Here is a 57,523-nt window from a genome sequence, read left to right as displayed (position 1 = left end):
GTAGGCGGCATCCGACAGCCCCAGGTCGTTTTGCATCTGCAGCTTGGCGAAGCCGACATTGATGCGGTCCAGGTAAGCGAAGACGTAGCCGATGAACAACAACGGCAACAGCCGCCAATTGAGCTTGTGGTAGAGGGCAGCAAGGGCCTTGTCGGTTGCGGGTGTCGGAGCGGTTGGCATACGGGTCTCCCGTTATTCTTGTGGGTGTTGCGGGCTTGCCAATCCATGGTGCGCCGGCCCATCATCACCAGCAAGAGCAACTAAGTTCGCGCAGTGTTGCCCTATAGGCAACGCAACTTTGACGGCGGTGACCCTTATGCGAGAGATCAATCAACAACGCCTGCGCTACTTTCATGAAGTGCTGACGCACGGTTCCATCCGCGGCGCGGCGGACAGCATCAACACCTCGCCCTCGGTGATTACCCGCCAGATCAAACTGCTGGAAGAAGAACTCGGCGCAAAACTATTCGAACGCCAGGCCCGTGGCGTGCAACCGACCGAAGCGGCGGCGCATTTGCTGGAATTCTGGCGCGGCTATCGTTCGCACCAGGAAAAACTCGAAGACCAGTTGCAGGCGATCAAGGGCTTGCAGCAAGGCCATGTGCGTGTGGTGATCAGTGAAGGCTATGTCGATGTGCTGGTGGATAACGTGCTCGCCCCCTTCTGCAAGCAGTACCCCAAGCTGGACGTCACGCTGGATATCCTGCCGGTGGTGGATGTGCTCCACGAAGTCGCCGAAAACCGTGCGCACATCGGCTTGGCCTACAACCCGCCGGCCCATCCGCACATCGACTTTCGCGCCGCATCGTTGCAGCCGGTGATGTTGCTGGTGCGCCCTGACCACCCGTTGGCTGCGCGCGGCGGCATGGCGAGCGTGCAGGACGTGCTCGAATGCCCATTGGTATTGACGCCGACCACCTTTGGCATAGGGCATGCCATCACCCTGCTCGAGTTCGCCGAGAAGATCCAGGTGCGCCCCACCCTGGTCAGCAACTCACTGGCAGCCCTCAAGCGTCTGGTTGCCAGTGGCGACTTTGCCTCGCTGGCCGGGGAGTTCGCGGCCTTGCGGGAAATTGAAAATGGCGAGTTGGCGTCGGTGCTGATTGATCACCCCCTGTTGCTGGGGGTGGAAGCCAAATTGCTGGTGAAGGCCGCCCGCCCCTTGGCGGCCCCCGCCCAGGAGCTGTTGGACTGGATGCTGGCGCGGTTGCCGATGTTCAGGCCGCAGGCGTAAGCAGGCTTACCGCGTGCTGGAAACCAGGGCCGGATTGAACATCCCCTCAAAACGCGCCTTGTTCGCCGCGTAATACGCCGCCACCGCCTTGTCCGCCGTGCTCTCGCGCGCCTGCATCATCAACGCTTCGAGGTCGGCCTGGGGGATGGAGAAATGCGCAAAGAAGTACGCCACTTCGGGATGCTCCTGGCTGAAGCCTTTGCGGGCCATGGCGTGGATCTGTTCGGCGCCGCCGAAAATCTGCTTGGGATCATCCAGGTAGCGCAGCGACCATTTGGAAAACATCCAATGCGGGCTCCAGGCGTTGACCAATGACCACTTGTCGCGCTTGAGGTTGCGGTCCAGCTCGTTGAGCATGCCGCTCTCCGATGACCCCACCAGTTTGTAGCCCGCCAGCCTGTAGTCCTCGATCGCCTTGACGGTGAGCTTGTACTGGCCGTTGCCGACTTCGGAGGTAAAGATCTTGCCGTCGAACTTTTCGCGGATCCCGGGTTTGTTCAGGTCTTCCACGCTGGCGACGTCTGCCACCGGCACCGAGGTGGGCACGGCCATGCCGATTCGTCCTTCATACAGCACGCCAAGGTCTTCGAGGCGGTCCTTGTACTTGTCGTAGAACGCCTTGTGGGTGCTGGGCAGCCAGACCATCGGGATCAGGTCGATGTTGCCGTTGGCCAGCGCCTGGAATTGGATGCCGATGTCGGCCATCACCAACTTGACCGGTTGCTTGAGATGCTCCTGCAAGGCCGTACTGGCGAGCTTGACGGTGATTTCCGTATCGGACCAGTTCACCCAACCAATGCGTACCGGGGGTTTTTCCTCGGCGTGGGTCACCGCCGCAGTGGCACACAGCGCAAGGCCGAGCAGGTAGGCACAGGCTTTTTTCCGATAGTGCACATGAGCATTCATCAGACGTCCTCCTAAGGGGTGAGGCCGATCTTAGCGGCGACTTCCGGGCACTGCAATAAAAAATGTACAGACATGTCGACCATTATTGACACCTATGTACATTTATCCTAATTTCAGATCGCCGAGCCTGATGATGCCCACTACGGAGCACAGAATAATGTCCAGCGATCCCCTGCTGCAGCCTTACAAAATCAAGCACCTGACCCTGCGCAACCGGATCATGACCACGGCCCATGAACCGGCCTACCCGGTGGACGGTATGCCGCAGGCGTTGTACCGCGCCTACCACGTCGAACGCGCCAAGGCCGGCGTGGCCTTGACCATGACCGCAGGCTCCGCCGCCGTGTCGCGGGACAGCCCGCCAGTGTTCAACAACGTGCTGGCGTACAAAGATGAAGTGGTCGGCTGGTTGAAGGACCTCACTGATGAGTGCCACGAACACGGCGCGGCAGTGATGATCCAGCTGACGCACCTGGGCCGGCGCACACGCTGGGACAAGGCTGATTGGCTGCCGGTGGTCTCGCCGTCGCACCGTCGCGAGGCGTCACACCGCTCCTTCCCGAAGAAGATGGAAGACTGGGATATCGAGCGGATCATCAAGGACTACGTCGACGCCGCCGAGCGCATGCAGGCCGCCGGCTTGGATGGCCTGGAGCTGCAAGCCTACGGCCATTTGATGGACCAGTTCTGGTCACCGCTGACCAACGAACTGGATGGCCCTTACGGCGGTTCCCTGGAAAACCGCATGCGCTTTACCTTCGACGTCCTGCGCGGCATTCGCCAGCGCGTCGGTGAGGACTTTCTGCTGGGCGTGCGCTACACCGGCGACGAAGCGCTGCCGGGCGGATTCAACGCCAGTGAGGGCCTGCAGGTTTCGCATATGCTCAAGGACAGCGGGCTAGTGGATTTCCTCAACGTGGTACGTGGGCATATCGATACCGACGCGGGGCTGACTGACGTGATTCCGATCCAGGGCATGCGCAACTCGCCGCACCTGGATTTTGCCGGCGAGATCCGCGCGTCCACCGGCTTCCCCACCTTCCACGCGGCGAAAATCCCGGACGTGGCCACCGCGCGCTACGCCATTGCGTCGGGCAAGGTGGACATGGTCGGCATGACCCGCGCCCATATGACCGACCCGCACATCGTGCGCAAGATCATCGAGCGGCGTGAAGAAGACATTCGCCCCTGCGTCGGCGCCAACTACTGCCTGGACCGCATCTACCAGGGCGGCGCCGCCTACTGCATCCACAACGCGGCGACCGGCCGTGAAACCAGCATGCCCCATGAGATTCCCAAGGCTGCGGTGAAGCGCAAAGTACTGATCATCGGCACGGGCCCGGCCGGGTTGGAAGCGGCACGCGTTGCCGGCGAGCGCGGGCATGATGTGACCGTACTGGAAGCGGCGGACCAGCCCGGCGGGCAAATCCGCCTGACCGCCCTGAGCGAGCGGCGCCGCGAGATGATCGGCATCATCGACTGGCGCATGGCCCAGTGCGAACGCCTTGGCGTGAAATTCCACTTCAACACCTGGGCCGAAACCGAGACGGTGCTGGCCCATGAGCCGGACGTGGTGATCGTCGCCACCGGCGGCATGCCGCACACCGACGTGCTGGCCGCGGGCAATGAGCTGGTGGTGTCGACCTGGGACATCATTTCCGGCGACGTCAAGCCGGGGCGTCATGTGTTGATCTTCGACGACGCCGGCGACCACGCCGCGCTGCAAGCCGCCGAGGTGATTGCGCAAAGTGGCGCCAGCGTCGAAATCGTCACCCCGGACCGCGCGTTCGCCCCGGAAGTCATGGCCATGAACCTGGTGCCCTACATGCGCAGCCTGCAGGACCTGGACGTGACCTTTACCGTGACCTATCGGGTCGAGACGGTGGAGAAACGCGACGGTCGACTGCTCGCCCGTTTTGGCAGTGACTACGGCGCGGTGCACAAGCAGCGGGTGGTCGACCAGGTGGTGGTCAACCATGGCACGATTCCCCTGGATGACCTGTACTTCGAGTTGCGTGCGCACTCCAGCAATGGCGGCGCGGTCGAGCAGCAGGACTTGATCGCAGGGAACGCGCAGAACATCGTGACCAACCCTGAAGGTCGCTTCCAACTGTTCAGGATCGGTGATGCAGTGGCCGCACGTAACACCCATGCGGCGATCTACGATGCGTTGCGGTTGGTCAAGGACCTTTAAAAACGCTCAAACACCCCCGGAGTGGTTTCGGCATAGCCAAACGCCCCATAGAAGCGGTCCAGTTCACGCCGCTTCAGGGCCTTGCCGGTGAACACGCTGACATACTGGGGAATACGCCGGAACCGCACCACGACCTCTTCGGTAGTGTTCATCGAGATATAGCCGATCTGCGTCAGGTAGATGGTCCGGGCACGCACATCAGCCGCCTCTTCATCGTAGCCAAAACGTCGGAACATCCCGGTCAGGGCATTGATGCGGGTGTCGTCAGCCTGCGCGATTTCTGCCGCGACTTCCGCCGATTGCATCGCCCAACTGCGTACGGCAAATTCGAATTGTGAGTCGAACAGCTCCGGGTTCAGCCAGCATTCGAAGACGTTGAGAATAGCCTCGGAAATACTCTCGGCATAGCGGTCGCACTGGTACACCAGGTTGCCGGTGTTCTTGTCGCGCCATCGGGTCAACAACGCAGCAAGCAGTTGCTCCCGATCTTCGAAAAACCAATAGAAACTGGTGCGTGACAAGCCAAGCTGCTTGGCCAGGGGCATCACGCGCACGGCGTCGATACCGGATTCTTTGAGGGCCGCGTAGGCGGCGTCCAGCCACACATCGACCGAGCCGCGCCAGCCTGTGTCCTGGTTCTTGCCTCGCGGTTTTGCGGGTTGCGACATCCTTGGGTCACCTTTGCCGGGGAATTGCCGGTCACTCTACACGCACCCATCCACGCGTGCAGTTCGTCGGCAAAATCGCATGAAGAAAAAATCCGGACTACTGTATTTATGTACAGTTAAATAACTTAAGGATGAGCATCATGAACGACAATTTGAAGCAGTCAGGTTCTACCACCACCTCCCAACCCACCACCACATTCGAGCAGGCCAAAACCGGCAGAGCCCTGGATTTCACCTGGTCGCCTGACGCCAACACGACCACCACCATCGTCTCGGCGGATTGTGTCGACTATCGCGTCAATACCGCCCAAGGCAGCCCGACCGGTGACAGCCACTCCATAGCACGACTGACCTATGCCCAAGGCAACGGCGGTGGCCAGGTCGGCACGCTGTTTCTCGAAGAGGTGCGTGCCGGCGTACGCGCCAACACCCAGATCGGACTAATGGTAGGCCGCAAATGGGCGCTGGATGCCGACGCAGCGGACACCGGCAGCATTGGCACCTACGTGGTGGAACAGTTCGATGACATGCGCGCCAGCGTCAACTATGTGGGGGCGTTCGCCCGCGTCTTTGCCGATCCCCGGATGGTCAGTTATCACGCCGGGGGCCATGTGCACACCAATATCTCGATCACCGGCAGCAGAGCCCTGAGCATGGCGGACTCCGGCAAGTCGATCCTGGTCATCAGCAATACGGACGTCACGCTGACAGTGGGAGACGATGTGACTGAAGGCTTCAGGGCCACGTTGATCCAGGCGGCAGCCGGCAAGATCAACATCGCCGCATCGAACACCCACACGCTTTACAGCAATGCGGGAAACCGCACACGCACGCTCAACCCACTGGATGAACTGGAGGTCAGCACCTTTCCAGGGGGCCCGGTGTTCCTGGCTTTTCGGGTCAGGCCTGCGGCTTGATGCAAACGCTCGGATCTGGTGTCACCGCTACCGGATGGGTGCCGGTGACTGCTACACCACTTAGCCAGGCTGCGCGGTGCCTTTAGGGGCGGCGCCCTCCCCCTGCGCCGACAACACAATCGCCAGCACGATCAACGCCGCGCCTGCCAACATCCGGTAGGACGGCGCTTCATGGAACAGCCACCAGGCGCAGGCAATCGCGTACACCGGCTCCAGGGAAATGATCATGCCTGCGCTGCGGGCGTTCAAACCCTTGAGGCTTTTGAAGAACAGCGCCTGGGACACCGCCGTGCAGAGCACGCCGAGAATGGCGAGGTTGAGCCAGTCGACAGGCTCCAGCGCCACCAGGTCGAACACTGCAACCGGCGCCATGAACAGCGCCACGGTAGCGTTCTGCCAGAACACCACTTGCACGCCATTTCGGCCATCGGTGGCGCGGCGGTTGGTCATGGCCAGCAAGGCGAACGACAGCCCCGAGGCAATCCCCCACAGCAGCCCGACCGTGCCTTGGTTGGCGATCTCGAACGAGGGTGTCACCAGTATCAGGCCGAGCGTGACCAACAGCAGCAACAGCGCTTCAGCCAGGCGCGGCCGGTCGCGGAACACCGCCATGTCGAGCAAGGTGATAAACGCCGGAAAGCTGGCAAAGCCCAAGGTGGCGACAGCGACGCCACCGACCTTGATCGCAATAAAAAACGTGATCCAGTGCGCGGCCAGCATCAGCCCTGAGACGGCATAGATGCCGAGTTTCCTGAGGTTCAGGCCGCGCAGCAGCGCGCGGTCCTGCAGGTGTGCGAACACCCCCAGGGCCAGCAAGGCAAAGGCTGCACGGCCAAAGGTGATCACACTGGCGCTGGCGTGGATCAGTGCGCCAAAAATACCGGTCAAGCCAAACAGAATTGCAGTGATATGGGCAGAAGTAAGGGCAGTACGATAGGCAGTCATGAAAAGGCTTCGAAAAAACGAGCTGGGCCGTGGACTTCTTATTGTTGACCCGGTGGAAAGGAAGGCGCCCCAATCGCCGCTTGCGTGGAGCTTTGTAGAGGGACGCCTGGTTTTTTAACCTTCGGACACGTCGATCCAGATGGTCTTGATCTCGGTGTACTGGTCGTGTGCCCAGATGGACTTGTCGCGCCCCCCGAAACCCGACTGCTTGTAGCCACCGAACGGGGTCGAGGCATCCCCTTCGCCGAAGCAGTTGACGGTGACGATACCGGCACGGATCTCGCGGGAGAGCTTGATCGCATTGCGCAGGTTATCGGTGTACACCGACGCCGCCAGGCCGTAGATGGTGTCGTTGGCCAGGGCAATGGCTTCTTCCAGGGTGTTGAACGTCGTGACGGTCAGCACAGGGCCGAAGATTTCTTCCTTGAACAGCACACTGTCGGCCCCCACGCCATCGACCACGGTCGGCTCCACGTAGATATCGCCTTGGGTATTGCCACCGTAGACCACGCGCAGGTTTTCGTTGCCGGCCTGCACCAGGTACGAGCTGACCTTATCGAAATGCGCACGGCTGACCATCGAGCCCAGGCGATTGTCCGGGTCGAGCGGGCTGCCCATCTTCCACGCTTGCAACTGCACGCCGATGCGCTTGAGCAGCTCGTCCTTGATATCGGCATGGACGATAAGGCGCGAAGACGCCGAGCAGTTCTCGCCCATGTTCCAGAACGAACCATTGACGATATGCCCCGCCACCACATCCAGGTCGGCCACGTCGTTCATCACCACGGCCGGGTTTTTGCCGCCCAGTTCCAACACGATGCGCTTGAGGTTCGACTCTGCCGCGTACTGCAGGAACAGGCGCCCGGTGTCGGTGGAACCGGTGAAGCTGACCATGGTGACGTCCATGTGGCGACCCAACGGTTCGCCCACTTCACGACCGCCGCCGGACACGACATTGAACACGCCCGCCGGAATCCCGGCCTGGGCGCCCAGCTCGGCCACGCGCAACGCGGTCAACGTGGTTTCCTTGGCCGGCTTGACCACGATCGAGCAACCCGCCGCGAGGGACGGCGCGATTTTCCAGGCCAGCATCAGCAGCGGGAAGTTCCACGGCAGCACCAGGCCGACCACGCCGATGGCTTCGCGTACCACCAGGGTCAAGGCGTCGGCGCCGACTGGGGCGGTGTTGTCGTAGATCTTGTCGATCAGCTCGGCATGCCAGCGGATCATGTGGATGGTTTCCGGCACGTCGGTCAGCTGGCACTCACGCACCGGCTTGCCGCTGTCCAGGCTTTCCAGCACGGACAGTTCGTGGGAGTGCTGTTCCAGCAGGTCGGCAAAACGCAGCAGGACTTTCTTGCGCGTGCCGGGGCTGAGCTTGTGCCAACGGCCGTCGTCAAACGCTTGCTTGGCCGAAGCCACGGCGTAGTCCACATCGTCGCTGTTGCACGCGGTGATTTCAACCAGCACTTCGCCGGTCGCCGGGTTGGTGGTGGTGAACGTCTTGCCCGAACCCGAGGTGTGGGCCGCGCCGTTGATGAAGGACGTGGTGGGAAACTGGATGTCCTGGGCGATGGCCGCGTATTCGGCGGCGCTGAGCAGGTGAGTCATCATGCACCTCCGACGATTTGCGCAACGTCGCGCTTGAGGTTGGTGATCACCGTTTGCAGCGCCTGGTTTTCGCTCTCGGTCAACGGCTGCAGCGGTGCGCGCACGCTGCCGGTACGCAGGCCATTGAAGGCGCAACCGGCCTTGATCGCCTGGACGAATTTACCGCCTTCGAGGAAGTCCATCAGCGGCATGAAGGCGCTCATGATCTTGCGACCCTTGTCGAAGTCTTTTTCGACCACGCAGGCTTCATACAGGGCGACGTGTTCACGCGGCACGAAGTTGGAACCGGCACACACCCAGCTGCGGGCGCCCCAGGCGAAGAACTCCAGGGCCTGGTCATCCCAGCCGCAGGACAACGCGATGTTCGGGTATTGAGTGGCCAGGCGGTGCACCTGGCCCATGTCGCCCGAGCTTTCCTTGATCGCCACGACGTTTTTCGAAGCGGACACGGCCTTGAAGTACTCATCGCCCATGCTCACGCTCATGCGGCCTGGGTAGTTGTAGAGCATGATCGGCAGGCCCGCAGCCTGGTCCACGGCCAGGGCGTGGATGGCGTTTTCCTGTTCGGTGGGCAGTGCGTAAGGCGGCGAACCGACCAGGATCGCGTCAGCCTTGATCGCACGGGCGGCCTTGGCGTATTCCACCGAATCTTCGGTGCGGATGGCGCCGGTGCCGACGATCAACGCGACGCGGTTGCCAATGACTTCCTTGGCGTGGGCAGCCAGGTCGATGCGCTCCTGAGAGGTGTGCGCGTAGTACTCGCCGGTGGAGCCGCCAATGATGACGCCGTGTACCTTAGATTCGATCAGGAATTCCAGCACGTCGGCGAACGCGGCGCTGTCGATCTGGCCGGTGGCGGTCAACGGGGTGATTGCCGGGGTGTAGATGCCTTCAAACTTCATGGGTGTTTCTCCAACAGTGAAAGTGATGTGGTTTGCGCTCAACTGCTCAACGCAGCGGCGTCCCGCAAGTTCAGCGAACGTGTTTCCGGGGCCATGGCCCAGGCGGCGGCCAGGCCGATGAACGTCACGCCAGCCGCGACGTACATGGTGTTGCCGATACCAATCGAGTGAAGCGACAGCGGTACGAGGTAGGTGCCGATGGCAGCGCCGACTCGCGACAGTGAGGTGCCGATGCCCACGGCGAACGCGCGGATTTCGGTGGGAAACAGTTCGTTCGGGTAAACCAGTTGCAGCACCTGGGCGCCGCCGATGAACACGGCGTAGGCGCCGAACAGCAGCAGCACGAGAATTTCGTGGCTATTGGAAAACGCCGCCAGCAACAGCAAGGCAAGGCCTGACCACAGGAAGCTGTTGATCAGCATGCTGCGTCGACCGATGGTGTTGATCAGCCGCGTGGCCAGCACGCAACCCACCACGAACAGCAAGGTGATGAACATCGAGCCGTAGGAGGCCCACTCGCCTTTCAGGTTGAGGGCTTGCAAGACCTTGGGGGCGAATGCGTAAACGGCGAACACGGGGATGATCGAACAGGACCAGAACACCGAGACAAAGAACAAGCGCTTGCCGTACCCCGAGCGCAGCAGGTCACGAAAGGTCATCTTGCGTTCGTCGGGTTGCTCCGGCAGGTCACGCAACGAGTAGTGCGGCCCATAGACGCGCTTGATGACCTGCTCGGCTTCGGCCTCGCGGCCCTTGCTCAGCAACCAACGCGCCGATTCCGGCGTACCCAGGCGCAGCACAAACAGCACCAGCCCGATCACCGAGGCACTGGCCAGAGCGTAGCGCCAGGCGTCGTCGGCACCGGTATTGAGGATCGCGTTGCCGACCACATAGGCGAATGCCGCCCCGGCGAACCAGAGGATGGTCAGGGCGGCCAGCCGAGGGCCGCGTTGCTTCTTCGGTAGGAACTCCACCAGCAAGGAGGTGGCAACGGGGTATTCAATGCCCACGGCCAGGCCGATGATGAAGCGCAGGGCAAACAATGCCCAGGCCGACTCCACCCAGAACTGCGCCAGGGAACACACAATAAATAACGACGGGCCAATGAAATAAACTTTCTTGCGCCCTAACTTATCGGTCAGCCAGCCGCCGATAAAACCGCCAAAGAACACGCCGATCAAGGCAGAGGCGGCAATAAGGCCTTGCCAGAACTCGGTCAGTTCCAGTGCACCGGTCACTTGCAGCATCGCAATGCCGATAATGCTTAATACATAGCCATCCACAAATGAACCACCGCCCGAACGGGCCGTGAGCAATCGGTGAAAATTGTTAAGCGGTACATCCTCAACTGAGGCATTCGGACTTGTCATTATTATCTCCTACTTCGCTTCGTTCATTCGCCGGGGTACAACGCACACTTGAAATCCAGGCGAATGAAAGCCGTCTCAATCAGAAACCGCAGTCGCGTAAACGCCTGCTGTTTTCCAATCAATAGATTAAGTTCGGTATTGCGTAACGAGCGTGTTGCGAATCAGCTTTCCTGGCCGGCGCGGCTTTGCCCCCATAGCAAGTTCATGTTTACACCCGCTGATAACAGCGGCTCCGGTGGGTTTCTGCTCGGGCCCGGGGACGTCAACAGGAAGTCCACCAGGTGATTGCGCTTGCCCGCCAGCCATTCGGCCAGCAAGGTGCCAGTAACCGTGCCGCGGGTGACGCCCAGGCCGTTGCAGCACAGCGCGCCATAGACGTTTTTGGCCAACTCGCCGAAGTGCGCCATATGGTTGCGCGACAGGCTGAGGGAGCCTCCCCAGGTGTAGTCGAACGTCACCTCGCGGTGCAGTGGGAAGCGGCGGTCGAAGGACTCTTTGTGGCGCTTGACGAACCGCTGCAGGTACTTGGGGTTGCTGCGCCCGTCGGCGTTGAAGCTGAAGCTGTTGCGCACCAGCAGGCGGTTGTCGACGGTGCGGCGCAACGTAGTGCCAAACGGGTCGGCGGGGATTACGCCCCAGAATGGATGACCACCCAGGCGTGCCTGCTCGTCTTCGTCCAGCGGTCGGGTCAGGCTGGCGTAGGTGAAGATCGGCAGCATGCGGCTCTTGAGGAAACCAAAGCTCATGGCGAACGCGTTGTTGGTCAGCACCAGCTTGTCGGCGATGATGCGCCCGCCCTTGTGGATCAACACGGTCTTGTCGCCGTACTCCACTTCGGTAATCGGGGTGTTTTCGTACAGCGTCACGTTGGCCGGCAAGGTGTCCGCCAGCCCTTTCACCAGCGCCGCTGGCTGCACCAGTGCGGTGCCCGGTGTGAACAGGGCCTTGCGGTAGAAACCGGTGCCGATGTGGTTGGGCATATCGTCGGCTTCGATCACTTGATAGGCCTGGCCGAGTTTGTCGAGGCCACGGCGGTAGGCATTCAGCACGGCAATGCCACGGTCTTCGACGGCGGCCTGGTACTTGCCGCAATCGCGCCACTGGCAGTTGATGTTGTGCTGCTCTACCAGCGCACGCAGCATGGACTGCCCGGCGAGATTGAGCTCCATGCTGATCCGGGCGGTGGCGATGTCGCCGATGTAGTCTTCGGCACCGATGTCATGGGGCAAGTCGATGGCAAAACCGGCGTTGCGCCCGGAAGCGCCGTAGCCGACCTCCTGGGCTTCGATCAACACGATCTCGTCATCCGGAAAATTCAGCGCCAGTTGACGCGCCGCCGCAAGGCCGGTGAACCCCGCCCCGACCACGGCCCAGCGCGCCGAGCGGATACCGCTGTGGCGCGGGCGTGCCACGCGCGGTGGGCTGAGGTGAAACCAGCCACAGGTTGAATCGTCTGCCGGGGTGTTTCTGATGAGTGCCATTTTCGCGACCTGGGTTCTTTTATAGTTGTTAGAGCTAACAGCTACCCGTCTGCATCGCGTCACACTGGCCCGGCATCAACCGATCAGAAGGTGAGCGCTACATCCAGGCCTTCGGGCGCCGCGTACTCGGACATCCGCCGACGGGACAGTTCGAGGTGGGCCCGCACGATTTCCCCGGCCGAGACCGGATCGTGGTGTTCGATTGCATGGATCATCTCGTCGTGCTGCTGCGCGGCCACTTCCAGGTCTTCCTGCATGTCGACGGTGGTCGGATGGCGATAGAAGATTTTGCCCAGGCGTGCGTGGTCGATCAGCAAGCGTTGCAAGCTCGGCATCAGGTAGGCGTTGTGGGCCATCTTGCCGATTTGCAGGTGGAACTCGTCGTTGTACAGCACACGGTTCTCGACATCTTTTTCCTCGATAGCGATACGGAACAGCGCCTGGATACGCTTCAACTCCACCACCTCGGCAGGCGTTGCGTGTGAGCAGGCCAATTGCGTAGTGGCGATGTAAATCAGCGGTGCCGCCAGGAAAAAACTGCGCAGCGATTGGTAACTCATGGCCGACACCCGCGCGGCGCGGTTGGCTTCGAGGTCGATGTACCCTTCCGCCGCCATCTGCCGCATCAGTTCACGCACCGGTGGGCGCGACAAACCGAATTCATCACACAACGCCAGCTCGTCCACCACCGCACCGGGTGCCAGTTCCATGCTGAGGATGCGACGCCGCAGCGCTTCACCCAGTACTGCCTTGCGATCGATGCTTGGCTCAGCCGAAGCCGGTGTAGTGAGTTCTTTGGTAGCCATGTGAAACCTTCCTAGTAGTAAGTGCACACGGTCTACTACCTGTATTCGCACTATAAAACAACAAAATACTTTGTGTCTACAATTAAAATACACAGTGTTAAATTCAGTTGAAACCCTTTGCCAGCGGGGCTTTCCAGCTATTTTACCAGGCGGATTTCCTTGGACGGACGATGGCCGAAATAGGCGCTGTAGCACTTGCTGAAATGGCTGGGCGAGACAAAACCACAGGCTACCGACACCTCGACAATGGTCAGCGAGGTGTGCTGTAACAAGCGCCTTGCCTCGGTGATGCGCAGGTCCATGTAATAGCGTTGCGGCGAGGTGCCCAGTTGCTCCTTGAACAGCCGCTCGATCTGTCGCCGCGAGCGCCCGGCGTAAAGGCACAGGTCGACCATTTGCAACGGCTCTTCGAGGTTGACGTCCATCAGGTTGATCACTTCGCGCAGCGGCCCACTGACCGAAACGTTCAACATCGGCTTGATCCGGCGAAAGCGCGACGCCTCAAACGCCAGGATGTCTTCAATACCGTCGGTGAGGCTCTTGCCGTGCAAGCTGCGGATCCACTCCAGCGCCATGTAGAACGTGCCGGTGGGGCTCGATGCCGTCAGACGGTTACGGTCCACCACGTAGGCTTCACTGGTGACATGACTGAGCCGCGCGATCTCGGCCAATGCAGGGCGATGCTCGGGGTGAATCGCGCATCGGTATCCCTCCAACAGCCCCGCCCGCCCCAGAAACCACGCACCGTTCCACACGCCCGCCAGCGTTACGCCCTGCTCCGCCGCCGCACTCAGCAGTACGGTCAATTCATCGTTGTAACGCAGCGGCGTGCGATAACCGCCGCAGATCACCAGCAAATCCAGATCGAGCACAGCCTCCAGGGTCAGGCGCGCGTCGGGACGGATCACCAGGCCCAGGTCACTCACCACCTCATCGCAGACCAGGCCGAAGGTGCGCGTGGCGAACAGATCCGCGCGCAACAGGTTGGCGGTGACGATAGTGTCCAGCGCCTGGGTAAACGCCGGCAGCGAAAAGTGCTCCAGCAATACAAACCCCGCCCGCGCCTTGCGCACCTCCTGGCCGTGATGATCATTGAGGTAACGCAAGTTCTTGCCATGCATAGCACCACTGAATTGACGTCGCACTACCACGTCATACCCGCCGTGCCTGGCGTTGCAATGCGCCGCGTGACAAACGGTCGAGCAACAGCGCCACCGCCACAATCGCCAGGCCGGCACGCAGGCCCAGGCCCATCTCCATTCGCGTCAAGCCACGGGTCACTTCGGCGCCAAGGCCCCCGGCCCCGACCAATCCGGCCAACACCACCATCGCCAGCGACAACAGGATGCATTGGTTCAGCCCCACCAGCAGCGTGGGCGCCGCCGTGGGCAATTCGATCTTGAGCAGGATGTGCCGTGGCGATGCACCCATGGCCTGGCCCAGTTCCAGCAGGTCCTTGGGCAACTGCTTGAACGCCAAGGTGGTCAGTCGCAGCATCGGTGGGATGCCATACACGATGGTGGCAATGATGGCCGGCACGCGCCCCAGGCTGAACAGCATTACCGCCGGGATCAGGTACACCCACGGCGGGACGGTTTGCATGATGTTCAGGATCGGCAGCAAGGCCGCGTCCACACGCTTGACCCGTGCGGCAAGAATGCCCAGGGGGAACGCAACGCTGACGGAAATCAGCACCGCCACCGAGACCAGCGCGATGGTCTGCATCGACGCCACCCACAGCCCGGCAAACAGGCAGAACGCCAACATCAAACCGGCAAACAGCGCCACGCGCCAGTTGGCGAAGATCCATGCCAGCACCACCACGATGGCAATCAACACGTAGGCATGGGGCGCAAGCAGCAGGCCCTCGATCACACCCAACGAGGCCTCGATCACCTTGCCGATCAGCACGAACAGACCGTGCAGGTGGGTATTCAGCCAGTCGATGGCAGGGGCCAGAAACTCACCCGGCGAGATACGCAAATCAGCAAGGCTCATTGACTGGCTCCTCGGCGCGATTCAGCCGCGCTTTGTGCAAGACGGTCGAGAATCATCGTGAGGATGACGATGGCCAGCGCCGCATTGATCGACTTGGCGATGTCCAGGGTGCGCACCGCACCGTAGATGGACTCGCCCAACCCACCGGAGCCGACGATACCGGCAATCACCACCATGCCGAATGCCATCATCAGGCTCTGGTTGACCCCGGCCATGATGCTCGGCATCGCAAAGGGCAAGCGGATCTTGAAGAACATCTGCAAGCCGGTAACGCCGCTGGCATCACCCAGCTCGACGAACTCCTTGGGCGTCATGCGTATGCCCAGGGAGGTCAGGCGCAGCGCCGGCGGCACCGCGACGATAAACGTGGCCAGCAGCGCCGTCGCCGGGCCATAGCCGAGCAAGGCAATCGCCGGCAATAGATAGATATAGGGCGGCAGTGTCTGGACCAGGTCCAGGCACGGGTCGACCACACGATCGAACGCCGGCGTGAGCCCGGCCAACACGCCCAACGGCACCGCCACCAGCAATGCCAACAGCGTGGCGGTGAGTACCAGCGCCAGGGTGCTGACGGTCTCGGGCCACAGCCCGATAACTTCACACAGCAGCAAGGCCAGCGCCGATAACACCGCGAAGCGCAGCCCCACCATGCGCCAGCCCAGCAGGCCGATGACGAGGGCAATCACATAGAACGGCGGCGCAGCGATGCACCACTGCACGCCTTTAAATACGGCGGTCAGGGCCGTATTGGCGGCGTCGAAGAAAAACTCGCCATTGTCCTGCAACCACATCAGGCCGGCGTCTACAGCGGCATCGAACGGTACCGAGAAGTCCGGCGTACTCATATCGACGCCTCCAACACCGGGGCCAAGGCCTGGGCCTCGTTGGGAATGCCCTGCACGCCGCGCAGCAGATCCCCAGGTGTGATGATGCCCACCACGACGCCCCGCTCGACCACCGCCAACGGCTCAAGATCGGCGCCCATGGTCAAGCCAATCAGTGCGTTGATATCGGTTTCTGGCGTGGTTTGAGTGAGCCGGGTGAAATCGCACAGGGGGAACGCCTGTGCATAACGCGCCACCGGCGTCATCACCGAATGGGCCTTGACCAGGTGCAAGCGCGAGATGCCCGCAACGAACTCGGCGACATAGTCATCGGCTGGGTTCAACACAATCTCTTCGGCCGTGCCGACTTGGATAATCACGCCGTCCTTCATGATGGCGATGCGGTCACCGATGCGGATGGCCTCTTCCAGGTCGTGGGTGATGAACACCGCGGACTTGCCCAGCTCCTTGGTGAGCTGGCGGAACTCGTCCTGCAACTGGCGACGGATCAGGGGGTCGAGCGCACTGAACGGCTCATCCATCAGGATAATTTCCGGGTCGGCAGTCAGCGCGCGCGCCAGCCCGACACGCTGCTGCATGCCGCCAGACAGCTCGCTCGGGTAGCGCGAAGCCCAGTCACTCAGGCCGACCTTGGCCAGCGCACGCTCCGCCACCTGATAACGCTGGGCCTTGCCAACGCCCTGCACTTCCAGGCCGAAAGCGGTGTTTTCCAGCACGGTACGGTTGGGCAACAACGCCACACTCTGAAACACCATGCCAATGTGTTTGGCCCGCACTTCGCGCAACTGTGCGGGAGATAAAGCGGACAAATCCTTGCCCTTGACCAGCACCTTCCCGGCGCTGGGGGTGATCAGTTTGTTGAGCAAGCGGATCAGGGTCGATTTGCCACTGCCGGACAAACCCATGATGCAAAAAATTTCACCGCGGCGAACCTGCAGGCTCACATCCGACACCCCCACCACGCAGCTGAAATCCTGCAGCACCTGGGTTTTGCCGAGCCCTTTGTGAACCACCGCTTGCATCGCCGCCTTGGCATTCTGACCGAAGATCTTCCAGACCGACTGGCAATCCACAAGCACTTCGTTAGTGTCTATTTTGAGCGTTGTCATGTTTGAGCCTATTGAACCAGTTCGACTGGTTTTTCTAATTGATCAGAACGCGTTATCTGTACCCGGCAGTGGCAAAAAAGAGTGAGGTTTATTGTTTGATATTGGCCCAGCGTTTCATCAAGTCGGCATGGTTGTCGGCCCAGCCCGCAACGGCCTGATCCATGCTCTTGCCGTCCTTGACGGCGCCGTTGATAGCGGTGATGTCGGCAAGCGGCACGTAGACGCTGGCGATGACTTCGCGGGCGTGGGGGTATTCAGCGGTGAAGCCCTTATGACCGATCCAGTAATAGGCCTGCGGGGGAGCGAAAGAACCCTTGGGATCCTTGAGGAACTTAAGGTCGAACTTCTGGGCCATCCACGACGGCTCCCAGATGGTGACCGCGACCCACTCCTTGCGGTCTACGGCGGACTTCAAGGCGGCCGTCATCGCGGCAGTACTGCCTTCGAGCAACTGCAGTTTGAATCCGTAATCCTTAACCGCCTTATTGGCGTCGCTCATCAACCCTGAACCCGGCTCGATGCCGATGATCTTGCCGCCAAACTTGTCGGCGTAATCGTTGAGCTGTTCCAGCGAATCGATATCGACGTACTTGGGTACGGCGATCGCCTGGTAGAGGCCATAGGAAACCGGCGAGAGTTTTTCCAGGCGGTTCTTGTTTTTGTTCCAGTAGTCCTGGGTGGCGTAATCGGTCTGTGAAGCCAGGACTTGTACATCACCCTTGGTCAGGGCCGCATAGGCAATACCGATTTCCGAGAACTCAACTACTTTCACGGTATAGCCGGCGTTCTCCAATACCTTCTTGGTAATGCCGGTAATCGGCGTCAGGTCTTCCCAGGACATGGTGCCGACCGTGATGGTTTTTTCTTCGGCCTGCACCGGAAGCGCAACCACACCCACTAACGCAACCGCACAAACGGTTTTCCAAAAGTTCTTCATGGCGCGCCTCGATCTACGTTGTATTTATAGTTTCTGGCCCTGTTCAAAGGCCGGTGTGTTGGAACAACAAGGAAGGGTTCGGCAGCGCTGAGGGCGGCCTGTTGAAGCGAGACTCGCATGGGAAAAACGGAGGGTCAAGAGAATGTATTTTCTGTGTATACAAATATAATTCACACAAAACACAAACCAAATAATATTTTTTATATGTAATTCATAGAGTTAGACGAGAACGACAAAATACCGACAAGTCGGTTATAGGAAAGTATCAGGTCGCTTTTGGAATGCTACGAAGAGAGGAAAACGGACGGGGTCGTAGAGGTCTGGAGTGGGGGGCACTCCAGACAGATTCAAAAAAGCCGTGCGCCCTACCCTAACTCACGCTTGAGTTGCTCGCGATCCAACGCCCCATCCCAGCGGGCAATGAACAACGTGGCCACACCGTTGCCGATCACGTTGATCAGCGCACCGCCTTCCGAGATAAATCGGTACACGCCGAGCACCAGCACCAGCCCCGCCGCCGGGATCACATCGATGGAGCCGAGGGTGGCGGCCAGGGTAATGAATGCACCGCCGGTCACGCTCGCCGCGCCTTTGGAGGTCAGCAGCAGGATCAACAGCAAGGTCACCTGGTGATACAGCGACACATCGATGTCCAGCGCCTGGGCAATGAAGATCGCCAGCACCGTCATGTTGATGCAGCTGCCGTCGAGGTTGAAGCAGTAGCCTGAGGGCACCACCAGGCCGACAGTGGACTTCTCACAGCCGAGCTTTTCCAGCTTGCCCATCAGGCGCGGCAAGGCGGATTCCGAGGACGAGGTGCCCAACACCAACACCAGTTCTTCACGGATGTACTTGAGGAACTTCCACAGGCTGAAACCGGCCAATCGCGCGACCAGGTTCAACACCACGAACACAAACACCAACCCGGTAATGTAGTAGCACACTAACAGGTTCACGTAGGCCCCCAGCGATTGCACGCCGTATTTGCCGACGGTGAACGCCATGCCGCCAAAAGCCCCGAGCGGCACCAGGTACATGACAATCTTGAGCATACGGAAAAACGCCTTGGCCACCAGATCGATGGTGTTCAGCAAGGGTTTGCCGGTATCGCCCAGCAACTGCAGGCCAAACGCAAACAACACCGAGATGAACAGCACCTGGAGGATGTCGCCGTCGGTAAACGCGCCGAACACCGTACTGGGCACGATATGCGTGAGGAAGCCGACCACGCTCTGATCGTGGGCCGCCTTGGTGTAGCCGGCGATGGCCGACGCATCCAGGCTGGCCGGGTCGATATGCATGCCCGCGCCCGGTTTTAGCAGGTTGACACCGATCAAGCCGATCACCAGGGCGATGGTGGTCAGCACTTCAAAGTAGATCAGGGATTTGAAGCCGATGCGGCCGATGCGCTTGAGGTCCTGCATGCCGGCAATGCCGCTGACCACCGTGCAGAAGATGATCGGCGCGATCAGCATCTTGATCAGCTTGATGAAGGTGTCGCCCAAGGGCTTCATCTGTTCGCCCAAACTTGGGCTGAAATGACCGAGGATCACCCCCAGCACAATGGCTGCGAGCACTTGCACATACAGGTGCTGGTAGAACGGTGTGCGCTGTGGCAGCGCTTGGATCGACGAGCTGATTATTTTTGTCATGGCTCTGCCTATAGGGTTTGTGAGGGACGTCGCTGGGGTTTCAGGTCACCACGTTGATCGGTTTGTTGGCGGCGAATGCCTCGATGTTGTCCAGCAGCACCGCCTTGAGGCGCGCGACACTGCTTTGGCTGGCCCAGGCAACGTGGGGCGTGATCAGCAGATTGGGGTGTTCACAGTGCAGCAACGGGTGGTCCGCCTGCGGCGGCTCCACGTGCAGCACATCCAGTGCGGCGCCGCCCAATTGACCACTGGCGAGAGCGGCCAGGACGGCGTTTTCGTCCACCAATGCACCGCGAGCGGTATTGATCAGCAAGGCGCCGGGTTTCATCCGCGCGATTTCGGCGGTGCCGATCAGATAACGGGTCTGGGGCGTCAGCGGGCAATGCAGAGTCAGCGCATCCGCCTTGGCCAACACCTCCTCGAAGGCCACATAGCCCGCCCTCACCTGCGGCGCGCCACGGTGTTCGGCAAACAGCACGGTAATGTCCAAGGCCTTGGCCAGACGCGCGACACGGCTGCCGATGTCGCCGCGACCGACGATGCCCAGGGTCGAGCCTTGCAGGTCCTGGATCGGCGCACCGTGCACGCAAAAATGCGAAGACTGTGGCCACAAGCGCGCCGAGGCGACACGGTACGCCATCAAGTGACGGCGCAGCGCAAACAGCGAGCCGATCACCGACTCCGCCACGCTGACCGCGCTGTAGGCCGGCACGTTGCACACCGTCACGCCTTGATCACGGCAGGCGGCGAGATCCACGCAGTCGTAGCCGGTCGCCGCCACGCAGATCAGCTTCAGGCGCGGCAATTGCTCAAGAGTGGCGCGGTCCAGGCGCACCTTGTTGGTGATCGCCACGTCGGCGTCGGCCAGGGCTTCGATTACGTGATCGGGGCGGGTGTGCTCACGCGCGGTCCAGTGGCTGGCGTGGGCAGGACGCGCCAATGGAGACGGCAGGCTCGCGCCGTCGAGAAACACGATATTCATGCGGGCACCTGCTCGGAAATTTCGATGAGGTTAAGGTCGGGGTCGCGCACATACACCGAACGAATCGGGCCGGTTGCGCCGGTGCGCAGCACCGGGCCTTCGATGATCGGCCAGGTTTCAGCCTTCAAATGGGCAATCACTGCTTCCAGGGGAATACTGGCGATAAAGCACAGGTCCAGCGCGCCAGGCACCGGCAGATGGGCCTTGGGTTCGAACTCATGCCCACGCTCATGCACATTGATTTTATGGTTGCCAAAACGGAAGGCGACGCGGCCGTTGCCAAAGGTCTCCAGGCGCATGCCCATGACGCGGGTGTAGAAGTCTTTGCAGGCGCTCAGGTCAATAGTCGTGAGGACCAGGTGGTCGAGATGATCAATCATGATGGGCTACCTGTTGGGTCAGGGTGTGGACGTGTTCGGGAATGGGGTGCAGGTACAGGCGCTTGCCGGCCTTGAGGATCTGGCTGGGGGTGGCGTGGCCGATCAGGCCGGGTAACCGGGCAGAGGCGGCCAGTACGCGGTCCAGTTGCAGGCCGGTGTCATAGCCCATCAGGTCGAGCATGTGCACCAGGTCTTCCATGCACACGTTGCCGCTGGCGCCGGGTGCATAGGGGCACCCGCCAAGGCCGCCCAGCGAAGCGTCGAAACGGTCGATCCCGGCCTGCAACGCCGCCAGGGTATTGGCCAGGGCCATACCACGGGTGTTGTGGAAATGCAGGGTCAGTTGCAGCTCGGGAAAGCGCTCGCGCACTTGCCGCGACAAGGCTTCCACCTGTGTGGGATAGGCCATGCCGGTGGTGTCGCACAGCGTGACGCCGCGCACGCCCAACTCGGCAAAACGCTCGACCCATCCCAACACATCGTCCGCCGGCACATCGCCCTGCATCGGGCAGCCAAACACCGTGGACAACGACACATTGACGGCCACCGGCCCATGTCCAATCACCCCCACGACATCCCTCAACTGGGCAAATGATTGATCACGGGTCATGCGTAGGTTGGAGCGGTTATGCGGCTCGCTCACCGACATCACCAGGTTGGCCTCGTCGATGCCACAACCCAGCGCCCGTTCGGCTCCGCGCACGTTGGGCACCAGCACCGTGTACTCCACGCCCTTTTGACGATGGATCCCGGCCATCACGGCCTCCGCATCGCGCAACGCGGGGATAGCCTTGGGTGAGGTAAACGAGGTCACTTCGATCTTCGCGTAGCCGCACTGGCTCAGTTCGTCGATCAAGGCGATTTTCTGTTCGGTGTCGATAAAAGTCTTTTCGTTCTGGAAGCCGTCACGGGTCGCGACTTCCTGCAGGTACAGGCGTTTCATAGAGCTACTCCTTGATTCAGATCAGGCCGCGAGCGCGCCAGGCTTGGCGGGTCGGCGCGTCGATACCGATGCCGTCGAGCACCGCATCGGTGTGTTGCCCAAGCGTGGGTGCGCGCGAGTGCACGCGGCCGGGTGTCGCCGTCAACTTGGGCACGATGCCGGGCAAGGTGACGGCGGTGCCGTCGTCCAACTGGCTGGCGAGCAGCATGTCGCGGGCCTGGTAATGGGGGTCGGCGGCGATGTCGGCGGCGTCGTAGATCTTGCCGGAGGGGATGTTGGCGTCCTTCAGCGCGGCCAGCACCGCATCGAGGTTTCTCTCGGCCGTCCAGGCGGAAATCGCTGCATCGATGCGCGCCACATGGCGCACGCGGCCGTCGTTCTGCGCCAGTTCCGGGTCGTCGGCCAGGTCCAGACGTTCGATCTTTTCCATCAGGCGCCGGTAGATGCTGTCGCCATTCCCCGCGATCAAGGCGTACTTTCCATCCTTGCAACGGTAGGCATTGGTCGGCGCGATGCCTGGCAGGCTGCTGCCGGCCGGTTCGCGCACGCTGCCGAACACCGAATACTCGGGAATCAGGCTTTCCATCATGTTGAAAACCGACTCGTACAAGGCCACATCCACCTGCTGGCCAGCACCGCGATTCTGCTCGCGGTGGCGCAAGGCAAGCAGCACACCGATCACGCCGTGCAGCGCGGAAAGCGAGTCGCCGATCGACACCCCTACCCGCACCGGCGTACGGCCCGGCTCGCCGGAGAGATGGCGCAGGCCACCCATGGCTTCACCGATTACACCAAAGCCTGGCAAGTCGCGATAAGGTCCGGTCTGGCCGTAGCCAGAGACCCGCAGCATCACGAGGCCAGGGTTGATCGATGACAGCTCATCCCAGCCAAGCCCCCATTTCTCCAGGGTTCCAGGGCGGAAATTCTCGATCAGGATGTCGGCGTCCTTGACCAGCCGCTTGACCACGTCACGGGCTTCGACCTGGCGCAGGTCGAGGGTGACAGACTGCTTGTTGCGCGACTGGGCGGCCCACCACACCGACGTCCCGTCGTGCAGCAAGCGCCATTTACGCAGGGGGTCGCCGGTGACCGGTGGTTCGATCTTGATCACTTCGGCGCCGAACTCGGCGAGGATCTTGGCGGCGAAAGGCCCGGCAATCAGTTGGCCCATTTCGACCACCTTGATGCCTTCCAGGGGTAGGCTCATGACGTTGTCCGTTCTTGTTGGAGGTGATGGCCGGATAATCCCCTCAAAAACAGGCCGTGAGAATGTCAAAGATTTCCACTACTCTTTCCTGACTGGAAACACGGAGGTGGAAATGATCAACTTGCTGCAACTGGACCTGGCCTCCCTGCGCCTGCTGGTGCTGGCCGCCAAAACAGAAAATCTCACCCAGGCCGCCAACAGCGCACACATGACCGTTTCCGCCGCAAGCAAACGGCTGGCCGAACTCGAACGCGTCACCCACTGCACCCTGTTCACCCGCGTGCCCCGTGGCCTGCAACTGACCCCGGCCGGACGCGGCCTGGCCGAGCATGCGCGCACCCTGCTCGACGTGGCCCAGCAAATGGCCCATGACGCCAACGACTACGCCAAGGGTGTACGCGGCCACGTGCGGTTGTTTGCCAATACATCGGCGGTGATCCAGTTCCTGCCGGCGGACCTGGCGAGTTTCCTGGCCGCCAACCCGCATGTGCGCATCGAGTTGGAAGAAGCCCTCAGCGATCGCACCATTCACGCGGTGGAAAACGGCGAGGCCGAGATCGGCATCTTTGCCGACAACGTGCCCGCTCCCGGCTTGCACATGCGGCCCTATCGACGTGACCGGTTGGTGGTGCTGGTGCCGCAAACCCATGCGTTGGCGCAGCGTTCAAGCGTGACGCTGGCGGACACGCTGGACTTCGATTATGTCGCCTTGAACCAAGGCAGCTCGCTGCTGCGCCGCATCAACGATGCCGCTGCCGGCACCGGCAAGCGTCTCAAGGTGCGTATCCAGGTCAGCAGTTTTGATGGTATCTGCCGGATGATCGAAGCGGGACTGGGGATCGGCATACTGCCGCTGGGGTCGGTGCATCCCGAGTTGCTGGCGTCCAAGCTGCGGGCGATACCGCTTGAGGGAGAATGGGCGTCACGGACCTTGTATGTCGGCGTGGCGGATGCGACGCGCCTGTCGCCGGAGGCGGCGAACCTGTACAACTACTTGAGTGAGCTGGAGGTCGCACTTGCGTAGAAACCTTCACTCGTGGCGACAGCAGATCAATCGCGATGAGGATAGGTTGCCACTCATGTAGGGGAGGGAATTCAAGGCCTAACTTGTTAAATCGCAGGCAAAAAAAGGCCACTCGTTTGAGTGGCTTTTTCTTTGTGTTTGGAGCGGGAAACGGGTCATTTACAGCTCATCTATCCCGTTGAAAGCGTTTCAACCGCTTGAGATCAAACGCTTTCGATGGACAGGATTCTGGACTGCTTGTTTGAGCATAGCAAGCCCATGTAGCGAGCCTCATCCCCTGCCGTTCTAGTATAACCACGGCCGGCCTGACGGAAGGCAATTACCGACCCTAGCCAAAGCCTTCGCCGCCGATTCGCCGTGGATGACCAGCCACTGGGGCGGCCTGCGCACCGACCTGCTCAAGCAGGGCGTCGATATCAAGATGGGTTATCTTGGCAAAACCGCGTCCAGCCTGCGCGTCGGTTACAGCCGTCATGAGTTTAAGTGACGAGGTGTACGCGCAAATCGGTGCATTCAACGTCAGCCCGTCGAACCTGGAAAACGGCAACGGATTCAAGCGCAATGCTCAAACGCCCAATGCCGCCAGCGGGATGGGCTATGACGACGCCGGGTACGTGCCCGAGCAACACTGCATGCCATTAGCAGTCCATCCCGTCGTTCCAACGGCAATGGGCCGTTGGTTTTGAGGCCCCTGACCCCGCTGAATAGGAATGTGCGCGGCTTTTGGTTAGGATGGCTCTTTATAATCATTCTCATTTGCAGGCTTTACATGTTAGTCGCCTCCCTTCCGTCTACCGCCACACGCATTCTCGCGATCGAGGATGACCCGATACTCGCTGCCGACCTCGATAGCCATTTGGTACAACGCGGGTTTTCGGTCACGGTGCGGCAGGACGGCGGGCACATCCTCGATCTGCTGCGCGAAGAGCGCTTCGATTTGATCCTGATGGACATCATGCTGCCCGGCAGTAGCGGCCTGCAGGTATTGGCGCAGTTGCGTCAACGCCAGCGCATCCCGGTGATCCTGATGTCGGCCTTGGGCGCCGAACAGGACCGTATCACTGGCTTCAGCCAGGGCGCAGACGACTACTTGCCCAAACCCTTCAGCATGTTGGAAATGGACGTGCGCATTGACGCGATCCTGCGCCGCGTCGCTTACGAGCAGGAGCGCTTGGCGCCTATCACCCAACACCCGCAGTTGGTGTTCGACGAACATCGGGCGGATGTGTGCCGCGAGGACGCCTGGGCCAATCTGACCACTACGGAGTATCGGGTGCTGGAAACCCTGGTCCAACACTCCGGCGAAACCTTGAGCAAAGCCTTCCTCTATCAGCAGGTTATGCACCGTGCCTATTCCCAACATGACCGCAGCCTGGACATGCACGTCAGCCGGGTTCGGCGCAAATTGCAGGCCATCGGCTACACCGCCGGGCGCATTGAAACCGTGCGCGGCATGGGTTATTTGCTCACGCCGCTACCGTCATGAAGCTGCCTGGCCGGCATTCGCTGCTGTGGAAATTGACCGGGGTGCTTGCACTGTTGTGCCTGCTGGTGATCAGCCTGCAGGCCGACCTGAGCAAGCGCGTGCGCGAGGCGACAGCGTTACTGCCTGACGCTGCAAAGCTCGCCTATCGCACCTACGCACGGCAAGCCGAAACTGCGATGGAAGCCCAGGGTCCCCAAGGTGTGGACGGGTTTTTACGCGCCTTGCGTGAACGCGAAAATGTCTGGGCGGTGGTGGTGGATGAACACCAGCATTCACTGTCTTCCACGCCCCTGAGCGAGCAAGAGCGGCGCAAACTCGACTTCGTCCGCCCCCTGGAATGGACCGTCGGCCGGCCCGGCAGCCGGCCGACCTTTTTTGTGGGCTTAAGCGATGGCCATTCACGGCTGGTGATGGAACTGCCCAAGCGCTTTGACCCGCGTAAACACCTGAAGCTCTGGGACATCATGCTGCAATGGGTGCTGCCCGCCAGCCTGGCACTGCTGCTGGGTTTTATGTTGTACCGCGTGCTGATTGCGCCGGTGGTGCTGCTGCGACGCCAGGCCACCGCACTGAGCGCCGGCGACCTGGGCGCACGCGTAGGGCCAGCCATGGCCAAGCGTCGGGACGAGCTGGGTGACCTGGCTCGCGCGTTCGATCACATGGCCGAACGGCTGGAGAGCACCCTCACCTTGCAACGCCGCTTGATGCGCGACCTCTCCCACGAGTTACGCACGCCCCTGAGTCGCCTGCGAGTGGCCGGCGAACGCGAGCAGGATATGCACGCGATGCGCCAGCGCCTCGAACGCGAAGTACGCGGCATGGACCAACTGATCGGCGACACCCTGGAACTGGTATGGCTCGACACGGACCGCCCGGCCCCGACGCTGGAACCGGTGGAGCTGGACCAGCTGTGGGACGTGGTGTGCGCCGACGCGAGCTTCGAAAGCGGGTTGCCCATGGAGCGCTTCCCCTGTGAACTGCCAGCAGATTGCCGCGTGTTGGGTAATCTCAACGGCTTGGCCCAGGCGTTGGAAAATATCCTGCGCAACGCCATCCGTCACTCCCCGCCAGGCGGCACGGTGACACTGGCTGGTGTGCAGGATGAAACCGGGTGGCACGTGTGGATCGAGGATCAAGGCCCTGGTGTGGCTGAGGATATGCTCGAACATATCTTCCAGCCCTTCAGTCGCCTCAATGCCGCACGCCCCGGCGGTAGCGGCTTTGGCCTGGGCCTGTCGATTGCGCGCAGCGTCGTGCAATTGCAAGGTGCAGAGCTGTGGGCCAGCAACACCGGCAGCGGCTTGCGCATGAACCTAAGGCTGCCAAGTGTATAAAATGTAAATCAGATTTACTCTCAGTTGGGAATAACTACTATTTGCGCCACCCTTGGAGACACAGGGTGAGCGCCCCCTCCTACACGAGACGCTCACGCTCCATCGGTCTGATCACCTAAGGAGTGTTATCGATGTACCCCAGGTTCAAACTCAAGCATCTCGTCGTGGCGCTGATGGCCTGCGCCCCTGGCACCCTGCTCGCCGACACGGCCGTCTCAACGCCTGAGGCGCCGGACACGGCGCTCGTGTTGGGTGATACCCATGTAGTGGCCACCGCCGAAGAAGAGCTGAAGCAGGCATCCGGGGTCTCGATCATCACCGCTGAAGACATCAACAAACGCCCGCCCGTCAACGACCTGTCGGAAATCATCCGCAAAATGCCAGGGGTCAACCTGACCGGCAACAGCGCCAGCGGCACCCGGGGCAATAACCGCCAGATCGACCTGCGCGGCATGGGCCCGGAAAACACGCTGATCCTGATTGACGGCAAACCGGTGACCTCGCGCAACTCGGTGCGCTACACCCGCTCGGGCGAACGCGATACCCGTGGCGACAGCAACTGGGTGCCCGCCAACGAAGTCGAAAGCATCGAAGTGCTGCGCGGCCCGGCCGCTGCGCGCTACGGTTCGGGCTCCATGGGCGGCGTGGTCAACATCATCACCAAGCGCCCGACCCAGGCCCTCACCGGCTCGATTTCTGCGTTCACCAATATGCCCGAAGACGATGCCGAAGGCGTGACCAAACGCACCACCTTCAGCCTCGCCGGGCCGTTGACCGAGGCGCTGACTTTCCGTGTCTACGGCAACCTGAACAAGACCGATGCCGATGATGCCGACATCAACCAGGCCAACACCGACACCGCGTCCGGTGCATCCCTGGCCGCCGGCCGCGAAGGCGTACGCAACAAAGACCTCAATGGTCTGTTGAGCTGGGAGCTGAATGAACAGCAAACCCTCGATTTCGAGGCCGGTTTCAGTCGCCAGGGCAATATCTACACCGGTGATGTGGGTACCGGCGGCACCGACTCGTTGACCCCTGGCAGCACCATCAATAAATGGTTGGGTCGCGAAACCAACACGATGTATCGACAGAATTTCTCGGTCACCCATCGCGGCGACTGGGCATTTGGCACCTCAAAAGTCTTGGCGCAATACGAAAAAACCCGCAACAACCGCTTGCTGGAAGGCCAGACCGGTTCGGTCGACGGCGACATCAGTGCGAATGCCGATAAAAGCACCAGCACCTACAACAGCTACCTGCTTCAAGGCGAGCTGAACATCCCGCTGGAAGTACTGCTGCCGCAGACCCTTACACTCGGCTCGGAATGGAACCGCCAGGAGCTGGACGACCCCAGCACTTTCGACCGCGCCATCGGCACCACCCTGCCCAACTCCGCTGCCGGTGCCCGCTCCACCCGCATGGACGCAACCATCATGGCGGTGTTTCTCGAAGACAATATCGAGCTGACGCCCAAATGGTTCCTAACTCCCGGCCTGCGCCTGGACCATCACGACCAGTTCGGCGCCAACTGGAGCCCAAGCCTCAACAGCTCCTACAAGCTGACCGACGACCTCACGCTCAAAGGCGGTATTGCCCGTGCGTTCAAGGCGCCAAACCTGTACCAGTCCAACCCCAATTACCTGTACCGCAGCAACGGCAACGGCTGCGCGCCGAGCCTGAACGCCAGCGGCTGCTATGTACTGGGCAACGCCAACCTGGACCCGGAAATCAGCATCAACAAAGAGCTGGGCCTGAGCTTTGCGCGTGACGGCTGGACCGCCAGCCTGACGTATTTCCGCAATGACTACGACAGCAAGATCGTCTCCTCCAACAGTGAAGTCGGCCGTACCGCCGCCAATGAGCCGATCCTCCAGTGGGACAACGCCACTGATGCGGTGGTCAAGGGTTGGGAAGGCAGTGTCGGTGTGCCGTTGCTGGGCGAACAGGGTGAAACGCTGAGCTGGAACACCAACTTCACCTATATGCAGGACAACACCGACAGCGACGGCAACCCGTTGTCGGTAGTGCCCAAATACACCGTCAACACCATGCTCGATTGGCAGGTCACCGAGGCCCTGGCCTTGAGCCTGACCGGCACCTACTACGGCAAGCAGGAACCGCGTGACTACAACCCGACACGGGCCGTCGAGGTCACCGCCGCCAACGAGATGAAGACGCTCGACCCGTACCACATCTGGGGGGTGGGCGGCACGTATGAACTGAACAAGCACCTGTCGTTCGGCGCCGGCGTCAGCAATATTTTCGACAAGCGCGTGTACCGCGAAGGTGCGGGCACCAGTGCCGGGGCCAGTACGTACAACGAACCGGGGCGTGCTGTGTATGCGTCTGTCACGACCTCGTTCTAACGCCCATTGAAGCCCCACTCATCGCCCAGCCGGCTCGCCGGCTGGGCGTTTGTGTGTACCCATACCGATAAAACGTCCCCGGCCCACCACGGGGCACCTGATGAGCAAGCCGGATGAAAACACCCTCCCATTACTGGCCGATGTTGTCCCGAATCGCCGCCGCCCTGCTGGGCGGCTATCTGTTCACCTATGCCTTTACCGCCGCCTTGGCGCGCCTGCTGCCGCTGGGCAAGATCGACGCCATGATCATCGCCAGCCTGCTGTCGTTTGCGGTGTACACGCTGGCCATCCTGTGGGCATTCGCCTGCCGCAGCGCCACCCGCGCCTGGGCCGGGTTGAGCCTGGCACTGCCGTTGGCGGCCATAGGCTTCTGGTCGAATGGGCTGGAGTTATTGCGATGAAAACCAAGACCATTACCCAAGCCTTGTCCTGGTTGCATACCTGGAGCGGCCTGCTGTTGGGTTGGCTGCTGTTTGCAATTTTCCTGACCGGCACCCTGGCGGTATTCGATAAAGAAATCGATGGCTGGATGCAGCCGGAGATTCCCGCCCACAACCTTAGCCAGGGCGAAGCCGCGCAGGTCGCGCTGGCGTATCTACAGGCGCAGGCACCGGATGCGAGTGCCTGGAATATCGGGCTGCCCACCGCGCGCTCACCTGAGTTGACCGTGTCCAGCGGTGAGCAACGGCGCGGCGGCGGCAAGACCCTCGACCCCACCACCGGCGAACTGCTGGATGTGCGCGAAACCGCCGGCGGCGGGTTCTTTTTTCGCTTTCACTTCACCCTTAACCTGCCGCGTAATATCGGCATCTGGCTCACCGGCCTGGCAGCCATGGCGATGCTGGTAGCACTGGTCAGCGGCATTGTGATCCACAAGAAAATCTTCAAGGAGTTCTTCACTTTCCGCCCCGCCAAGGGCCAACGCTCGTGGCTGGATGCGCACAACGCCAGCGCCGTGTTGGTATTGCCGTTTCACTTGATGATCACCTACACCGGGCTGGTGATTTTCTACCTGATCTATATGCCGGCGGCGGCAGACGCCCTGTTCGGCGGCGACCGTGACGCCGTCAACCGTGCGATGCGCGGCGCGCCAGCGGAACAACACGGCGGCCGCCAGGGCCAGCGCCCACCGACAGCCGTCAGCGCCGCGCCCCTGACCGCGTTGGCGCCCGTGCTGGCCGAGGCCGAGCGCGTCATGGGCCCGGTCGCCGGCTTGTCTATCCAGAATCCTGGGCGCAGTGATGCACGCATCGAAGCACGACCGGTGCTGGGCAATCGCATCGAGCTGACCAAGGGCATGAGCATGGTCTTTGATGGCGTGAGCGGCAACGTGCTGCGTGCACCGACAGACAGCCGTGCCAGCCTGCTGACGCAAAAGGTCATGGCCGGTCTGCATTTCGCACAATTTGGCGGCTACCCGATGCGCTGGCTGTATTTCATCTGCGGCTGGGTCAGTTGCGCGATGATTGCCACGGGCCTGGTGCTGTTTACCGTCAAGCGCCGCAGACGCCATGACAGTGAAGGCATCCTTGGCACGTGGCTGTATCACGCCGCAGAGCGCCTCAACATCGCGGTGGTCGCCGGGCTTGGCGTGGCATGCGTCGCCCTGCTCTGGGCCAACCGCCTGCTGCCCGTGGAACTGAGCGCACGCGGCATGTGGGAAGTTCGGGTGTTTTTCCTGGCCTGGCTGTTGAGCCTGGGCCATGCCATCGCACGCCCGTGGCAAGCGGCCTGGCGCGAACAGCTGGGGTTGGCAGCGGTGCTGTGCATGGGCTTGCCGCTGTTGAACCTGCTAGGTGCAAACCGAGGGCATGCCCTTGCACTGGAAATCACCAGCGTGGCGCTTGGCCTCATGCTTGCTGCGGCCTGCTGGAAACTCGGGCAACCGAGCCGCCCGCGCCCGATAAAGTCCGACCATCAAAGAGGCGCACTGACATGAACGTAGCCTTGATTACCGGGCTTCTACTGGCCTGCCTCGGTATGACGAGTCTATGCCTGGGCCTTGCACGCAACTACAAAGCACTTGGCCGGCCGGCGCCCGCCACACCCGTACTGAAAGTATTGCGTGGCACACGCTGGCTGGCACTGATCGCCAGCCTGGGCTGTAACGTGATGGCCTGGGGCTGGGCCATGGGCCCGGTGGGCTGGTTGGGGATGCTGTCGTTGGCGGGGCTGGCGCTGGTCTTTCTGTTACCGTATGCACCGCGCGTCAGGGCCAGGTAAATCTGCGGCAAGACACCTTCACCGCCAGCGCCCGGCGCTCAAGTGAAGGTGTCAGCGGCCTGGTGATGGGCCTGGCCTGCCCGTGGGTTCCACTGGAAACCTGAGCGCGCCACAACCCCAGGTTTCAAGCGCTGATCACCGCCGTAGTCTGCACGGGGATGAAAGAACAACGGTGTCACCTTATCGATTCCCTTCAACACCGCGGCGTAATCCTCAAGATAGGTTTTACGCTCGCCCTCGGACACATTGCCCGGCATCCAGGCCACGTACGGCGGCAATACGTCAAACCCCAGGTAACGGAAGATCCCGTTATGAATCGGCCATAGAATGTGGTGGATGCTCCCGTCAATCCCATCCGGCTGATACAGGCTCTCGGCAGTCCCGGTCGTGATGCAGACCATAGCCCTGCGCCCCTTGAATTTGCCGTTGTCGTATTTCTCGCCAGAGGCGTAGGCAAAGCCACGGGTCATGGTGCGATCAACCCAGCCTTTGAGAATGGCGGGCATCGAAAACCACCAGATCGGGAACTGAAAGATCAGCACATCGCACCACAAAATTTTTGACTGCTCCTGCTCCACATCAAACGTGGAGCGGCCATGGGCGAACATGTTTTCTTGCTCGGCCGCCAGGTTTAGAAAGCCGGCGTCTACACGTGGGGTGGTGATGTCATCAGCGTCCAGGCTCGGCTTCCAGTCGAGCGCATACAAATCGCTGACTCGAACCTCGTGCCCTTGCGCGCTCAACACCTCGACCGCACAGTTTTTGAGCGCGCCATTGAAGGATCGAGGCTCGGGATGTGCGTAAACAATCAGGACATTCATCGCTCGCTCCTCAAGGTCAGAGCCCCGGCTCGAACAGCTCCCCGGCCACCGCCCAGTTACGTGCCGGGACGTCCTCAAACACAACGTGGACCCACTTGGGGTCTACCCCGGTATGCTTGATCAGTGTTTGGGTAATCTCAGCAGCCACCTGCACTTTGGCAGCTTGAGGTTTGTCGTCGAACCAGGTTACGCGTACAACGGGCATGTTCAGTCCTCTCATCAGGGTTAATAGCCATTGATTTTCCGGGCACGCCCCACCCCGTGACAAACCATCGTTTTTCGTTGTATGGAAGAGAAAAACTGCGCCATGAAACCGGATATCCCCCTCAAAGCCATCGCCTGTTTCGACGCGGTCATGCGCACCGGCAGTGCGCTGCTGGCCGCCGAGCAGATGTGCGTCACGCCAGGAGCCGTGGGGCAACAGGTGCGCAAGTTGGAGGCGTGGCTGGGTGTGGCGTTGTTCACGCGCAGTGTGCGCAAGTTGCACCCCACTCAGGCCGCACTCAGCTACTGGGACCAGGTGCAACCCGCGCTGATACAGCTGGAGAACGCCAGCCTCGCCCTACGCAATCGCCAGGACCAAGGCGTGCGCCTGAGTCTGCCGCCCGCCTTCGCCAATTCGTGGTTCGCTAGGCGAATGCCGACCCTCATCGACCAAGACACGCAACTCAAGTTGCACCTGAGCGCCAGCACCGAGCTGGTCGACGTCACGCACGATGGATTTGACCTTGCGGTGCGCCATTGCGATGGGCTGGTTCAGGGGCTGGTCGCCGAGTTGCTGCGGCACGATGAAGTGAGGGTGTATTGCAGCCCGAGCTATCGCGAACGCTTGCGGTTGCGCACGCTGGCCGACCTAAAGCGCATGACGCTCCTCTACACCACATCGCACGCGCATTGGCCCAACTGGCTGACCCAGGTCGGCCTTGGCAATACCGAAGTTGGCACCGGCATTCGATTCGATCAACCGGAACTGGCCATCGATGCGGCCCGGCGGGGCCAAGGCCTGGTGCTGACCAGCCCGTGGCTGGTCGAAGACGCACTCGAACAAGGCCAATTGGTGCAAGTGTTCGAGGCGGCTCTGACGGTCGGTAAAGGCTATTACCTGGTGCACAGTGATCAATCGCCGTTACGCGCCCCGGTCGAGCGACTCAGGCAGTGGTTGTTGGCATCGGCGCTTGAGTGCTCGCCTCTCGTGCAGCCTTGACCCATCGTGCCAAGCACTCTGCTCTATTTCAGATCGAAGTCCCGTATAGCTACCGCAATCTTTTCAACATCACTGTCCGAAAGATGCGGGTGACAAGGAAGCGTCAATATTTCTTTCGCCAGGCGTTCCGTCACAGGAAGGGCCACAGCCGACCTGGAATCTAGCCAGGCTCGCTGGCAATGAATGGGCGTCGGATAGTGAACAGCGGCCTGGATACCCTTATGTGCGAGGTACTGCTGCAGTTCGTTACGCCGCTGTGATCTGACTACATAGTGGTAATAAGCGCTACCCGCCTTGCCTCGGCCAAGGTCTGATCCTGTGGCTGTGTCGGCGAGTACAGCATCATAGTAGGTGGCGATCGCCCGACGCCGCTGCAACCACAGATCCAGGTATTCAGTTTTGATGTTGAGCGCGACCGCCTGTAAAGCGTCCAGCCGTGTATTGAGCCCAAAGCTGAAGGCTTCGTCACGGGATCTCAACCCGTGATTGCGCAGACCCCGCGCGTATTCAGCAATCTTCGTGCTGGTGGTGACAAGTGCGCCCCCGTCCCCTAAGCCGCCAAGGGTCTTCAAGGGATGAAACGAGAAGGCCGCAGCGTCCCCAAACGTACCCACCTGACGACCCTCTATCAGAGTGCCAATCGCTTGGGCGCAATCTTCAATCACCGCGATGTCGCGTGCACGGCACGCAGCCGTGATCGGGACCATATCCACTGGCCTTCCCCTCAGGTGCACCGTCACAACCGCTTTAGTGCGATCACTCAGTAACGGTTCTATCGTCTGGAGGCTGATGAGTTCGTCTTCTTCCACATCCGCCAACACCGGATAGGCCCCCACGGCCACTATCGCACCCACCGTTGCGATGAAGGTGTTAGCGCACGTGATGACCTCATCTCCCGCACTTACCCCTACCGCACGCATTGCCAGAATCAGCGCATCGGTGCCAGAGTTCATCGATACAACATGAGCCCCGTTACAGCGTCCTGACAGCCATGTTTCAAACCGCGTGACTTCTTCGCCCAAGATGAAATCTCCGGCCGAGAGTACGTTACGCCACTGTTCAAAGAAGGCCTCAGTCAGATCCTGAGCCTGTTCCTGGACATCGTTGCACCGGATCATTTAGGTACCCTCCCACTACCAGACGCCTGGAGAGCTGATGCTAAAGCCACGCCAGCCGTGCCCATTGCACAGATAATGGCCACGATGATCAGTGTCTCCGGGTAGCCGACTACCCCAGCAACCAGCCCACTACCAAGATAGATAAATGGGTACGCACCATTGGTGATGAAGGTGTCCATAGCAACCACCTTGCCCAAATCATTCTGCGGGGAAAGTATCTGCATTGATGTGGCCCACCCCGTTAGCCACGACGCCTCGACGAAGCCCACCAATACGGCGCCCAAAACTATAATCCAGGCTGCCCCTGCTATACCTAGCAACACCATTGCAGCGCTCAATATCAGGCCACTGATCACTGCCAACCCGTTTAAACGCTGATGACCTGCGGCCAGCACCGTGACCACCGACCCAATGCACGCGCCAGCCCCCGATGCAGCCAAACAAATGGCCCACATGGCATCACCAAAGCGAGCACTCACGGCATAGGGAGCCACCACAAGAAACACCGGAAAGCACAACACGTTAACCACCAAGGTCGCCGCAAAGCCGAGCGTTAACGTCGGGTGGCGACAGATGACTGCCATGCCGTTGAAAGCCGCACGAAGAGTCAGCATCTCATCGCTGTCGTGGGCCTCCATATCGGGTAGGGACGCAGTAAAAATGGCAGCACAAAAGAAGGTAATGCCGTCGATCAATATCCCCCAAACGGGATCCCAGAGAATGATCAGCACGCCGACAGTCGCTGGCAGAATTACCGCCGCCAGATTGTCGATAAAACTCATTGCACCATTGCCGGCCACCAGGGCTTCTTTGGGAAGTAAATTGACCAGCAAGACCTGTGCGCAGGGACGGGATGCACCGATCCCGACGCCAAACATCAGGTAGACCAGAACCAGCCACCACCAAGCCGCCCCAGCAACAATGATCAAAGTAGCTCCGACTTGCATCGCCCCCGGAGGACGTCCGTACCCATCAAGATGCGCTTCGGTGAACGCCTGTCAGCCAGCATCCCACCTAAACACGCACCGAAGATGGTACCGACACCTACCGCCGCCATGACAAAACCGAACACTTCTACGCCAAAACCTGTTCGGATCAGTGCTACAGGAAGAGCTGCCAAACATACCGCATCACCCGCCATGGACAGGCTCTGCCCAATCAGCAACTTGCGAAATGGCGACACGCGCAATGCATTACGGTAGGGCTGCGCACGCTCTATCAGCGATGTCATTTCACCCCTCCGATGTAGAGTCGCCCATTCGAATCTCGAGTAGTGGCCTGTTCTTTTCCATCAACGGTGATGAGGGCTGCGCCTTGCGCCCTGACATCGATGGAAAAGCGCTTCCCACGAAAACAGATCACGAACCGATAACTTTGCCAACCTGAAGGCAGCTTCGGGTGTAGAGAGAGCAATTCATCATCGACACGGAGCCCAGCTACCCCCTGTACAAGCCCCTGCCAGGCACCTGCATAGGCAGATAAATGCAGGCCGTTGGAATAGTCATCCGTGGGGGTGAAGTCCAAGTTGTATCGGCTTGCCTTAGTGATGAAGTCAGCGCACTTGTCCAGGGCGCCGATATCGGCGGCAACGCGTGCGTGAGGCCCGTAACTGAGTGAGGACTCGTGAACGGTCCGAGGCTCGTAGAAGTTAAAGGCTGCACGCTTCACCTCATCAGGGAAATCGTCCGCAAACATCGACATCAGAAGAATGACATCCGCCTGCTTCACCACGTTGGAATCAAAGTTCATTAGCTGTTGCGCCGCGACTCGTTCGAGCTCATCCGCGAACCGCGGGCCCCGCCCCTTGCAGGTTCGTGGCTCAGCCTCGGGAAGATCGGCGTACCCCTCAAACTCTTCAGGAATCGAGATCCCATCCGCGGTCATCCATGGCAAATACACCTGCTTACTGACGTTACGCCACTGGCTTAGTTCATCGCCATGAACGGCGGAAAGAAAACCCCGATCGGCCCAAGAGAGTGCATAGGTAATGCACCACCGGAGCAGGTAATTGGTGAAAAAGCTGTTATTGACATGGTAGTGATACTCGTCAGGCCCCATCACAGGCCCGATGACATAGGCACTCTTCTGAACGGACCATTTGAACGCTGACACGGCAAATCGGGCGCAATCCGAGATAAGCGCGTACCCTGCTGCTTCCATATACGCCTGATCACCAGTCGCTGCCCAATATCGCGCCACGGCATAGGCCACGTCTGCGGAGATGTGCAGCACTTCATCGACGCTCCATTCCCGTGCGACCTCGCCACCCGGGTATGAAAGGACGTAGCGAGGCCCATTCTCCAGCCCAAGATCGTTGGACGCTTCCGGAAACCGTGCACCCGCAAAGCCCGTGGCTCGGGCAAAATCCCACGCCCCCTGCAACGTGCGGTGGCGAAAGTCGATCAGCGCCCGCGCCACGTCCGGCGCATTCCACAACCAGAACTCGAATTTATGCAACTCAGTGTCGAAAAACGTAGCCCCTGAGTGATAAGTACTGGAAAGACCCCGGGCTGGCGATATCAAGCCAGATTTAAACTCCGGAGCCCCGAGCCCCTGCTGTAACAATTGAAACACGGCATACCTGATGCCTAGTTCAACCGGATGACCGTGCGCCTCAATAGTCACATCGTGCTCTTGCCAAATCTTTGCCCAACGATGCCTGTGATCGGCTTCGGCCTTGACGATACCGAGTGCAGGATGCAGAGCACGTTGCACAGCCACTTCGGCCGCTGAGCTTATTTGCCAGCGGGTGAATAGAAGTTGCCGGTCTACCTTAGCGAAGTCAAAGGTCACGGACCCAGCGCAGCAGGCGTTTTCAATCCCCCATACAGCAAGTGAGCTGAAGCGCGCTGGCGCCGATTGCATCTGGATGCCGTAGCGAAGTGTTCTTTCCCCGCTTTGCACTGTGACGTCGAACCCATCGCCCCGGCGACGGTAAGCACCCAATTCATAGTGCCGCGCCGTTAACCAGGGTGACGCCCCCAAGTACTCGTTTAACGCGCAGGCATCGACGCCGTAATCGATACGTACACGTCGAAACCCTCCTCTACCTCCGACCTTTCGTAGGCTGATAACAGTAGAGATCGCTGGCTGATCGGGCCGATCAATAAACTGCCGAACCATTAGCTCAAGCACGCAGTCACTGATTCGAAATTGCTGCGTGCTGCTAACAGACGCGCTGTCCATAGATAACGTTATCCTCGGTGGCTCTTCGTCAGCATCGGCAGCAAGCACACCGGTATCCACGTCATACAGCCGAAGAATTCGAGGCGCGGGCAGTGCTACGATCTCGCGCGCCACCCCGACACCTGGGGCATACAGCCCAGCCATCAATAGCTGCATCCTTAAGGCACGCTCAGATGCGTCAGGCACGTGTGGACGAAGCCCTACCAGCCCATTACCCAACGTTGCCAGGCACGACACGAAGGCGCATGAGTGTGAGTTGAGCTCACACACTCGCTCCAGTTGCAGGCCATAGGAAACGATCAGCACGACCGCCGCTCTACCGAAGAGAAAGACCAATCGGAGCACTGCATATTGCGAACGTTGTGATAGCGCGGGTCCGTCAAAATGTCCGTACTGTCGCCAAACCAGCCAGATTGGTAACGCTCACAGATCTCAAGAACCGCATCGCGCACCGTATAGACAAACTTAAAGCCCAACGCCCTCTGCACCAATGCCGAGTCGAGCCGATAGGAGCGCACATCATCGGAGGCCGTGGTCCTTATCGGAATGCATACACCGAAGTAGCATTCAACGATGTGCTTCACCTCAACGGCGATATCGCAGATGGTACGGTTATCGGCCCCCGCATTCACTGCACACCCGCAGAGCTGACCGAGCGAGTCACACCTTACGAGCATCGTGTAGAGCCTGCAGAGATCGTCGATATGAATATTGGGCCTGTACTGCGCGCCACCGAAGACCGTGATTTCCTGTCGGGCTAATGCGCTGGCGGTCAATATATTCACCGTTAGGTCCAACCGCTGCCTCGGTGACCAACCACAAACGGTTGCAGCTCTGACCGCAACCGTTTCAAACGACGCGTCAGTCAAGCCAAACAAAATTGACTCGCCCTCAGCTTTGTAGCGGTTGTAGTCGGTTATCGGAACGCAGGGCTGATGTTCGTTGACATTGGGCTCATCGCTGATCCCGTAGACACTGGCTGACGAAGCGTAAATAAAGCGTTTGCACCCACTGTGCTTGGCGCTGCGTATCAAATGGGGAAGGCAATCGATATTGATTGATCGGCTCACCTCAGGATCGCAGGCAAAGCTCGGGTCGTTGGCAACGGCAGCGAGGTGAACGACCGTGGTAACCCCGCTTAATGCAGCGTCAATGGCGGGTCGGTCGCGGATATCGCCCTTGATGAACTCAAAGCGCGGATGGGTGACCCACGGCATCAGTCCGTTAATGAAGTACTCGGCATCCAACACCCTCACCCTATAGCCGGCCGCCAACAACTTGGGTACCAGGCGTGATCCGATGTACCCCGACCCGCCCGTGACAAGCACAATCGATTGATCCGTCATATCACCACCTCCCGGGGAGCAGCGAGTGGAATGCTGAGCTCATCCAGCGAGGCAAGAATGGTGCAACGCGGATTGCTCGCAAGAGGATGTAGTTCGTTGCGCCGTACCTGACAGGCTCTGATACCCATAGAACTGGCCAAGTCGACGGAGTACGGCGAGTCGTCAATCAGGGTTACCCCATCCGGCTCAAAGTCGCCCAGCAAAAAATGGAATAATGCCTCTCGACTCTGGTCGGGTTGCTGGCACACGACCTCAATCTGCTGATCACACAACACACCCGACTTGCGCAATGCCGCAGCAAACAGGCGGGGGGCATTCTTTGAAGCCGTGTAGAACCTTACGCGCTGGTCTGCCACTTGGATCCGCAACAACAGCCGCCACGCGTCCTCAAACAAATCGGCCTGCTCCGAAAGCCGCATGAACTCACGTTGTTTGGATGTTGCCAATGCACAGACCAACCTTGACCTACTCTGCGCCTCGCTCGGTACGGTCTTTTGCAAGGCCAACAAACGCGATGCACCTTCCAGTCGAGGCCGTCCTGCGATGCAGGCAATGTATTGCCCGTAACTCAGTTCCTGCCCTTCAATCCGACGTGCAACGTTGCGCCATGCCTCGTAATGAGGGGTGTCGAGTATTGTTCCGTCGAGGTCGAGCAAAAGCAGCGTTTGCATATAACACCTACCAACTTCACATCCCCATGGATGAAATGATCAGGGCAAGTCGACTTGTTGAATCCAGCACCGCGCTGTCCGTCAGTACCACGCGGCCACCACTGCTTTCCACGACCGCCGTCTCTGACTGCAACCTTGGGTCAGCACTGACACAGTAATCGGCGCCCTTGAAGAACAGGTCGGGAGAAAGCACTGCGATCAAGGACTGCGCCGTCGCCGCGTTATTGATAATTGCGTGATCGCAGTAGCGGATTGCCGCCAAGAACTCGACACGACACTGATCAGAAAAGATTGGTCTCTGCGGCCCCTTGTTGACAAACGCGTCTGCCGTGACCGACACGAAGAGACGATCCACCATTGCTTTCGCCTGCTTCAGGTGGTGGATATGCCCCGCATGCACGATGTCGAAGCAGCCGTGACACAACCCAATAACAAGGCCTCTGGTTCGATAGTCATGAGCAATGGCTAGCAGCTCACTGACGTTGTTCAGCACTGTAGACATCACAATCTAGGCCCCAGCCCTTAGATATTTAGCCATGATGTGCAGGTGCTCCGACGTCCCCCAGTAGTCGGGGATCTGACCGACAACTTGAAACCCGTTGCGCTGGTGAAAAAGATAGGCTGCACGTTCCCTATCAATATTTCCGATGTCCAGGCACAGGTACGCCTTCCCCTGACGCAACGCGTGTGCCTCGATTTGAGCGTATAGCAACGTGGCAATCCCACGCTGCCGGTAGTCTGCATCCACGACCAACCAATCCGCCCAAAGCGTCTGCGATGATGGCCAAGGACCGGGACCGGCACCCATCGTGCCTACGACTGTCCCTTTGAACGTAGCGACCAAGCGAACTTGCCCTTCGTGTGGCCTGCCAAGCTCAGCTGAAAACTGTGCATGTGCGGATTGCATCAGGTCATCCTGCGACCTTATCTGCGCAACCAGTTCAAGAACTCGCGTCATATCGCAGGCGGTAAACGGCCGGATCAGAACGTCGCCAAAACCGTCATCCAACATGGTATCCAACCCTCTTCAGAGCTGCATCCAGGCGATCACATGCTACATCGAGCATGTCGGGGGTATGAGCCGCGGAGAGTGTCACCGGTTCGGGGCAGTAAGCCTGGGGCAGCAGAAAGCCATACATTCCATACTCGGTCGACAACAGGCCAAATAGCTCTCGGGCGAACGCAACTGGGTAGGTCTGCGCAATGTCCCTCATCGTGCGCGGACGATCAGTACGTCCGATATGCACGCCAATCCTGCCGCCATAACTGTCGAGGTAGCACGGTATGCCATGACGGGCAAAGACTTCACCAAGGCCTTGCTTCAACTGGCTGTCCAATTGCGCGACATACTCATACACCGCACCGTCCTTCATATGTTGCAGAACGGCCAAGGCAGCTGCCACCGAGAGATAGCGGCCTGTATTGGTACCACTGATCTGGACAGGGCCTCGTGGTGCAATGACGTCCATGTATTCAGCTTTGCCCGCGAGACCGGCGATAGATACACCGCAACCGAAGGCTTTGCCGAAGGCCGCAATATCGGGCACTACGCCATAGTCCAATTGCGCGCCACCGATGTTCGCGCGAAACCCAGTCAACACCTCATCAAAGATCAGCAAGGCGCCGTGTTCTGTCGCTAGAGTTCGCAGACCTTCAAGAAATCCATGGTCGGGTTTGATGCAGCCAATGTTCAAGGCGACCGGTTCAAGAATGATCCCGGCGATATCACCTGAGTACGTTTCAAACGCCTTTCTTACCGCGCTCAGATCGTTCCAGGGCAGCGGCACCGTCAATTCTCCAAACGCCACAGGAATCCCGACAGTACCTTCTACTCGCTCAAGCTCTCCCGACTCCAGCACAGCCCCGCATCGAACTGAGGAGTCAATGTTCCAAGTTAGACCGTCGTTCAGGCCATGGAAGTGACCTTCGAATTTCAGGATCAATCGTCGGCCCGTAACCGCGCGAGCAACGCGTACTGCGTACATCGTGGCTTCCAGGCCCGAGTTAACCAGGCGCAGCTTCTCCGCGCAGGGGACGGCATCGCAAAAGAGCTCGCTCAACCGGTGGTGCTCTTCAGTTTCGTACTGCTGCAAAAAACCACGAGACAGCGCACGCTGAAGAGCATCACGGACAACAATACTGTCGTGCCCCAAAAAGCAGGACCCCCAGCCCATGATGTAGTCATCGCACCACTCACCCGAAGCAAGCTGTATACGTGCACCAGATGCATTACGAATCTGCACGGGGCCCGTCACCGCCAGATGATTCCAGCCAGCTAGGACACCTCCAACTCGTGTTTCGCCGCTCGTATTCATATCGGTCCACCCTTGCATTCCGAGAAGTCACGGACAGGTAGCAACCTGCCCGATACTAGTGCTCGGCAATACCAGGGTGAATAGCTTGAGACGCCAGGAAGACAATTCAGAACGCACCTACAGAGATGAATCCATCTTCCTGCAGCATTGTTAACTCGACTGTGTTTTATGCAACACCTTCAATTAAGCAAGGGTCGGGGGCGTGAGGGGCATCAGTACCAAAGTGTTCGCCTCACGCGCAGCCCTGACCAACCCATCCAGCCAATCCTGATGCCCATTGATCATTGGGTTTGGCCGCGTCATCGCCAGCTCCGCAGCCGGCTTACCCTTCTGGGTTTCCTGGGTCAGGATGCGCACTCGACCTTGGGATAGATCCTCGATCAGCCACGCATGGTGTACATCCAGACGCGTATCGCCCTCACCTGCCCAACCGTGCCAAGCGATTCGCCCCGGCTGCCCAGCTACGGGCGCAACACACTCATTGCACTGCGCCTCCACCGGAAAGCCGAAGGTTTCAAAGTAGAAGCGCGTTCCGTCCTGCAACTCAGGGCGTGGCCCATCATGCAAGCGCACGTTTGCCGAGTTGGCGTAGTACGTCGGCCACCTTGCTGCATGGCTCAACAACGGCCAGATCTCGGCCGCGGTGAGGCCCGCGACGATGATTTCATTGGAGACGAAGTTTTCGGTGAAGCCAGGCAGGTAGCCTTCTGGCCAGACAATCTCATGCATGATCAGCACTCTGAGGTAATGGACGGGCGCCATGGTCGGTGCTAGCGTGAAATAACGCCAATCGCCATCTTTTATCTAGAGCATCATGAATCCTGATATCAGACACCTCGACTTCAACTTGCTCAAAACCCTCGATGCCCTGCTCGACGAACGCAGCGTCACCCGCGCCGCCGAGCGCCTGTCGCTGACCCAGCCGGCCGTGAGCGGCATGCTCACTCGTCTGCGAGAAAGTTTTGATGACCCGTTGTTCGTGCGCGCCCAGCGCGGCATGGTGCCGACCTTGCGTGCCGAGCAACTGGCCGCGCCGGTCAAGCAACTGCTTGGCGATATTGAACACCTGCTGCGACCGCATGCCTTCGACCCGGCCACGGCGGAGATGACGATCTCGATCGCCTCGACCGACTACGCCTTGCGTGCCGTAGTCGTGCCGTTCCTCAGCGCCCTGCGCGTCCAGGCGCCGAATATCCGCGTGGCCGTGCAACCGGTGGATGCGCAGCAACTGCCCGGCCAACTGGAACGCGGCGATATCGACCTGGCCCTCGTCACCCCGGACAGCACCGCGCCGGGCCTGCACGCGGCGGCGTTGTTTGAGGAGCGCTATGTGTGCGTGATGCGTGCAGATCATCCGGATGCAACGGGCAAAAGCCTGACGCTGGAGCGCTTCTGCGCCCTTGACCATGCACTGGTCTCGCTCTCCGGTGGCGGGTTCCAAGGGGTGACCGACCAGGCGCTGGCCCACATCGGCCAGTCACGACGGGTAACGGTCTCGGTAAACAGCTTCCTGGTGCTGCCCGATATCTTGCGCAGCAGTGACCTGATCGCCGTCGTGCCTCGGCGCCTGGCGCAGCATGCCGAAGGCCTGGCGGTGTTTGAGCCACCGCTTGAAATTCCGGGGTTCAGCAAGACAGTGGCTTGGCATGAGCGCACCCATCACGACCCTGCGCAGACGTGGCTACGTGGGCTGTTGATCGACTCGGTGAGCGGTCCCATCACACCGCCAGGCCCTAGGCTCTGTACGAAAAGTAATGTCGTAAACACCGCATAGCACAGGCCAGCGAAACCAGCGCCGCGTAACTTTTCGCGAGTTTGTCGAAGCGCGTCACGATGCGGCGGTTCTCCTTATAGACCGTTGACCAAGGGCGACGCACACGCACACCGCAGTGGCACACTGGTTTCTAACCACCCAGTCTTTTCGCAGGGGCATCGCGCAGCAGCTTCAAGCCTGCGCAGCGATACTGGCTTTGCTTTGGAACATGGCGGTGTCAGCCTTGAAAATCAAATCGTCGAGGCCTTCACCATCTTCCGGATACCACGCCACCCCTAGGCTGGCACTAACCTTGATCTGGCTGTTTTCCCATGGAATGGGCAAGGCGACGGCTTCGCAGATTTCACCTGTGATGCGCTGGATATCGCTTCTGTGATGCGCACCGTCGAGCAGCACGATAAATTCATCACCGCCCATGCGCGCAGCTATTTCGAACTCGCCAATATTGGATTTGATCGCCGAGGCGGCGTGGATCAGCATGGCATCGCCCGCCTGATGGCCATAACGATCATTGATCTGCTTGAAGTGGTTCAAGTCGATATAGCACAGGGCCAGATGCTCTCCACGATTCTTTGCGTCAAGCAGCCTCTGACTAGCGAAGGGAATAAAACTATTGCGATTGGGTAAGCCCGTCAGGCTGTCATAGAAAGCCAGCTTGCGTACTTCCTCTTCAGCAAGTTTGCGCAACTTGATCTCGTTGCGTAGATGCCGCTGGGCATTCAACAGAACCAGAGCGAATACCAGGACAAGCACAGAGCCGATGCTGATCAGAACAATGGTCTTGCGCAGCCGCTCGACGAGTTGCGGCGGGTTGGGATCGTAGATGAAGTTTTCCAGACCGGCGATAGTGTCGACCATGCCCAGTTCGAGGAAAGTTTCAGCCATACGTTGCCAGCGCCCTGGGTTCATATGGCCGATCTCGATCAGGTCAGATACCACCAGCGGACGCATGGCCTGAGCTTCGAATTGCAAGTGCGCGCGACTTTTCTCCACCGAATACTGGTCGAGCAGCAGGTCTATGATTTGCTCGGGGTTATCCATCGCGTAACGCCAGCCGCGCAGGGTAGCGCGGCGGAAGGCCTCGACCCGCTGTGGATGCTCGTCAATCTCGGCCTGGCTGGTGAACAGGATGTCGCTGTAGAAGTCGATCCCGTAGGTGACGGGCGAGATGATGTTGTATTCCACGCCCCGCTGTTGCAGGTAGAAGGGCTCGTTGGTCAGGTACGAGTTGAACGCCGTCACTTTACCGCTGGCCAGATCCCCGATTTGAAAACTGCTGGGTAGCAGTTGTAGTTTTTCGAGGGGTATACCCTCGCTACGGAACATCGCCAGAAAGTCCGCATCTGTCTGCGCATCCATCAGCATCACCGGCTTGCCGATCAGGTCGTGCACAGTGCGAACACCCTGGTCTGTGCGAGCCACGAGCACGGAAGGTGAGTGCTGAAAAATCACCGCCAGCGCGACCAAGGGCTTTCCATGCAGGCGTGCGTAGAGCAATTCACTATTGGCTTCGCCGTATTGGGCACGCCCAGAGAGCACTTCTTCGACCGGTGTGACTTTGGGGCCACCTTCGTGCAAGCGCACGTCCAGCCCTTCTTCGCGGTAATAGCCCTGGGCGATGGCGGCGTAGTAGCCCGCGAACTGGAACTGATGCTTCCAACGCAGCTGTACATCAATAACCTGTTCAGCACCATTCTGTTGAGTGACCGGACTCGCCCACGCAGCCTGAGCCGAGAGCAACACAAAACACAGCAGTCGACGCAGCCGAACCAACAGAAGTCTCTCCGGCCGGTCGAGCGTGTTAAAGCAGCAACAGAGGCTGGGCATCGTGAAAGTCCGTGAATCGCGCTCGTGGTTGAGCGTGCAAGGCGTGGCGCGACATTGTGACATCACTCATGCAGGGCCAGCAATCGCGCGCCACGCCGCAAGCGGCCGCTATCCTCGCTTCCCTGCAACAGACAGCTACCGGCCAAAATTGGCCCTTCATGAGCGAGACGTCTCACGTGACCGTAATGGTCAAGGCCGCCAAATTCACTACGATGCCGAGAACCACCCACACAAACGCTGCCGGCGCCTCGAACAACTTCCGCGAGGGGCTGAAAACAATGCCAAGCAGTGCGCCGATGAGGACGCCGGGAAAGCTAAATAAGTAAAAAAGCCAACCCATGGAGTCTGTGACCCAGAGGTCGAAAAGGAACAGGTATAGCCCCATGGCAGCAGCCATTCCCCCCAACGAACCTCGTGACGCCTTGAACAACAACGCCACGCCAAGCACCGCCGCTTGCGGCAACCAGGCGTATGCAAAGTTCTCCAGGAAGAACGGGCCTTTGCCGGTTATACAGAGGGCAACGGCAAGGCCTAGCCCGACGCCGATCGCGGCCAGCGGAATACGTGTGAACCGTGGCGGATTGTTTTCTAGCGATCTCATTCCCTGTGACCTTTTTGAAGCGGGTGGTTCGTTGAATGTCCACAACCTTTTTACAGTGAAATTCTGCGGAAACAAGCGGCATTCGAAATGATAGGTTTCTAACCAAAGCTGCGAAAATACACAAAGCGAGGAATCGATATCAAACTTCGGCCGAACACACTTGTATGTAGTCGGCGGCGCGCTGAGCATTTAGCGGTTTGGAACACCAGTTACCTTGCACCATAGTGCAACCCATCGTTTTCAACACCTGGCATTGATATGAGTTCTCAACTCCTTCGGCGACGGTCTTTAATTTCAATTTTTCGGCCAGGCTCATAACGACCTCAACACACGCAAAACTCTTTATCTGGGTCGCCATACCGACGACCAAATTACTAGGAATTTTCAGTGTATCAATGGGCAACTCACACAAACGCTGTAAATTAGATAACCCGTTACCAAAGTCATCCAGCGAAAAGCCCACACCCTGTTTTTTAAAATAGTCCATACCTTCTCGGACCCTAGCAAAATCAACATCTGCCACTCCTGCTTCTGTAACTTCAACTTGCAGTTGTTTCAAACTCTCCTTGCCAATCAGTTCGCCGATACATTCGAGCAGTGCCATATTGCCTAATTGCGACAGCTCCAGATTGATGCTGATCACACCAAGCGAGGTAATATTGCGAGACACGTACTGGCATATAACCAACGTAAGTTCATCCAGTACGCCTGCCTTTCTAGCTGCCGGAATAAACACTTCGGGGGAAACAGGCCTCCCCCGGAGCGGGAGCCAGCGAGCGAGGGCTTCAAACGCGACAACGCGGGACGTCTCCAGCTCAATGATCGGTTGATAAAGCGGGATTACTTGCTTGAGCAACAACCTCGAGTCTAGCCAAGTGACGGTGCCGCCCATCAGTAATGCCTCACAGCAGCAAGGCATTCAAACGTCAGATAGGGTAGCAAGGCGCAATGCAACGCAGGTTGTTTTAGAGGTAAACGCAAGATGTCATGCAGTGGCAACCCCAACGACACCGTGGCTTGTAGTAATGCCTTTTGTTGTAAGCGCCCATAAATGCCCGTCAGAAAAATGTGCTCGGCCCCCACCTTCTTGTGTAGTTCATGGAGGTGAATCAGGTCCTGTAGAGGGTCAACGCCTTGGCGTAATAACACAATGTCATAGGGTTCCCTAGAGCGCAGCGGGTCTCGTAATGCATCATCCACAGTGGAGTACAGCCCAATAGAAAAGATACCTAATAAGTTGACGCAGTTTTGGACCTCATATGCCATGAAGGCGTTTTCTTCAATCAGTAAAAGTCTCATTTCAGCCTTCATGACGATCATAAAAAAAGCGCCAGCATGCTGGCGCGAAAGGAGGGGGAATCGTTTATTGGCAAGTCAGGGTTTGGCTTTGGTAATTTTCGCCAGCTTTGGTATCGGCCAGGGAATAGGCAGCAGAACAGGTTTTCTCACCCCATTTCACTTTGAGCAAACCTTCTGGTTTTTCTAGCAGTACCAAGGCTGCTTGCTGTGGATCAACGATAGCCAATTGTCGGCCTGCGTCGTCTTCAACTACCGCACCGAATGGGACTTTTGTGCCGTCGGCTTGGGTGAACCTTGCCTCCAAGCGCCTACCCGTTTTAGCCTTGAAACTGGCTTTGGTGATCGCACCTCGACGGGGAATGACTTGCTGGCTGGTGCTTTCAAGATCAACGTCAGCGCCCAAGTCCTGGGTGTTCAAGTTGACCCAATTACCCCGGTACGGCTGTGCGTTGGGAATGATCGCGTAGCCGTTGCCGGCAGTTTTAATCCCGGCGTAGTTGCCGACCTTCACACCGGCGGTGTTTTCCACTTCGGCCAGGGTGAAAGTTTCGCCCACTGGTTGGCCGAAGTTGATACCGCCACCGTGTGCCACCACCGAGCCACGGGCACTTACGTTAACCGTCTTGTAATTTGAACCCTGACTGTAACCGGCGCCGACGTTGGCGTAAGGAGTCTTCGCGCTAATGTTGCCTTCGCCACTGGTTTCACCCGTGGCCGTTCTGCCCCCGCCCACCGAATAGGTCAGGTCGTCCCGCCCGGCCACATACCCGCTGACACTGCCGCGAGTGCTGCTGCCATTACTGTCGTGGGTGGCGTAGAGGTTGGCGCGCGGGGCACGGGATTCGCTGCCGAACGGAAAGGAGACACTTACCGACACTTGGGTGTCTCTGTCCCGAGTGGTGCCCGAGTTGTAACCTCGGCTGAAGTTGTCAGCATAACGAGAGTGAGACAAGTTCAACGAGTAGTTCACGCTTTGCCAGTGGCCATTGTAACCAGCCTGCAAAGTACGAGTACGACCGGTGAGATTCCAGTAATCCTGATCGCTGGCCGAGAGGTACAAAGAACCCAACTCACGCCCAAGACTTTGGTTGACGGTCAGATTGAACTTGGAGCGCGCGCGCCCACGGGGTTGATTCCACACGTCGCGCCTGTCGTCATCAACATGCTCATCCAGGGTGCGGTAGCCCTCTGTGGAATAACGGTAACCTGCCAAGGTGAAGGTGGTACTGGTGTCCGACAGGGTCTTGCTGTAAAGAAAGCGCACACTTTGCCCGGCGTTATTGCCCTGGCGAGTTTTGCTACTGGACTGGGTGGCGTCCAACGACACCGCACCCAAAGGCGTGTTGAAGCCCGCACCTCCATTGGCGGCGCTGAAACCGTCACTGAGCATTACACCGCCGAACACCGTGACGTCGTCAGTCAGGCCATACACCAGATTACCGGTGCCCAACAGCGGCTTTTCGCTATCTTCGCGCTGGTCGTCGTATTGGCCCACGTCCAGACTGTAGCGGTAAGTCCCTTTACGGGTCATTACCGGCAACGAGGCGAATGCTTGGGTAAAGGTGCGGACCTGGCCATCAGCCTCGGTAATGACAATCTCCAGGTCACCATTGGAGCCTGTGGGGTAAATGTCGGTCAGCTCGAACGGACCGGCGGAAACGTTAGTGTTGTAGAGCACGTAACCGTTCTGTTTGACCTCAACCGTGGCGTTGCTATTAGCGACGCCGCGTATCACTGGCGCATAACCACGCTCACTCTCTGGCAACATTGCCAAATCCGACCCCAGTTGCGCACCGCGGAAACGCACGCTGTCGAAAATATCCGAGTTGGTATAAGTCTCACCGAGGGTCAACTGACTTTTCAAACTGGTGATGTCACGCTGAGCGTAGTTACGGTTGCTGTTGAACTCGCCTTTACCGTAACTGGTGTCCGAATAGCTGGACTCGTTGCGCAAACGCCAAGGGCCGATGTTTACACCATTGCGCATGTTCAGGAACATTGAGTCATTGTTGCGGCCATCCGTCTTGCGACGACTGCCACTGAGGCTGTAGTTGCTGAATGCGGCCGTCACACCTTCATCCCAGAGAGCCGCGTCGATATAGCCCCGAGAAGCACGGGACATGGTGACCTGGGGGACGTTGATATTCAACCGCAATAGGTTGGGCTCATAATCGACGTTCGCTTCGGGAATGATCGCCTTGAGATCAATGCAGGTAGTGGGCGCAAGATTGGCGTCTAACTTCCCAGCGCTGACCAGGGCATCCATATCCAAGCCTAGGTTGCGCAACATTTCGAAGGTCAGGCAAGGGCTGACTTCGCCGCCAGAACGCTGTTCGAACATCACGTCCTGACGACCACTTAACGCACGGTTGACGTGAATATCCACCCGATAAGTACCGGGCAATATACTGTTGCCTTCAATGAACTGCTTGAGGTCTTCTGGTTGCCCCAGGCCTTGGATAAAGGCCGTATTGTAAGCAAGCAACGGAATTTGTTTAGTGCTTTCACCCTGTGCAAAAGCCTGCCCCGAAAGCCCTAATGCCATAGCGAGGGAAAGTTGAGACAGCCGCCAGAGTGGAGCCTGCATACTTTGATTAACGACGAGGCGTTTCGCTTTTTTGCTCATGATGAAAACCTGAATTCAGCTTATTCGAGACAACAAAACCCGCAGTAATAACTCGCGTTATCACACGACTCAGTTCATAAATTGATGTTACTGGGTAACTAACTGCGCTTGTGCGCTGATGCCAGATTGCAGGGACGCTTTGAAGGCTTGCTGTCCACCCCAGTCGTTGATACTGGTAAAACTTAACTCGGCCTTTGTACTGGCGATGGCATGGGCCAACGGAAAAATCATCTTTTCCCCAGGTGCAATCATCTGACGCTCTGTCACCACGGCCCCTTGTTCGCCCAGCCCCAGCTTCATCTGCAAAGTAGAAACGTGGTAGGCACTTGGGTTGTAGACGCTCAGGCTCTTGCCGCCTTTATCCAGCGTCCATTGCAGGCTGGAAGGCGCATCTTTAACTTCACCGACCAAATTGGCGGGACGATAGAAAACTTTGATTCGCTGGCGTACGGCAATCTGCAAAGTATTCTTGCCGCCGGTTTCGGCCGGGATCTCTTGTACGTTCAGCCAGACAACCGATTCACGGTCCTGAGGTACACCGCTGCCTTTGAAAAGAATTCGCAACAGCTGTTGACCTTTACCACCTAGCTTGGCCAAGGGAGGCGTAACAGCAAATGGGACGTTGGTATCAGTACCTTTGCCGCCGTCGAGCCAGGACTGCACCAAGATTGGAAGATCGGATCCGTTGCGAACGGTGATGTTTTCCTCTTTATTCTTGGCCTCGAAAATTACTCGAGTCTGACCCAATGCAATGCCTGCATGAGCAGATGGTATAAAGGACAATGAAAGCAGAACAAGCAATAACCCTGAAAAATTAAACCACATAAACTTAACCTATCCCGTCATTAAACAACGCTCAAACTTGCGCACCGCGAGTGGTGAATAAAGCACCACATCAACAAAGCCCGAATCACTCAATTATGGTGTTGAATACCAACTGAGTATCGATTTTTCCACCACCCAAAGGTTCAGCTGGATTCGCTTGCAGCTGCGCATTGAACGTATAATCTAAACCATTAGCCCCTATGACAGGGTTATTGGTAGAGAGCTTATAAGGCGCCATCAAATTTATTGGCGATCCATTGCCATCTTGCAACTCAATTTGAAGGCCTTTCGCACAATCGGTACCCACACAGTTAAGCAGTGCTGATCCATCAGACTGAATCGTTTGACCTGAGCTAAACTCCAGCGATACAGCATTGTTATAGGCCACGGCGTCTTGCTGATCGGTACAACTATTAAAGCTAATAGCAAAAGACTCCGTATCCCCAATCGTCGCATCCCCAAAATCAACAGGAACTAAGGTAGTCGCCAACGAGCAAGTAGTTCCGATAATCTCACCGGGAGTAAGAGTACCAGCATTTTGATCCAAGAATGTGGCAAGGCCGCCGTTAACACCGGCTGCAATAATAGATAAATTTAACGGACCAAGCACATTAGGACCTGCTGGAATATTGCCCGTTTTTACAATATTGTAAGACACTGAGAAGTTCTTTGGAAAGACAAAAGGTGTTAAAGGAACCCGTGCAATTAGTGGCCCGCGGCGGAAACGTTCAGCACCAGCAACGCTCTCAGCATCGCAACTATTTTCACCAACAGGACGAGCCGCTTCGTAAGCAACTCCACTTACAGTTGTCTGACATCTATAATTATTGCCAGGAGATAAAGGATCTACAGCTTGCTGTCCCATAAAATATGCGACCGTACTGACTGTTATTGCAGGACCACACTCTACTACTGACCCTTCAATCGTATACACCCCAATCAAATCGCCAATATTTGCTAGTGCCGGGTCAGAAGTAACATTAAACGTACTTGTCACAGGCCCCAATGTACACGGATTGTGCCCATAATCTGCCCGCGCCACGCCGCTAAATAAAAGAAAAACAAATAAATTCAAAATTACAAGATAGCGCAGCATTACAATCACCAATCAATAATTATTACGTCGACTTTCTACTCAGTAGGCACAGTTTAATTCCAGTAATGCCAAACACCTCAACTACCAGCCATGAAACCGTTACACTGATATTAAACAAATCAACTACCTTCCCCTTCAGATTATGGAAGGGGAAGGAGTTATCCAGCACTTAGGACATCAATCACTCGTAAGAGAGCAGGAACGGCAGACTGGCGTTGGCCACACCGGCAGCCTGAGCATCACCGTTGCCAACATAGCTAGCACGCAGTGCCAAGTCGGCAGTACCTACACCAGTACCTGCATCAACCGTCAGGGGGGCACGAATCTCGCCGTTTGCACCCAGATCGATGATCTGATTGGTACCGTCAACCAACGCAATACCAGCGCCGGTTGCGCCACCAGCGGCCAGACCCAGCAGGCGGTTATCCATGGTATCCAGACCGGTACCGCCTTGTGGGTCAAAGCTCATCACTACGGCGGTGTTAGCTCCGGCAGCAGTGCAAGACAGGCCGAGGTCGATGTCGGTGAACGCAGCGCTGACAGTACCACCGGCGACTGTGGCCAGGTCGTCGAACGAAACATCGCCCATATCAACGTCAATTACGCCAGCGGCAGCGCCAGCACCGGCATCGCCGCCTGGAGCGATGGTGCATGTGGAGGTGTTCAGGTTACCGGTGAAGTTCAGGGTGCCGGTTTCAGCGAAAGCGCTGGTGGACATAACGGCCGCAACAGCCAGCGCAAGCAGGGAAACATTTTTCATAATGAAGATCTCATTCAAATGGGTTGACCTGCATCCGGCAGGTGCAGCAAAGATAGAGATCGAGCGGCGCGCCGAATGTAGGCATCCAACATCAACTCACCGTCCAAACGCCCACAACGCACAGAGGATTTGTCCTACAAAAAAGCAGATCGCGTCCTACGAAATCGCCCTACGCCTTTCCTCAGAACAGTCCGCGCCTTATGAATCAAGGCGTCACGGTCATCGACGCATTAACAGCCCGGGATAAAAACATCTTTTGCGATGCATGGCTTACCTTCCCGACGCCTCTAGGACGGGTAGTCAAAAAGCCCCCCATCGGCTTTACTGTTCAGCACATCCAAATAGTGGCTTCTGTTATTCACGCCCCATTTGGATTGACCCGGCGCTAATGATTTGAATTGAGGTAGAACCAATCAACCTACTTAGACTGTTAAGCCTCGTAGCCTGCCTGCTCTTGGGCCCGGCCTTACGCGCCGAACCCACGTCGCTGCACTTAACCGTTCGCACGCCGGTGGTCGCTCCGGTTCCGGAACTGTCACCTGCAACCAAGGATTGGCTCGCACAGCACAAAACATTGCGCGTCGCCGTTTGGGGGCAAGCGGCCTACCCTCCATTCGACATGCTTTATCAAAACGACCATTTCGAAGGCCTCAGCGCCGATTACTTGGGTGTACTGAAGCAAAGCTTTGAGGTGAATTTATCTATCCAGCGGTTCCCCGACCGTCACAGTGCCGAGCAAGCACTGGTAAGCGGCGAGGTTGATATGCTCGCGCTCTACACGAGCGATTCGCCAGCACGTACCGACATTCTGAAATCCCGCCCGTACTTACTCAACCGCGCGGTCATTCTCAAAAGACCCAATGATGATTTGAATGTCAAAGGCGATCTGGCCGGTCGGCGATTAGGCATCGCAGGTGATACCAACGTAGTGGAACGGGTACGCGAGCAGTATCCACTGGCCGAATTGAAGCGCTACGATCGTCAGGAAAGTGCACTCGCCGCACTCGTCTACGGTCAGGTGGATGCGCTTTGGAGCGATGCGGCATCGGCCGACTATCTAATAAAGCGGGCCTACTTCAACCAAGCAGTAGCAGGCGCAGAAGCAAGAGCTCCGGCGTTCAATATCGGTTTTGCCGTAAGCGCTGAGCAACCGGCCTTGCTGGACGGCATCAACCAGGTGCTAACGGCAATACCACTGGCAGGCCGCTTGCACATCACCAGCCGCTGGCGGCTAGGCTCTCAGTACGCTCTTCGCGAAAATCCGCTGGCCCTGACATCGGCAGAACAGAAGTGGATCGCAACACATCAAAAGATTCGGGTGGCGGCCAATGGCACTTACGCGCCGTTGACATTCTTCGATCAGAAACAAACCCTGCAAGGGCTGACTGTCGATATTTTTGAACAGATTCAGAAACGCACTGGCATTACCTTTGCCTTCGTGGCCGGTGATTCGCTGGAAGACATCCATGAAATGCTCAAGACCAACCAAGCAGATGTCATTGGCGCCCTGAGCATCGGTGAGAAACGTCAAGAAACGCTGCTGTTCACCCGACCGTATCTCGTCAACCCATTTGTGGTGGCGTCAAAGAAAGCAGCCCCGACATTGCTGGATTTAGCAGAACTCAATGGCAAGCAATTAGCAATTCCAATGAACAACCCGCTGATCCCGTGGCTGCATGCACAGTATCCACAGATCAAACTGGTACCGACGAAAACCGCAATACGAGGTCTCGAATTGCTTCACGAAGGCAAAGTAGACGGCAGCGTTAACGCACAAATCAGCACCGATTATTTCATCAAACATTTTTTCCAGAATGACCTGCGGATCAGTGCCAACATAGGGCCCGAGAGCGCCCTAATCGCCATCGCTATTCCGCCGGACCAACCTCTGCTGCTAAGTATTCTGGACAAAGCACTGCTGGATATTCCTCCCGAAGACATGTCGCGCCTGATCGACCGTTGGCGCAGCCACTATGCACCGACCGTCGCCAGTTCCTGGAGTAATTACCAAGACCTCATTTACATCATCATAGGTAGCGCTGCGGCTAGCGTGTTGCTATTTCTGTTGTGGAACCGCTACCTGCGTAAACAAATCATTCAGCGCCAAAAAGCAGAACGCGCCCTCAGAGACCAATTAGAGTTCACCCGCACCTTGATTGACGGATCTCCGGTCGCACTGTACGTGCGAGACGAAAAAGGGCGCCTCTTGCACTGCAACAAGGCATACCTTGAGTTTCTAAAAACCGACCGTGACCAAGTGATCGGCAAGCGCTTGCCAGATAGCCCGGTGATGACCGCCGACTTCAATCAGCAGTACCACGCTCTATATGAGCGGACCTTGCACGACGGCACGCCCACTTTTGCGTATCTCGATATATTGGTGGAAGGTGAGCCGTTCCGGGTTTACCACTGGACCCTCCCATTCAAAAATGCCGTGGGGGAAATCATTGGCATCATCGGCGGCTGGCTAGACATCACTCAACGCGAAAGATTGATGCAGGAACTGCACGAAGCAAAGGAAATGGCCGACGCCGCCAACCGTTCAAAATCAATTTTCCTGGCAAGTATGAGTCACGAAATCCGCACACCGATGAACGCTATCGTTGGACTGCTCGAATTATTGCAGCGGCGCGGCGGCAGTGCTGATCAAGTGCGTGAATCCCTCCGAGCGGCTCATGACTCTGCCCAGTCGTTGCTTTCGCTGATCGGCGATATCTTAGACCTGTCAAAAATCGAATCAGGCGCAATGGAACCTAATCCGCGCCCGACGGCCATTGTCGAATTGGTGGAGTCCTTGTTCCTTCTGTTCGAGCATAGCGCCCGGCAGAAAAACCTCGAAGCGAACCTGGTGATCGAAGTACAGCATGAGCACGTACTGATCGACTCACTGATGCTCAAGCAAATCGTCTCCAACCTGTTGAGTAACGCCATTAAGTTTACCGCCCGAGGCAGCATCGAACTGGCGTTGTTTCAGGAACTGGATGCGCCGGAACCCGGCAAAGGCCGGTTCGTGATACAGGTCTCCGATACCGGCCTTGGTATGAGTCACTCCGAGCAACATGCGGTCTATGAGCCATTTGTTCAGGTATGCAACGAAAGCCTTGCTCGTGCAGGTAGCGGTTTGGGCCTCAGTATCTCTAGGCGCTTGGCCGAATTGTTATCAAGCGAATTACATGTGGAAAGTGAACAGGGTGTCGGCTCAACGTTCAGCCTGACGGTTGATCTACCGTTATGTTCGCGCGTTGAAAAAGACGCTTTGAGCATCGAGGATCGCGGACCGAATTCTGCTATGCGAATCCTCATTGCCGACGACCATGCCGCGAATCGCCTATTGCTATGTCAGCAACTGGAATATTCGGGGCACATTGTGGATGCTGCCGAGGATGGCGATATTGCGCTGGCACTATGGGAGCAAGCTCAGCCAGCCTATGACCTGATCATCACCGATTGCGACATGCCTAAAATGGATGGGTTTACATTGACCCGCACGTTGCGAAAGCGGGAACAAAGTCTTGGTCGCTTACCCGTTCCCGTGTTAGGACTGACCGCCAATGCGCAGATGGAGGTGGTCCTGTTGTGCAAGGACGCAGGCATGACTGATTGCTTATTCAAGCCTATAAGCCTGGATGAGTTGAATCAACGAGTGGTTCAAACCTGCCAGGCCGGTGCAGTACTGGATGCTGTCTCAGTGTCTGCCACGATGAGTAAACAAGATCCTGTGGAGCGCAACGCCTTTCTAGAAGAGGTGATAAACGCAAACCGAGCCGATGTGTTAGTGCTTGAGGCGCTCGCCGGCCAGCAAGACAACAAAGGCCTAGCCAAGCTCACACATCGCATCAAAGGCGCCGCGAAATATGTAGACGCCCACGAAGTAGTTCTCGCCTGCGAAATGCTAGAGGCCTATGCCAGCGAGGGCGATAGCACACACGTACAAGTGCAAGTCATAACGCTGTTGAGCGAATTGCGGGCATTGGAGAAATTGTTGCTCCAACGCGTCCAAGTCAATGCCTCGCAGGATCCAGCCATCGACAATGAATTATTTTCGAGAAACCTATGAACGTATTAATAATTGATGACCACCCGGTGGTCCGCTCAGCCGTGCGAGGCTTTCTGAAACAGCATGGCTTCAACGTGGTAGGCGAAGCCAGCGATGGCATGGCCGCACTCCAGATGATTGACGAGGTCAATCCTGACATCATTATCCTGGATATCGACATTCCAAAACTCGATGGTCTCGGGGTTTTGAAACGCTTGAAGGCGCTGCCGAAGGACTACCGTGTACTTGTTCTGACCGGTGTCGTAAGCAAGGAGATCGCGGTGCGCTGTGCACATGCCGGAGCCAGTGGATACTTGAGCAAGGCAAGCGACATGACCGAGCTACTTGACGCATGCATGGCCTTGAAGCGCGACCACACTTGGTTTTCAAAAGACGTGCTGAACTCAGTGCGCAGCCAAGATTTTTCTTCAACTGAAGCCGAAATGATAAGCCAACTGTCGTCGCGAGAAATGAACGTTCTGCGCAGTTTAGTAAGGG

55 protein-coding genes and 1 pseudogene (2 of these 56 cut by a window edge) are annotated in these 57,523 nt (G+C 58.4%); 16 read left to right on the top strand and 40 right to left on the bottom strand.

Annotated elements, in window-relative coordinates; translation table 11 throughout:
* Positions 1–180, bottom strand: partial view of an MFS transporter gene (locus HX823_RS25820; RefSeq protein WP_177077334.1) — the beginning only. Its footprint begins 1,137 nt before the window's first position; only the first 180 of its 1,317 coding nucleotides appear in the window; it begins with the start codon at positions 178–180; the stop codon falls past the left edge of the window.
* 136 nt (positions 181–316) lie between these two features.
* On the opposite strand from HX823_RS25820, the gene HX823_RS25815 reads away from it, so the two are divergent.
* Positions 317–1,234, top strand: coding sequence for a LysR family transcriptional regulator (locus tag HX823_RS25815; RefSeq protein ID WP_038851420.1), 918 nt, complete (start codon positions 317–319; stop codon positions 1,232–1,234).
* Positions 1,235–1,240: 6 nt separating this feature from the next.
* Here the strand turns inward: HX823_RS25815 and HX823_RS25810 are convergent, their stop codons facing one another.
* Entirely contained in the window at positions 1,241–2,140 is a 900-nt protein-coding gene (locus tag HX823_RS25810) for a glycine betaine ABC transporter substrate-binding protein (RefSeq protein WP_177077332.1), read from the bottom strand.
* Between the two features lie 157 nt (positions 2,141–2,297).
* Between HX823_RS25810 and HX823_RS25805 the strand changes: the two genes are divergently transcribed.
* On the top strand, positions 2,298–4,334 hold the full coding sequence (locus HX823_RS25805; protein ID WP_177077330.1) for an NADH:flavin oxidoreductase: 2,037 nt from the start codon (positions 2,298–2,300) through the stop codon (positions 4,332–4,334).
* Here HX823_RS25805 and HX823_RS25800 read toward each other — a convergent pair.
* A complete protein-coding gene (locus HX823_RS25800) occupies positions 4,331–5,002 on the bottom strand; it encodes a TetR/AcrR family transcriptional regulator (protein ID WP_177077328.1) in 672 nt (223 codons plus the stop codon). The two genes, HX823_RS25805 and HX823_RS25800, sit on opposite strands and share 4 nt — an antisense overlap.
* Before the next feature lie 140 nt (positions 5,003–5,142).
* Here HX823_RS25800 and HX823_RS25795 point away from each other — a divergent pair, with 140 nt between their 5' ends.
* Complete coding sequence (locus tag HX823_RS25795) at positions 5,143–5,919, top strand: hypothetical protein (RefSeq protein ID WP_177077326.1); 777 nt, start codon at positions 5,143–5,145, stop codon at positions 5,917–5,919.
* Positions 5,920–5,979: 60 nt separating this feature from the next.
* Here HX823_RS25795 and HX823_RS25790 read toward each other — a convergent pair whose 3' ends face one another.
* The 16 genes from HX823_RS25790 to HX823_RS25715 all read right to left on the bottom strand — a co-directional run bounded on the left by HX823_RS25790 (position 5,980) and on the right by HX823_RS25715 (position 23,087).
* Complete coding sequence (locus tag HX823_RS25790) at positions 5,980–6,864, bottom strand: DMT family transporter (RefSeq protein WP_038851414.1); 885 nt, start codon at positions 6,862–6,864, stop codon at positions 5,980–5,982.
* A gap of 114 nt (positions 6,865–6,978) precedes the next feature.
* On the bottom strand, positions 6,979–8,475 hold the full coding sequence (locus HX823_RS25785) for an aldehyde dehydrogenase (RefSeq protein WP_177077324.1): 1,497 nt from the start codon (positions 8,473–8,475) through the stop codon (positions 6,979–6,981).
* The gene (locus HX823_RS25780) at positions 8,475–9,377 is read right to left on the bottom strand and encodes a dihydrodipicolinate synthase family protein (RefSeq protein ID WP_177077321.1); all 903 of its coding nucleotides are present in this window, start codon (positions 9,375–9,377) and stop codon (positions 8,475–8,477) included. The genes HX823_RS25785 and HX823_RS25780 overlap by 1 nt, the downstream gene beginning before the upstream one ends.
* A 38-nt stretch (positions 9,378–9,415) precedes the next feature.
* A complete protein-coding gene (locus tag HX823_RS25775) occupies positions 9,416–10,747 on the bottom strand; it encodes an MFS transporter (protein WP_038851411.1) in 1,332 nt (443 codons plus the stop codon).
* Positions 10,748–10,908: 161 nt separating this feature from the next.
* A complete protein-coding gene (locus tag HX823_RS25770) occupies positions 10,909–12,228 on the bottom strand; it encodes an FAD-binding oxidoreductase (protein ID WP_038851410.1) in 1,320 nt (439 codons plus the stop codon).
* A gap of 83 nt (positions 12,229–12,311) precedes the next feature.
* Positions 12,312–13,034 (bottom strand): GntR family transcriptional regulator, encoded by a 723-nt coding sequence (locus HX823_RS25765; RefSeq protein ID WP_177077319.1) that lies wholly within the window; start codon positions 13,032–13,034, stop codon positions 12,312–12,314.
* Positions 13,035–13,171: 137 nt separating this feature from the next.
* Positions 13,172–14,185, bottom strand: coding sequence for a GlxA family transcriptional regulator (locus HX823_RS25760; RefSeq protein WP_177077317.1), 1,014 nt, complete (start codon positions 14,183–14,185; stop codon positions 13,172–13,174).
* A 1-nt stretch (position 14,186) separates the two neighbouring features.
* A complete protein-coding gene (locus tag HX823_RS25755) occupies positions 14,187–15,032 on the bottom strand; it encodes a proline/glycine betaine ABC transporter permease (RefSeq protein ID WP_016979689.1) in 846 nt (281 codons plus the stop codon).
* Positions 15,029–15,877: a proline/glycine betaine ABC transporter permease gene (locus tag HX823_RS25750; protein WP_038851404.1), complete on the bottom strand. Its 849-nt coding sequence runs from the start codon at positions 15,875–15,877 to the stop codon at positions 15,029–15,031. Before HX823_RS25750 ends, HX823_RS25755 begins: the two co-directional genes overlap by 4 nt.
* Positions 15,874–16,986 (bottom strand): glycine betaine/L-proline ABC transporter ATP-binding protein, encoded by a 1,113-nt coding sequence (locus HX823_RS25745; protein WP_177077314.1) that lies wholly within the window; start codon positions 16,984–16,986, stop codon positions 15,874–15,876. Before HX823_RS25745 ends, HX823_RS25750 begins: the two co-directional genes overlap by 4 nt.
* 88 nt (positions 16,987–17,074) lie before the next feature.
* Positions 17,075–17,923: a glycine betaine ABC transporter substrate-binding protein gene (locus tag HX823_RS25740; protein WP_177077312.1), complete on the bottom strand. Its 849-nt coding sequence runs from the start codon at positions 17,921–17,923 to the stop codon at positions 17,075–17,077.
* Positions 17,924–18,288: 365 nt separating this feature from the next.
* A complete protein-coding gene (gene dctA / locus HX823_RS25735) occupies positions 18,289–19,575 on the bottom strand; it encodes a C4-dicarboxylate transporter DctA (RefSeq protein ID WP_177077310.1) in 1,287 nt (428 codons plus the stop codon).
* A 40-nt stretch (positions 19,576–19,615) separates the two neighbouring features.
* Complete coding sequence (locus HX823_RS25730) at positions 19,616–20,557, bottom strand: D-2-hydroxyacid dehydrogenase (RefSeq protein ID WP_177077309.1); 942 nt, start codon at positions 20,555–20,557, stop codon at positions 19,616–19,618.
* Positions 20,554–20,937, bottom strand: a complete 384-nt coding sequence (locus HX823_RS25725; protein WP_038851397.1) for a VOC family protein — start codon at positions 20,935–20,937, stop codon at positions 20,554–20,556. The genes HX823_RS25730 and HX823_RS25725 overlap by 4 nt, the downstream gene beginning before the upstream one ends.
* The gene (locus HX823_RS25720; protein WP_177077307.1) at positions 20,930–21,880 is read right to left on the bottom strand and encodes a hydroxymethylglutaryl-CoA lyase; all 951 of its coding nucleotides are present in this window, start codon (positions 21,878–21,880) and stop codon (positions 20,930–20,932) included. The genes HX823_RS25725 and HX823_RS25720 overlap by 8 nt, the downstream gene beginning before the upstream one ends.
* Before the next feature lie 16 nt (positions 21,881–21,896).
* Positions 21,897–23,087, bottom strand: coding sequence for a CaiB/BaiF CoA-transferase family protein (locus HX823_RS25715; protein WP_177077305.1), 1,191 nt, complete (start codon positions 23,085–23,087; stop codon positions 21,897–21,899).
* 112 nt (positions 23,088–23,199) lie between these two features.
* Between HX823_RS25715 and HX823_RS25710 the strand changes: the two genes are divergently transcribed.
* The 9 genes from HX823_RS25710 to HX823_RS25675 all read left to right on the top strand — a co-directional run bounded on the left by HX823_RS25710 (position 23,200) and on the right by HX823_RS25675 (position 31,520).
* A complete protein-coding gene (locus tag HX823_RS25710; protein ID WP_177077303.1) occupies positions 23,200–24,111 on the top strand; it encodes a LysR family transcriptional regulator in 912 nt (303 codons plus the stop codon).
* A 361-nt stretch (positions 24,112–24,472) separates the two neighbouring features.
* Positions 24,473–24,598: a hypothetical protein gene (locus HX823_RS32070; RefSeq protein WP_256350261.1), complete on the top strand. Its 126-nt coding sequence runs from the start codon at positions 24,473–24,475 to the stop codon at positions 24,596–24,598.
* Positions 24,585–24,797: a hypothetical protein gene (locus HX823_RS25705; protein WP_177077301.1), complete on the top strand. Its 213-nt coding sequence runs from the start codon at positions 24,585–24,587 to the stop codon at positions 24,795–24,797. The genes HX823_RS32070 and HX823_RS25705 overlap by 14 nt, the downstream gene beginning before the upstream one ends.
* Positions 24,798–24,880: 83 nt before the next feature.
* Positions 24,881–25,597, top strand: a complete 717-nt coding sequence (locus HX823_RS25700) for a response regulator transcription factor (protein ID WP_177077299.1) — start codon at positions 24,881–24,883, stop codon at positions 25,595–25,597.
* The gene (locus tag HX823_RS25695; protein WP_177077297.1) at positions 25,594–26,931 is read left to right on the top strand and encodes a sensor histidine kinase; all 1,338 of its coding nucleotides are present in this window, start codon (positions 25,594–25,596) and stop codon (positions 26,929–26,931) included. Before HX823_RS25700 ends, HX823_RS25695 begins: the two co-directional genes overlap by 4 nt.
* A 131-nt stretch (positions 26,932–27,062) precedes the next feature.
* Positions 27,063–29,297 carry a TonB-dependent siderophore receptor gene (locus HX823_RS25690; protein WP_177077295.1) on the top strand — a complete coding sequence of 745 codons (2,235 nt, stop codon included), beginning with the start codon at positions 27,063–27,065 and terminating at the stop codon, positions 29,295–29,297.
* A 113-nt stretch (positions 29,298–29,410) separates the two neighbouring features.
* Entirely contained in the window at positions 29,411–29,698 is a 288-nt protein-coding gene (locus HX823_RS25685) for a DUF3649 domain-containing protein (protein WP_177077293.1), read from the top strand.
* On the top strand, positions 29,695–31,236 hold the full coding sequence (locus HX823_RS25680) for a PepSY domain-containing protein (protein WP_177077291.1): 1,542 nt from the start codon (positions 29,695–29,697) through the stop codon (positions 31,234–31,236). The genes HX823_RS25685 and HX823_RS25680 overlap by 4 nt, the downstream gene beginning before the upstream one ends.
* Complete coding sequence (locus HX823_RS25675) at positions 31,233–31,520, top strand: DUF3325 domain-containing protein (protein WP_177077289.1); 288 nt, start codon at positions 31,233–31,235, stop codon at positions 31,518–31,520. The genes HX823_RS25680 and HX823_RS25675 overlap by 4 nt, the downstream gene beginning before the upstream one ends.
* Before the next feature lie 38 nt (positions 31,521–31,558).
* On the opposite strand, the gene HX823_RS25670 is transcribed toward HX823_RS25675, so the two are convergent.
* A complete protein-coding gene (locus HX823_RS25670; protein ID WP_177077287.1) occupies positions 31,559–32,341 on the bottom strand; it encodes an NAD(P)H-dependent oxidoreductase in 783 nt (260 codons plus the stop codon).
* 16 nt (positions 32,342–32,357) lie between these two features.
* Entirely contained in the window at positions 32,358–32,546 is a 189-nt protein-coding gene (locus HX823_RS25665) for a 4-oxalocrotonate tautomerase family protein (RefSeq protein WP_177077285.1), read from the bottom strand.
* A 102-nt stretch (positions 32,547–32,648) separates the two neighbouring features.
* On the opposite strand from HX823_RS25665, the gene HX823_RS25660 reads away from it, so the two are divergent.
* Entirely contained in the window at positions 32,649–33,545 is an 897-nt protein-coding gene (locus HX823_RS25660; protein WP_256350257.1) for a LysR substrate-binding domain-containing protein, read from the top strand.
* Positions 33,546–33,568: 23 nt separating this feature from the next.
* On the opposite strand, the gene HX823_RS25655 is transcribed toward HX823_RS25660, so the two are convergent.
* The 10 genes from HX823_RS25655 to HX823_RS25615 all read right to left on the bottom strand — a co-directional run bounded on the left by HX823_RS25655 (position 33,569) and on the right by HX823_RS25615 (position 42,910).
* Positions 33,569–34,663, bottom strand: coding sequence for a DegT/DnrJ/EryC1/StrS aminotransferase family protein (locus HX823_RS25655; protein ID WP_177077283.1), 1,095 nt, complete (start codon positions 34,661–34,663; stop codon positions 33,569–33,571).
* Complete coding sequence (locus tag HX823_RS25650) at positions 34,660–35,592, bottom strand: MFS transporter (RefSeq protein ID WP_256350256.1); 933 nt, start codon at positions 35,590–35,592, stop codon at positions 34,660–34,662. Before HX823_RS25650 ends, HX823_RS25655 begins: the two co-directional genes overlap by 4 nt.
* The gene (locus HX823_RS32065; protein ID WP_256350255.1) at positions 35,589–35,894 is read right to left on the bottom strand and encodes a hypothetical protein; all 306 of its coding nucleotides are present in this window, start codon (positions 35,892–35,894) and stop codon (positions 35,589–35,591) included. Before HX823_RS32065 ends, HX823_RS25650 begins: the two co-directional genes overlap by 4 nt.
* Positions 35,891–37,993 carry a glycosyl hydrolase family 65 protein gene (locus HX823_RS25645; RefSeq protein ID WP_218170015.1) on the bottom strand — a complete coding sequence of 701 codons (2,103 nt, stop codon included), beginning with the start codon at positions 37,991–37,993 and terminating at the stop codon, positions 35,891–35,893. Before HX823_RS25645 ends, HX823_RS32065 begins: the two co-directional genes overlap by 4 nt.
* Positions 37,994–38,148: 155 nt before the next feature.
* A complete protein-coding gene (locus HX823_RS25640) occupies positions 38,149–39,195 on the bottom strand; it encodes an NAD(P)-dependent oxidoreductase (protein ID WP_177077281.1) in 1,047 nt (348 codons plus the stop codon).
* Entirely contained in the window at positions 39,192–39,866 is a 675-nt protein-coding gene (locus HX823_RS25635; RefSeq protein WP_177077279.1) for a hypothetical protein, read from the bottom strand. Before HX823_RS25635 ends, HX823_RS25640 begins: the two co-directional genes overlap by 4 nt.
* A gap of 16 nt (positions 39,867–39,882) precedes the next feature.
* Positions 39,883–40,368, bottom strand: a complete 486-nt coding sequence (locus HX823_RS25630; protein WP_177077277.1) for an adenylyltransferase/cytidyltransferase family protein — start codon at positions 40,366–40,368, stop codon at positions 39,883–39,885.
* 6 nt (positions 40,369–40,374) lie between these two features.
* Positions 40,375–40,878, bottom strand: a complete 504-nt coding sequence (locus HX823_RS25625) for a GNAT family N-acetyltransferase (protein WP_177077275.1) — start codon at positions 40,876–40,878, stop codon at positions 40,375–40,377.
* Positions 40,868–42,181 (bottom strand): aspartate aminotransferase family protein, encoded by a 1,314-nt coding sequence (locus HX823_RS25620; RefSeq protein ID WP_177077273.1) that lies wholly within the window; start codon positions 42,179–42,181, stop codon positions 40,868–40,870. Before HX823_RS25620 ends, HX823_RS25625 begins: the two co-directional genes overlap by 11 nt.
* Before the next feature lie 183 nt (positions 42,182–42,364).
* A complete protein-coding gene (locus tag HX823_RS25615) occupies positions 42,365–42,910 on the bottom strand; it encodes an SRPBCC domain-containing protein (RefSeq protein WP_177077271.1) in 546 nt (181 codons plus the stop codon).
* A gap of 85 nt (positions 42,911–42,995) precedes the next feature.
* Between HX823_RS25615 and HX823_RS25610 the strand changes: the two genes are divergently transcribed.
* Positions 42,996–43,955: a LysR family transcriptional regulator gene (locus HX823_RS25610; protein WP_177077269.1), complete on the top strand. Its 960-nt coding sequence runs from the start codon at positions 42,996–42,998 to the stop codon at positions 43,953–43,955.
* Here HX823_RS25610 and HX823_RS25605 read toward each other — a convergent pair.
* The 9 genes and pseudogenes from HX823_RS25605 to HX823_RS25565 form a co-directional block, all read right to left on the bottom strand.
* A pseudogene (locus HX823_RS25605) lies at positions 43,915–44,031 on the bottom strand (IS5/IS1182 family transposase); the annotation flags it as partial. The gene HX823_RS25610 and the pseudogene HX823_RS25605 overlap by 41 nt on opposite strands.
* 95 nt (positions 44,032–44,126) lie before the next feature.
* Complete coding sequence (locus HX823_RS25600) at positions 44,127–45,782, bottom strand: GGDEF domain-containing protein (protein ID WP_256350254.1); 1,656 nt, start codon at positions 45,780–45,782, stop codon at positions 44,127–44,129.
* 172 nt (positions 45,783–45,954) lie between these two features.
* Positions 45,955–46,383: a hypothetical protein gene (locus tag HX823_RS25595; RefSeq protein ID WP_177077267.1), complete on the bottom strand. Its 429-nt coding sequence runs from the start codon at positions 46,381–46,383 to the stop codon at positions 45,955–45,957.
* A gap of 139 nt (positions 46,384–46,522) precedes the next feature.
* A complete protein-coding gene (locus HX823_RS25590) occupies positions 46,523–47,275 on the bottom strand; it encodes an EAL domain-containing protein (RefSeq protein WP_177077265.1) in 753 nt (250 codons plus the stop codon).
* Positions 47,275–47,703, bottom strand: a complete 429-nt coding sequence (locus tag HX823_RS25585; protein ID WP_177077263.1) for a hypothetical protein — start codon at positions 47,701–47,703, stop codon at positions 47,275–47,277. Before HX823_RS25585 ends, HX823_RS25590 begins: the two co-directional genes overlap by 1 nt.
* A 43-nt stretch (positions 47,704–47,746) precedes the next feature.
* Entirely contained in the window at positions 47,747–50,308 is a 2,562-nt protein-coding gene (locus HX823_RS25580; protein ID WP_256350253.1) for a fimbria/pilus outer membrane usher protein, read from the bottom strand.
* 87 nt (positions 50,309–50,395) lie between these two features.
* Complete coding sequence (locus tag HX823_RS25575) at positions 50,396–51,133, bottom strand: molecular chaperone (RefSeq protein ID WP_177077261.1); 738 nt, start codon at positions 51,131–51,133, stop codon at positions 50,396–50,398.
* A gap of 85 nt (positions 51,134–51,218) precedes the next feature.
* The gene (locus HX823_RS25570; RefSeq protein WP_177077259.1) at positions 51,219–52,229 is read right to left on the bottom strand and encodes a fimbrial protein; all 1,011 of its coding nucleotides are present in this window, start codon (positions 52,227–52,229) and stop codon (positions 51,219–51,221) included.
* A 181-nt stretch (positions 52,230–52,410) separates the two neighbouring features.
* Entirely contained in the window at positions 52,411–52,989 is a 579-nt protein-coding gene (locus HX823_RS25565) for a fimbrial protein (protein WP_177077257.1), read from the bottom strand.
* 511 nt (positions 52,990–53,500) lie between these two features.
* Here HX823_RS25565 and HX823_RS25560 point away from each other — a divergent pair.
* Together HX823_RS25560 and HX823_RS25555 are read left to right on the top strand one after the other, a co-directional pair.
* Positions 53,501–57,046 carry a transporter substrate-binding domain-containing protein gene (locus HX823_RS25560; protein WP_177077255.1) on the top strand — a complete coding sequence of 1,182 codons (3,546 nt, stop codon included), beginning with the start codon at positions 53,501–53,503 and terminating at the stop codon, positions 57,044–57,046.
* Positions 57,043–57,523: the 5' portion of a response regulator transcription factor gene (locus tag HX823_RS25555; protein WP_177077253.1), read on the top strand. Its footprint extends 143 nt past the window's final position; the window shows 481 of its 624 coding nt (coding positions 1–481); its start codon is at positions 57,043–57,045; its stop codon lies beyond the right edge, outside the window. The genes HX823_RS25560 and HX823_RS25555 overlap by 4 nt, the downstream gene beginning before the upstream one ends.

The sequence above is a fragment of the Pseudomonas sp. P7759 genome, from assembly GCF_013386445.1.
Lineage (GTDB): Bacteria > Pseudomonadota > Gammaproteobacteria > Pseudomonadales > Pseudomonadaceae > Aquipseudomonas > Aquipseudomonas azotoformans_A.
This window is presented reverse-complemented; position numbering and strand designations above follow the sequence as displayed.

Coding starts and splice junctions, on each gene's coding strand:
- HX823_RS25815 (WP_038851420.1), top strand. CDS start 317: ATGCGAGAGATCAATCAACAACGCCTGCGCTACTTTCATGAAGTGCTG.
- HX823_RS25810 (WP_177077332.1), bottom strand. CDS start 2,140: ATGAATGCTCATGTGCACTATCGGAAAAAAGCCTGTGCCTACCTGCTC.
- HX823_RS25805 (WP_177077330.1), top strand. CDS start 2,298: ATGTCCAGCGATCCCCTGCTGCAGCCTTACAAAATCAAGCACCTGACC.
- HX823_RS25800 (WP_177077328.1), bottom strand. CDS start 5,002: ATGTCGCAACCCGCAAAACCGCGAGGCAAGAACCAGGACACAGGCTGG.
- HX823_RS25795 (WP_177077326.1), top strand. CDS start 5,143: ATGAACGACAATTTGAAGCAGTCAGGTTCTACCACCACCTCCCAACCC.
- HX823_RS25790 (WP_038851414.1), bottom strand. CDS start 6,864: ATGACTGCCTATCGTACTGCCCTTACTTCTGCCCATATCACTGCAATT.
- HX823_RS25785 (WP_177077324.1), bottom strand. CDS start 8,475: ATGACTCACCTGCTCAGCGCCGCCGAATACGCGGCCATCGCCCAGGAC.
- HX823_RS25780 (WP_177077321.1), bottom strand. CDS start 9,377: ATGAAGTTTGAAGGCATCTACACCCCGGCAATCACCCCGTTGACCGCC.
- HX823_RS25775 (WP_038851411.1), bottom strand. CDS start 10,747: ATGACAAGTCCGAATGCCTCAGTTGAGGATGTACCGCTTAACAATTTT.
- HX823_RS25770 (WP_038851410.1), bottom strand. CDS start 12,228: ATGGCACTCATCAGAAACACCCCGGCAGACGATTCAACCTGTGGCTGG.
- HX823_RS25765 (WP_177077319.1), bottom strand. CDS start 13,034: ATGGCTACCAAAGAACTCACTACACCGGCTTCGGCTGAGCCAAGCATC.
- HX823_RS25755 (WP_016979689.1), bottom strand. CDS start 15,032: ATGAGCCTTGCTGATTTGCGTATCTCGCCGGGTGAGTTTCTGGCCCCT.
- HX823_RS25750 (WP_038851404.1), bottom strand. CDS start 15,877: ATGAGTACGCCGGACTTCTCGGTACCGTTCGATGCCGCTGTAGACGCC.
- HX823_RS25745 (WP_177077314.1), bottom strand. CDS start 16,986: ATGACAACGCTCAAAATAGACACTAACGAAGTGCTTGTGGATTGCCAG.
- HX823_RS25740 (WP_177077312.1), bottom strand. CDS start 17,923: ATGAAGAACTTTTGGAAAACCGTTTGTGCGGTTGCGTTAGTGGGTGTG.
- dctA (WP_177077310.1), bottom strand. CDS start 19,575: ATGACAAAAATAATCAGCTCGTCGATCCAAGCGCTGCCACAGCGCACA.
- HX823_RS25730 (WP_177077309.1), bottom strand. CDS start 20,557: ATGAATATCGTGTTTCTCGACGGCGCGAGCCTGCCGTCTCCATTGGCG.
- HX823_RS25725 (WP_038851397.1), bottom strand. CDS start 20,937: ATGATTGATCATCTCGACCACCTGGTCCTCACGACTATTGACCTGAGC.
- HX823_RS25720 (WP_177077307.1), bottom strand. CDS start 21,880: ATGAAACGCCTGTACCTGCAGGAAGTCGCGACCCGTGACGGCTTCCAG.
- HX823_RS25715 (WP_177077305.1), bottom strand. CDS start 23,087: ATGAGCCTACCCCTGGAAGGCATCAAGGTGGTCGAAATGGGCCAACTG.
- HX823_RS25710 (WP_177077303.1), top strand. CDS start 23,200: ATGATCAACTTGCTGCAACTGGACCTGGCCTCCCTGCGCCTGCTGGTG.
- HX823_RS32070 (WP_256350261.1), top strand. CDS start 24,473: ATGACCAGCCACTGGGGCGGCCTGCGCACCGACCTGCTCAAGCAGGGC.
- HX823_RS25705 (WP_177077301.1), top strand. CDS start 24,585: ATGAGTTTAAGTGACGAGGTGTACGCGCAAATCGGTGCATTCAACGTC.
- HX823_RS25700 (WP_177077299.1), top strand. CDS start 24,881: ATGTTAGTCGCCTCCCTTCCGTCTACCGCCACACGCATTCTCGCGATC.
- HX823_RS25695 (WP_177077297.1), top strand. CDS start 25,594: ATGAAGCTGCCTGGCCGGCATTCGCTGCTGTGGAAATTGACCGGGGTG.
- HX823_RS25690 (WP_177077295.1), top strand. CDS start 27,063: ATGTACCCCAGGTTCAAACTCAAGCATCTCGTCGTGGCGCTGATGGCC.
- HX823_RS25685 (WP_177077293.1), top strand. CDS start 29,411: ATGAAAACACCCTCCCATTACTGGCCGATGTTGTCCCGAATCGCCGCC.
- HX823_RS25680 (WP_177077291.1), top strand. CDS start 29,695: ATGAAAACCAAGACCATTACCCAAGCCTTGTCCTGGTTGCATACCTGG.
- HX823_RS25675 (WP_177077289.1), top strand. CDS start 31,233: ATGAACGTAGCCTTGATTACCGGGCTTCTACTGGCCTGCCTCGGTATG.
- HX823_RS25670 (WP_177077287.1), bottom strand. CDS start 32,341: ATGAATGTCCTGATTGTTTACGCACATCCCGAGCCTCGATCCTTCAAT.
- HX823_RS25665 (WP_177077285.1), bottom strand. CDS start 32,546: ATGCCCGTTGTACGCGTAACCTGGTTCGACGACAAACCTCAAGCTGCC.
- HX823_RS25660 (WP_256350257.1), top strand. CDS start 32,649: ATGAAACCGGATATCCCCCTCAAAGCCATCGCCTGTTTCGACGCGGTC.
- HX823_RS25655 (WP_177077283.1), bottom strand. CDS start 34,663: ATGATCCGGTGCAACGATGTCCAGGAACAGGCTCAGGATCTGACTGAG.
- HX823_RS32065 (WP_256350255.1), bottom strand. CDS start 35,894: ATGACATCGCTGATAGAGCGTGCGCAGCCCTACCGTAATGCATTGCGC.
- HX823_RS25645 (WP_218170015.1), bottom strand. CDS start 37,993: ATGGCTGGGCTGTATGCCCCAGGTGTCGGGGTGGCGCGCGAGATCGTA.
- HX823_RS25640 (WP_177077281.1), bottom strand. CDS start 39,195: ATGACGGATCAATCGATTGTGCTTGTCACGGGCGGGTCGGGGTACATC.
- HX823_RS25635 (WP_177077279.1), bottom strand. CDS start 39,866: ATGCAAACGCTGCTTTTGCTCGACCTCGACGGAACAATACTCGACACC.
- HX823_RS25630 (WP_177077277.1), bottom strand. CDS start 40,368: ATGTCTACAGTGCTGAACAACGTCAGTGAGCTGCTAGCCATTGCTCAT.
- HX823_RS25625 (WP_177077275.1), bottom strand. CDS start 40,878: ATGTTGGATGACGGTTTTGGCGACGTTCTGATCCGGCCGTTTACCGCC.
- HX823_RS25620 (WP_177077273.1), bottom strand. CDS start 42,181: ATGAATACGAGCGGCGAAACACGAGTTGGAGGTGTCCTAGCTGGCTGG.
- HX823_RS25615 (WP_177077271.1), bottom strand. CDS start 42,910: ATGCATGAGATTGTCTGGCCAGAAGGCTACCTGCCTGGCTTCACCGAA.
- HX823_RS25610 (WP_177077269.1), top strand. CDS start 42,996: ATGAATCCTGATATCAGACACCTCGACTTCAACTTGCTCAAAACCCTC.
- HX823_RS25600 (WP_256350254.1), bottom strand. CDS start 45,782: ATGCCCAGCCTCTGTTGCTGCTTTAACACGCTCGACCGGCCGGAGAGA.
- HX823_RS25595 (WP_177077267.1), bottom strand. CDS start 46,383: ATGAGATCGCTAGAAAACAATCCGCCACGGTTCACACGTATTCCGCTG.
- HX823_RS25590 (WP_177077265.1), bottom strand. CDS start 47,275: ATGGGCGGCACCGTCACTTGGCTAGACTCGAGGTTGTTGCTCAAGCAA.
- HX823_RS25585 (WP_177077263.1), bottom strand. CDS start 47,703: ATGATCGTCATGAAGGCTGAAATGAGACTTTTACTGATTGAAGAAAAC.
- HX823_RS25580 (WP_256350253.1), bottom strand. CDS start 50,308: ATGAGCAAAAAAGCGAAACGCCTCGTCGTTAATCAAAGTATGCAGGCT.
- HX823_RS25575 (WP_177077261.1), bottom strand. CDS start 51,133: ATGTGGTTTAATTTTTCAGGGTTATTGCTTGTTCTGCTTTCATTGTCC.
- HX823_RS25570 (WP_177077259.1), bottom strand. CDS start 52,229: ATGCTGCGCTATCTTGTAATTTTGAATTTATTTGTTTTTCTTTTATTT.
- HX823_RS25565 (WP_177077257.1), bottom strand. CDS start 52,989: ATGAAAAATGTTTCCCTGCTTGCGCTGGCTGTTGCGGCCGTTATGTCC.